The 45,199-nt window shown below is 74.8% G+C and carries 28 protein-coding genes, 1 tRNA gene and 1 riboswitch; of the genes, 9 read left to right on the top strand and 20 right to left on the bottom strand.

Annotated elements, in window-relative coordinates:
* Nucleotides 1-137 precede the first annotated feature (137 nt).
* Together ACF09E_RS08570 and ACF09E_RS08565 are read right to left on the bottom strand one after the other, a co-directional pair.
* Nucleotides 138-1,475, bottom strand: coding sequence for a hypothetical protein (locus tag ACF09E_RS08570; RefSeq protein ID WP_392204470.1), 1,338 nt, complete (start codon nt 1,473-1,475; stop codon nt 138-140).
* 285 nt (nt 1,476-1,760) lie between these two features.
* A complete protein-coding gene (locus ACF09E_RS08565) occupies nt 1,761-2,426 on the bottom strand; it encodes a GPP34 family phosphoprotein (protein ID WP_392204469.1) in 666 nt (221 codons plus the stop codon).
* Between the two features lie 230 nt (nt 2,427-2,656).
* On the opposite strand from ACF09E_RS08565, the gene ACF09E_RS08560 reads away from it, so the two are divergent.
* From ACF09E_RS08560 to ACF09E_RS08550, 3 genes are all read left to right on the top strand, one after another.
* A complete protein-coding gene (locus tag ACF09E_RS08560; protein ID WP_392204468.1) occupies nt 2,657-3,619 on the top strand; it encodes a LysR family transcriptional regulator in 963 nt (320 codons plus the stop codon).
* A 103-nt stretch (nt 3,620-3,722) separates the two neighbouring features.
* Nucleotides 3,723-5,093, top strand: coding sequence for a carbohydrate-binding protein (locus ACF09E_RS08555; RefSeq protein ID WP_392204467.1), 1,371 nt, complete (start codon nt 3,723-3,725; stop codon nt 5,091-5,093).
* A gap of 160 nt (nt 5,094-5,253) precedes the next feature.
* Nucleotides 5,254-5,961, top strand: coding sequence for a hypothetical protein (locus ACF09E_RS08550; RefSeq protein ID WP_392204466.1), 708 nt, complete (start codon nt 5,254-5,256; stop codon nt 5,959-5,961).
* A gap of 57 nt (nt 5,962-6,018) precedes the next feature.
* Here the strand turns inward: ACF09E_RS08550 and ACF09E_RS08545 are convergent, their stop codons facing one another.
* From ACF09E_RS08545 to ACF09E_RS08530, 4 genes are read right to left on the bottom strand one after another with little or no spacing between them, the layout of a single operon-like run.
* Nucleotides 6,019-7,422 (bottom strand): GH1 family beta-glucosidase, encoded by a 1,404-nt coding sequence (locus tag ACF09E_RS08545; protein WP_392204465.1) that lies wholly within the window; start codon nt 7,420-7,422, stop codon nt 6,019-6,021.
* A gap of 57 nt (nt 7,423-7,479) precedes the next feature.
* On the bottom strand, nt 7,480-8,391 hold the full coding sequence (locus ACF09E_RS08540) for a carbohydrate ABC transporter permease (protein WP_392204464.1): 912 nt from the start codon (nt 8,389-8,391) through the stop codon (nt 7,480-7,482).
* Complete coding sequence (locus ACF09E_RS08535) at nt 8,388-9,353, bottom strand: carbohydrate ABC transporter permease (RefSeq protein WP_392204463.1); 966 nt, start codon at nt 9,351-9,353, stop codon at nt 8,388-8,390. The genes ACF09E_RS08540 and ACF09E_RS08535 overlap by 4 nt, the downstream gene beginning before the upstream one ends.
* Nucleotides 9,354-9,409: 56 nt before the next feature.
* Nucleotides 9,410-10,729: an extracellular solute-binding protein gene (locus ACF09E_RS08530; RefSeq protein ID WP_361850944.1), complete on the bottom strand. Its 1,320-nt coding sequence runs from the start codon at nt 10,727-10,729 to the stop codon at nt 9,410-9,412.
* A 332-nt stretch (nt 10,730-11,061) separates the two neighbouring features.
* On the opposite strand from ACF09E_RS08530, the gene ACF09E_RS08525 reads away from it, so the two are divergent.
* A complete protein-coding gene (locus ACF09E_RS08525; RefSeq protein ID WP_392204462.1) occupies nt 11,062-13,839 on the top strand; it encodes a glycosyl hydrolase in 2,778 nt (925 codons plus the stop codon).
* 94 nt (nt 13,840-13,933) lie between these two features.
* Here ACF09E_RS08525 and ACF09E_RS08520 read toward each other — a convergent pair whose 3' ends face one another.
* Nucleotides 13,934-14,959 carry a LacI family DNA-binding transcriptional regulator gene (locus tag ACF09E_RS08520; RefSeq protein ID WP_392204461.1) on the bottom strand — a complete coding sequence of 342 codons (1,026 nt, stop codon included), beginning with the start codon at nt 14,957-14,959 and terminating at the stop codon, nt 13,934-13,936.
* Between the two features lie 277 nt (nt 14,960-15,236).
* Here ACF09E_RS08520 and ACF09E_RS08515 point away from each other — a divergent pair.
* From ACF09E_RS08515 to ACF09E_RS08505, 3 genes are all read left to right on the top strand, one after another.
* Nucleotides 15,237-15,308, top strand: a tRNA-Pro gene (locus tag ACF09E_RS08515).
* A 3-nt stretch (nt 15,309-15,311) separates the two neighbouring features.
* On the top strand, nt 15,312-17,624 hold the full coding sequence (locus tag ACF09E_RS08510; RefSeq protein WP_392204460.1) for a hypothetical protein: 2,313 nt from the start codon (nt 15,312-15,314) through the stop codon (nt 17,622-17,624).
* Between the two features lie 48 nt (nt 17,625-17,672).
* Nucleotides 17,673-22,511 carry a hypothetical protein gene (locus ACF09E_RS08505; protein WP_392204459.1) on the top strand — a complete coding sequence of 1,613 codons (4,839 nt, stop codon included), beginning with the start codon at nt 17,673-17,675 and terminating at the stop codon, nt 22,509-22,511.
* Between the two features lie 188 nt (nt 22,512-22,699).
* Here the strand turns inward: ACF09E_RS08505 and ACF09E_RS08500 are convergent, their stop codons facing one another.
* Entirely contained in the window at nt 22,700-23,527 is an 828-nt protein-coding gene (locus tag ACF09E_RS08500; RefSeq protein ID WP_392204458.1) for a CbtA family protein, read from the bottom strand.
* Between the two features lie 14 nt (nt 23,528-23,541).
* Entirely contained in the window at nt 23,542-23,769 is a 228-nt protein-coding gene (locus tag ACF09E_RS08495) for a CbtB-domain containing protein (protein WP_392204457.1), read from the bottom strand.
* A gap of 59 nt (nt 23,770-23,828) precedes the next feature.
* Nucleotides 23,829-23,915: riboswitch (cobalamin riboswitch) on the bottom strand.
* A 183-nt stretch (nt 23,916-24,098) separates the two neighbouring features.
* Here ACF09E_RS08495 and ACF09E_RS08490 point away from each other — a divergent pair.
* The gene (locus ACF09E_RS08490; RefSeq protein ID WP_392204456.1) at nt 24,099-24,710 is read left to right on the top strand and encodes a histidine phosphatase family protein; all 612 of its coding nucleotides are present in this window, start codon (nt 24,099-24,101) and stop codon (nt 24,708-24,710) included.
* Between the two features lie 43 nt (nt 24,711-24,753).
* On the opposite strand, the gene ACF09E_RS08485 is transcribed toward ACF09E_RS08490, so the two are convergent.
* The 4 genes from ACF09E_RS08485 to ACF09E_RS08470 all read right to left on the bottom strand — a co-directional run bounded on the left by ACF09E_RS08485 (nt 24,754) and on the right by ACF09E_RS08470 (nt 28,724).
* On the bottom strand, nt 24,754-25,857 hold the full coding sequence (locus ACF09E_RS08485) for a FecCD family ABC transporter permease (RefSeq protein WP_392204455.1): 1,104 nt from the start codon (nt 25,855-25,857) through the stop codon (nt 24,754-24,756).
* On the bottom strand, nt 25,854-26,855 hold the full coding sequence (locus ACF09E_RS08480; protein WP_392204995.1) for a FecCD family ABC transporter permease: 1,002 nt from the start codon (nt 26,853-26,855) through the stop codon (nt 25,854-25,856). Before ACF09E_RS08480 ends, ACF09E_RS08485 begins: the two co-directional genes overlap by 4 nt.
* A gap of 51 nt (nt 26,856-26,906) precedes the next feature.
* The gene (locus ACF09E_RS08475) at nt 26,907-27,959 is read right to left on the bottom strand and encodes an iron-siderophore ABC transporter substrate-binding protein (RefSeq protein ID WP_392204454.1); all 1,053 of its coding nucleotides are present in this window, start codon (nt 27,957-27,959) and stop codon (nt 26,907-26,909) included.
* A gap of 174 nt (nt 27,960-28,133) precedes the next feature.
* Entirely contained in the window at nt 28,134-28,724 is a 591-nt protein-coding gene (locus ACF09E_RS08470) for a TetR/AcrR family transcriptional regulator (RefSeq protein WP_392204453.1), read from the bottom strand.
* A 74-nt stretch (nt 28,725-28,798) separates the two neighbouring features.
* On the opposite strand from ACF09E_RS08470, the gene ACF09E_RS08465 reads away from it, so the two are divergent.
* On the top strand, nt 28,799-30,556 hold the full coding sequence (locus ACF09E_RS08465) for an ABC transporter ATP-binding protein (RefSeq protein ID WP_392204452.1): 1,758 nt from the start codon (nt 28,799-28,801) through the stop codon (nt 30,554-30,556).
* Here the strand turns inward: ACF09E_RS08465 and ACF09E_RS08460 are convergent.
* The 7 genes from ACF09E_RS08460 to ACF09E_RS08430 all read right to left on the bottom strand — a co-directional run.
* Nucleotides 30,549-31,238, bottom strand: coding sequence for a 4'-phosphopantetheinyl transferase family protein (locus ACF09E_RS08460; protein WP_392204451.1), 690 nt, complete (start codon nt 31,236-31,238; stop codon nt 30,549-30,551). The genes ACF09E_RS08465 and ACF09E_RS08460 overlap by 8 nt on opposite strands.
* Before the next feature lie 8 nt (nt 31,239-31,246).
* On the bottom strand, nt 31,247-31,870 hold the full coding sequence (locus ACF09E_RS08455) for an isochorismatase family protein (protein ID WP_392204450.1): 624 nt from the start codon (nt 31,868-31,870) through the stop codon (nt 31,247-31,249).
* A 55-nt stretch (nt 31,871-31,925) separates the two neighbouring features.
* Nucleotides 31,926-33,602 carry a (2,3-dihydroxybenzoyl)adenylate synthase gene (locus ACF09E_RS08450; RefSeq protein WP_392204449.1) on the bottom strand — a complete coding sequence of 559 codons (1,677 nt, stop codon included), beginning with the start codon at nt 33,600-33,602 and terminating at the stop codon, nt 31,926-31,928.
* Nucleotides 33,599-34,804, bottom strand: coding sequence for an isochorismate synthase (locus tag ACF09E_RS08445; protein ID WP_392204448.1), 1,206 nt, complete (start codon nt 34,802-34,804; stop codon nt 33,599-33,601). The genes ACF09E_RS08450 and ACF09E_RS08445 overlap by 4 nt, the downstream gene beginning before the upstream one ends.
* 83 nt (nt 34,805-34,887) lie before the next feature.
* Nucleotides 34,888-35,694, bottom strand: a complete 807-nt coding sequence (locus tag ACF09E_RS08440; RefSeq protein ID WP_392204994.1) for a 2,3-dihydro-2,3-dihydroxybenzoate dehydrogenase — start codon at nt 35,692-35,694, stop codon at nt 34,888-34,890.
* A 110-nt stretch (nt 35,695-35,804) separates the two neighbouring features.
* Complete coding sequence (locus ACF09E_RS08435; protein ID WP_392204993.1) at nt 35,805-43,025, bottom strand: amino acid adenylation domain-containing protein; 7,221 nt, start codon at nt 43,023-43,025, stop codon at nt 35,805-35,807.
* A gap of 20 nt (nt 43,026-43,045) precedes the next feature.
* A partial coding sequence (locus ACF09E_RS08430) for a condensation domain-containing protein (protein WP_392204447.1) occupies nt 43,046-45,199 on the bottom strand: 2,154 nt, incomplete at its 5' end.

Genomic DNA, 45,199 nt, shown 5'->3' with positions numbered 1-45,199 from the left:
GGGTGTTCGGCATCTTCACCGGGACCCGCTACATGGAGGCCTGGGAGGAGGCCGTGTCGCACCGGTCCTTCGACCGCACGCTCGGGGGGGGGGGGGGGGGGGGGGCGCCCCCCCCGGCCCCCCCCCACCCCGCCGCCTCACGGGTGGGAGAACACCCCCACCATCCGGGTGTCCGGGTTGCTGCTCATCCCGACGATCGCACCCCCGTCGGCGCGGTTGGCACGCGCGTGCGTGCCCGCGTACCCGTCGTCGGTGAGGAAGACGCCGAGCGCCGCGATCCAGTCGTCGACCTCGCCGGTCGCCGGGTCGTACACCGGCTCGGCACGCGGTACGACCCGTTCCTGCGCCACGTGGCCGCCGCGCTCGACGGCCGTCCGCAGCGCCTTGTCCCACTCCGCCTCCGCGCACTCCCAGCCGACGAACGTGTCCAGCCCGCCGTACCCGGCCCCCGGCTTGAGGATCAGCCGCTCGCGCCGCTCCCGGCAGAGATCGAGCAACTCGGCCGGAACCGCGGCGTGCAGCGACCGGCTCCACGGCAGGACCCGGTCGACGAGCGCCCGCTCCCCGGCGTCGAACGCGCCGCTCCAGCGCGGATCGGTCAGCAGCGCGAGCGCGCTCTTGTTCGAGTAGAAGCCGCTCTCCAGCGAGGTGAACAGGACCGTCCGGCCGGCCCGGTCGGCACGGAAGAACGGCTCGGCGACATCGGGCCCCGCTGGGTCGTCCAGCAGCTGGCTCGCAGCGAAGTTCCGCAGGACCAGGTCGAGCGGGGTGCCGTCCAGGGTCAGCTTGCCGTCGGCACCGGTCCGCACCCGGTCGATCTCGCCGATCCGCACGTCGATGCCCTGCTCGGCCATCGCCTCGACCGTGGCCCGCATCAGCCTGCCGTACGGGCCGACCCCGCCGCGGCCCTCGATCAGCCCCACCACCGGGTCCGCGCCCCCGGACAGCGCCGGGCGGGCGCGGTCGCGCAGCACGGCCGCCGTCCGGGCCGCGATGTCCACGTGGTCGAGCCGGTGCGCGCGGGCGAAGTCCGCGAACGCGGGCACCCGCAGCAGCCCTCGGTTGAACACCGCCATGTCGAGCCCGCCGACCTCGCTGCCGAGGTTGAACTCCAGGAGCCGGTACGACGTGCCGTCGTGATAGGCGTCGGCCCGCCCGAACCGGGCCGGGACGCCGGAGCCGCCCCGGCGCAGCAGCACCGCGAGCGCGGGATGGATCCCCACCTCCGCCGCGTACCGGTCGAGATCCCCGTCGAAGAGCCGCCGCGGCAGGGACACGAGCAGCTCGAACAGCCCCTCCAGGTCCCGGGCGAACGCGGCCGTCTCGCCGGCCCGCACGAACCAGGGCCGGGGCAGCAGGTGCGCGCGCCACGCCTCCTCGAAGGCCGGCGGCAGCGCGGCCCGCTCCACGGCCTCGGCGAGCCCGCGGTCCCCGCCCAGGCACTGCTCGACGTGTATCCGGCTCAGATCGGTCATCGGCGGCGCTCGCTTCCCTGACGGCATCGGGTACGTGCTCGGAAAGGCGAGCAGACTACCGTGCGGCCCCCACGCGCCCCCGCGTCGGCGGAACGTGAGTGATGCGTGAGCGGCCGCAGGGACAGTGGTGGAGGACCGGGGCCGACCAAGGCGAGCCAGGGCGGATGGGGGCGGACCAAAGCGGGCCAAGGCGGGCCAGGGCGGACCAGGCCAGACCGGGGCGGCGGGCCGTGGGGCCCGCCCGGTCCCCTCCGGACACGCGCTCGCCCCCCGGCCCCTCCGCGCTCAGCTGGTGACCGTCACCACCGTCGCCGCGGTGACCGCGAGCATCGCCGCCTGCATGTCCCGGATCGCCCGGCGCACGCCCTCCGCCGCCCACTGACCGGCCGTGAGCTCCTCCAGCCGGGCCGCGACCTCCTTGCGGGGCAGGTCGGGGAAGGCGAGGCGGTGCAGCCGGGCGCCGTGGACCAGGGCGAGGAGCCCCGTGGTGCGGGCGCTGTGGGTCGGGCCGGCGGCGAGGACCGTGTGCAGCCTGGCCCGCAGCTCGCGCTCGACGGAGCCGTCCGCCTCCGGGTAGCGGGCCACGGGGAAGAGCCCCATGACCCGCTGCCGCTCCTCGCGCACGAGGCCGCGCTTGCGGAGGCTCCCGACCGTCGCCCTGACCGCCTTGCCGTGGTCCTTCGTCAGCCACTCGGTGACCTTCGGGGCCCTGCTCCTCTTCGCGCACCACGCGTCGAGCCGCCGCAGCCGCTCGTCGAGCAGCGGCACCTCGGTGGGCGTCGCGTCCGTCACCCGCAGCCGGCCGTCGTCGACCGCCACGCGCCCCGCCAGCACGAGATCCAGCAGGATGCCGCCCGCGACCGCCCACGCGGCCGTCTGCCGTTCCTTCGCCACCCCGGACACGTCGTCCAGGGACAGCAGCATGATCTCCTCCGCGAGCGTGACCGCCACCCCGTACCCCTCGTCCTCCGCATGCGGCCGTCCGCATGAGCGCCCGTGCGGCGCCGCGCGGCGATCGAACGCCCCCGGCACCCTTCGCACCTCAGGACGAGCGGAGCCCCCCGGCCGGTTCCCGGCGACGGCCCGGCGCCCGCCGTGACCTGCGCCGATCCCGGAGTGCCGGGGAATCGCGTCCGGTCGTTGGTCTGGACCGCAGCGGGCCGGGGCGTCAAGCTCTCGCTATGGACTTGGAGCTGAGGCACCTCAAGACGATCCGGGCCATCGCCGACGCGGGGAGCCTCACGCGCGCCGCGACCGCGCTCGGACTCGCGCAGCCGGCGCTCAGCGCACAGCTCAAGCGGATCGAACGGGCCCTGGGCGGAGCTTTGTTCGAGCGTGGCCGGGAGGGGGTGCGGACCACCGCCCTGGGCGACCTGGTCCTCGAACGGGCCCGCGTGGTGCTCCCCGCGGTCTGCGAACTCCAGGAGGAGGCAGTGCGGTTCGCCCGCGGCGGCGCGGAGGGCTACCGGCTCGGCGGCACCCACGGGCCACTGCTCGGCGGCCTGGTCGACCGGATTGCCCGCGAGGACCCCGGGGCCCCGGTGACCACGTACATCTCCTGGTCGGAGCGTGAGATCGCCGGCGGCGTCGCCGACGGCCGCCTCGACTTCGCCCTCGTCGGGGTCTGCGGCGAGAGCGGGCCGCCCGAGGCGGGACGGCTGGCGTGGACGGAGGTCGCCCGCGACCCGGTGTACGTGATGCTGGCCGCCGACCACCCGCTGGCCCCGCGCGCCGAGATCGACCTGGCCGAACTGGCCGCCGAGGCCTGGACCGACGTGCCCGGCGACGGCTGCTTCGGCGACTGCTTCGCGGCCGCCTGCGTACGGGCCGGGTTCACCCCGGCGTGCGTGTACGAGACGGATACCGCGTCCTGCGTGCACCTGGTGCAGGTCGGCCGGGCCGTCGGACTCTGCCGGGCCACCTTCCCCGTCACCCCGGGCCTCGTCACCCGCCCCCTCGCCGGCACCCCGCTCCTCTGGCGCCACCTCCTCGGCTGGCACCCCGAGGGCCGCGCCGCCGCCCGGGCCGGCGCCGTCCTCGACCACACCCGGGCCGCCCACGCCGAGGCGCTGGCGACCAGCGCCGGACGGCGGCACACCGGCGCCGACCCCGGGCATAACGCCGTGGCAGGGGCCGACCGGTAGCTCCCGTACCCCCGTCGCGATTCCTACGGTTCCAGCAGATCCCCCACCGCGATCCGCGACCGGTGATCCACGATCCCGGATCCGAGAACCGAGGAGACTCCCCATGCTCCGACGACACGCCCGCACGGCGTGTACCGCCCTCGCCGCCGCCGGCTTGGCACTGGCCGGGCTCCAGGCCGGGACCGCCGCCGCGGCCCCGGACGGCCACGACCCGCACCGCGCCCCGACCGCCAGAACCGCCGCCCAGACCCTGGGCGCCGACTCCGCGCAGCCGGAACTGCTCGACGCCATGCGGCGCGACCTGGGACTCACCCGCTCGCAGGCCGTCACCCGCCTCGCCAACGAGGCCGAGGCCGGGGCCACCGCGGCCCGGCTCCGCCTTGGCATCGGCGGCGCCTTCGCCGGCGCCTGGGTGGACGGCGCCGAGGCCGCCACCCTGACCGTGGCCACCACCCGCGCCGCCGACGCCGCCGCCATCCGCGCCACCGGGGCCCGGGCCCGGGTCGTGACGCACAGTCTGACCGCGCTGGAAGGCGCCAGGCAGCGCCTCGACCGCTCCGCCGGCGCCGACGCACCGGTCCGCTACGTCGACGTCCGGGCCAACGTCCTCGTCGTCGAGGAGACCCGGGCGGGAGCCGGAGCGCGCCTCATACGGTCCACCGGGGTCCCGAGCGAGCTGGTCCGCGTCGTCCGCACCGCCGAGGCGCCCCGCCCGCTCTACGACATCCGTGGCGGCGACGCCTACTACATGGGGGGCGGCGGGCGCTGCTCGGTCGGCTTCGCCGTGACCCGGGGCACCACCCAGGGCTTCGCCACCGCTGGCCACTGCGGCCGCGCCGGCACCACCACCAGCGGCTTCAACCAGGTCGCCCAGGGCAGCTTCCAGGCCTCGACCTTCCCCGGGAACGACATGGCCTGGGTCGCCGCCAACACCAACTGGACCTCCACCCCGTACGTCAAGGGCTCCGGCGGCGCCAACGTCCAGGTGACCGGCTCCGTCCTGCAGCCCGTCGGCTCGTCCGTCTGCCGCTCCGGCTCGACGACCGGCTGGCACTGCGGCACCGTGCAGCAGCACAACACGAGCGTCACCTACCCGGAGGGCACCATCTCCGGGGTCACCCGCACCACGGTCTGCGCCGAGCCCGGCGACTCCGGCGGCTCGTACATCTCCGGCAGCCAGGCCCAGGGCGTCACGTCCGGCGGCTCCGGGAACTGCTCCAGCGGCGGCACCACCTTCTTCCAGCCGCTGAACCCGCTGCTCCAGAACTACGGCCTCACCCTGAAGACCACCGGCACCGACCCCGGCCCCGGCCCGGGCGAGCCGGAGCCGGGCGGCACCTGGGCGGCCGGGAAGGTGTACGCCGCCGGTGACACGGTCACCTACGGCGGCGCGAGCTACCGCTGCCTCCAGGGCCACCAGGCCCAGGCGGGCTGGCAGCCCCCGAACGTCCCGGCGCTCTGGCAGCGCCTGTGACCCTGGCCGGACAGTGACCGGGGGTGCCGCGGACCCGAGGGGGGTGTCGCGGCGCCCCCTCGCGTTCCCCGTAGGATCACCGCGATCTTGATCGTCATTCATGATCGATACGGAGCGCCGCCCTCGGAGCGGCACGTGCGAAGCGCGGGGGAGTCGGCACATGGGCAGGGTTCGGACAGTCGCGGTCTCGGTCGTCCTGGGGTCCGCGGTGATGGCGCTGGCGGGCTGCGGGGCGGACGCCGGAGGCCCGCCGGGCGCCCCCGGCGTCACCGGACCCGAGGGGACGGCGGCACGGCCCCCGGCGGGACGCCTCGCCGCCGACCCCGGCACCCGCTACACGGCCATCGTCGTCCCGCAGTTGGAAGGCCTCGTCTGCGACGAGGGCGACGGAGGCATCCACTACGGGAGCGGTCTCGACATGCGCGTCAGCGGCGACGACGACCTCAAGGAGATCGAGGGCGACAGCAACGACGTCGCCGACGAGATCTCCTGTTTCGGCAGCCCGAGGAACATCCTCCGCAAGGGAACGATGTCGGCCTCGGCACCCATGTTCACGGCCAGGAGCCATCTGTACGAGAAGGTGGCGGACCCCGCCGCCGCGCTGAACCGGATCTTCGCCGCGTCCACCGACAACGCGACGAGCGACGGCCGCGACTTCACCGGCGAGGCCAGGACCTTCACGGACAGCGCCCTCGTCGTCAAGTGCCGGCAGAACGTCACCGACACCTTCCCCATGACCACCTGCTTCTGGGCGAACTACGGGGCCGCGGGGGTCGTCGACTTCTTCCCGGCGGACGACCGGTACGTCCCCATCGACTCGGCCGTCCCGTGGACCCGGGCCTTCGTGGCCGGCGCGCTCCGGACCTGACCCACGGGCGACCGGACCCGCGCCCCGGGCCCGGACCAGGCCCGGGGCGCGGGAGCTTCACGCCTCGGCCAGGCCCCCGCGCGCGATGACCTCGGCGTACCAGCGGGCGCTGTCCTTCAGCGTCCGCCGCTGCGTCGCGAAGTCCACGTGCACGATCCCGAACCGCTTGCTGTAGCCGTACGCCCACTCGAAGTTGTCCAGGAGCGACCACAGGAAGTACCCCCGGACGTCCGCCCCGTCCGCCAGCGCGCGGTGCACCGCCGCCAGGTGCTCGTGGAGGTAGGACACCCGCTCGGGGTCCTTCACCCGGCCCGAGGGATCGGCGTAGTCGTCGTACGCCGCACCGTTCTCGGTGATCACCAGGGGGACGCCCGGCAGCTCGTCCCGCAGCCGGATCAGCAGCTCGTGGAGTCCGCTCGCGTCCACCGGCCAGTCCATCGCCGTGCGCGGCCCGGGCGCCGGCTCGAAGCGGACGTGCCGCTCCGCGCCCGCCCACGGCGAGGGCGACTCGGAGCCGCCCGCCCCGACGACCGAGGGCGAGTAGTAGTTGATGCCGAGCGAGTCGATTGGCGCGTTGGCCGCCGCCAGGTCGCCGTCCTGGACGAACGACCAGTCCGTGACCGATGCCGTGTCGCGGACCAGGTCCTCCGGGAGGCGCCCGTGGAACACGGGGTCGAGGAAGACGCGGTTGCCGACCGCGTCGATCCGGCGCGCCGCGTCCAGGTCCTCCGGCGCCTGCGAACAGGGCCGCACCGCGTGCAGGTTGAGGGTCAGCGACACCTCGGCCGCACCGGGCAGCGAGCCGCGCAGGGTGCGGGCCGCGAGCCCGTGCGCCAGGTTCAGGTGGTGGGCGGCGCGCAGCGAGGCGAGGGCGCTGGTGCGGCCCGGGGCGTGCACCCCGTTGCCGTAGCCGAGGAACGCCGCGCACCAGGGCTCGTTCAGCGTCGTCCAGGTCGCCACCCGGTCGCCGAGGGCGTCCGCCATGATGCCCGCGTACTCGGCGAACCGGTACGCGGTGTCGCGCTGCGGCCAGCCGCCGGCGTCCTCCAGCTCCTGGGGCAGGTCCCAGTGGTAGAGCGTGGCCACCGGGCGGATCCCGGCGTCGAGGAGGCGGTCGACGAGCCGCCGGTAGAAGTCCAGGCCCTTGCGCACCGCGGGGCCGCGTCCGGTGGGCTGGACCCGGGGCCAGCCGATCGAGAAGCGGTAGTCGGTGACGCCGAGCCGCCGCATCAGCTCCACGTCCTCGTCGACCCGGTGGTAGTGGTCGGCGGCGATGTCGCCGGTGTCGCCGTTGCGCACCTTGCCGGGCGTCCGGCTGAAGGTGTCCCAGATGGAGGGGGTGCGGCCGTCCTCGCCCGCCGCCCCCTCGATCTGGTAGGCGGCCGTGGCGGTGCCCCAGCGGAAGCCCTCGGGGAAGCGGAGGGCGGTCGTCGTGTCGGTACGGGCGTCGAGCGCGGTCATGGGGTGGGAGCTCCCTGGGGTGAGAGGTCGGGAAAGGGGAGGCGGGGGCGGGGGAGGTCAGCCCTTGACGGCGCCCTGCATGATGCCGCCGACGATCTGCCGGCCCAGCAGGCCGAAGACCAGCAGCACCGGCAGGGTGCCGAGCAGCGTGCCCGCCATGATCACGGACTGGTCGTGGACGTAGCCGCCGCCGAGCTGGCGCAGGGCGACCTGGACCGTGGGCTCCGAGGAGGTGAGGGCGACGACCGGCCAGAAGAAGTCGTTCCAGGCGGCCATGAAGGTCAGCAGGCCCAGGACGGCCATGCCCGGCCGGGCGATCGGCACCACGATGGACCAGAAGATCCGGGCGGTGGAGGCGCCGTCGACCCGCGCCGCCTCGATCAGCTCGTCGGGGAGCGACTGCACCAGGTACTGGCGCATGAAGAACACGCCGAAGGCGGACACCAGGCCGGGCAGGATGACGGCCTGGAGCTGGTTCACCCAGCCCAGTTCGGCGATCAGCATGAAGAGCGGGATCACCCCTAGCTGCGGCGGGATCATCATGGTGCCGACGGTGACGGCCAGGAGCGCGCCGCGGCCCCGGAAGCGGAGCTTGGCGAAGGCGAAGCCGGCGAGCGTGCAGCACAGCACGGTGCCGAGGGTGATCGAACCGGACACGATCAGGGAGTTGAGCAGGGCCTTGCCGATGTCCGCCTCTTCGAGGACCGCCTCGAAGTTGCGCATCAGGTTCGGGCCCGGCAGCAAGGTCGGGGGGACCTTCGCCAGGTCGGCGTTGGAACGGCTCGCGGCGACGATCGTCCAGTAGAAGGGGAAGGCCGAGAACAGGACGGCGACGACGAGGATCCCGTAGGCGAGCGGTCCCGCGTGCAGGGTGCGGCCGGCCCGGGAGGGCCCTCGGGGCGCGGGGGGAACGGGCGGGGCCGCGGCCGCGGCGGGGCCTCGGGTCACGGTGGCACCGGGCGCGGTCATCGGCCGGCCTCCTTGCGGGAACGGCGGCGCGCGATCAGGGCGTTGACCCCGACGAGCACCACGATGAGCAGGAACATCACCCAGGCGATGGCGGCGGCCCGGCCGAGGTGGAAGAAGCCCCAGCCCTGCTCGTACATGTACAGGCCGAGCGTCTGGTACTGGTGCGAGATGCCGCCCGAGATCGACCCCTCCAGGAGCAGCGGCTCGCCGAACAGCTGGGTCGCGCCGATGGTGGAGACGATGACGGTGAACAGGATCGTGGGCCGCAGGCCCGGCAGGGTCACGTGGAAGAACTGGCGCCAGCGCGAGGCCCCGTCCATCGCCGCGGCCTCGTACAGCTCGTGGGGGATGGACTGCATGCCGGCCAGGTAGATCAGCGCGTTGTAGCCCGTCCAGCGCCAGATGACGACCGTCGACACGGCGATCTGGGAGGCGACGGTGCCGTTCTGCCAGTCCACGGGGTCGATGCCGACCAGGCCCAGGGCGTAGTTGATCAGACCGAAGTCCCGGCCGAAGAGCTGGGCGAAGACGAGCGTGGCCGCGGCCACCGACGTCGCGTACGGCAGGAGGACCGCGGTCCGCAGGAAGGTGCGCCCGCGCATCCTGTAGTTCAGCAGGTGCGCGAGCCCGAGGGCCATGACCAGCTGCGGCACGGTGGAGAGCACGCCGATGGTGAAGGTGTTGCGGAGCGAGAGCCAGAAGTACTCGTCGGTGAAGAGGGCGGTGTAGTTGCCGAGGCCGCGCCACTCCATGTCGCCGGGGGTCTGGAGCTCCACCCGGTAGAGCGAGACGAAGGCGGTGTAGAGGAGCGGGAAGAGGCCGAAGGCGACGAACAGGGTGAAGAACGGGGCGAGGTAGGCGTACGGCGAGAACTGCTGCCAGGCCCGCCGGGCGGACCCCCGCCGCGCGGGCGGCGGGGCCGGCTTCGGCGGGGCCGGCGTCTCGGATGCGGTGAGGGTCACGGCGCGGCCCTTCGGAGGAGGGGAGGAGGCGGGGGACGACGGGGGTCCGGCGGAGGTCAGCCGACGGTGTTCGCGACGCCCTTCTTCGCGTTCGACCAGGCCTTGTCGGGCGAGGTCCCCTTCCGCTCGACCTCGCTCAGCGCGTTCGTGATCTGCTGCGCGATGTTCTGGTCGTGCACGCCGAGCACCTGGACCGGGGCCGCCTTGGCCGCGTCACCGAAGATCTGGCCGATGGGGGCGTCGGAGAAGAAGGGGTCCTTCGCGCCGGCGACCTTCTCGATCGCGCCGGTGGCGGAGGGGAAGTTGCCCTGCTTCTCGAAGAGGCGGGTCTGCTGCTCGGGGGCGGTGAGCCACTTGATCAGCTCGTACGCCTCCTTCTTGTGCTTGGCGGCCTTCGGCACCGCCAGGTAGGAGCCGCCCCAGTTCCCGGCGCCGCCGGGCAGGGTGGCCACGTCCCACTTGCCCTTGCCGGCCTCACCGGCCTGTCCCTTGATGTAGCCGAGCATCCAGGCGGGGCAGGGGATGGTGGCGAAGGAACCGGCGGCGAAGGCCTGGTTCCACTGCGGGGACCACTGGTCGAGCTTGGCGCTCAGCCCGTCCTGGGCGGCCTGCACGGAGTGGTCCCAGGCGGTGCGCAGCGCGGGGTTGTCCTCCCAGATGAGCTTGCCGGAGGCGTCGTAGTACCGCTCCTTCTCCTGGCCGATCATGATGGAGTAGAGGCTGCCGACGCTGTCGAGCCAGGCGCTCTTGCCGGGGGCCTTCGCCTTGTACTGCTTCCCGAGGGCGAGGTAGCCGTCCCAGGTGGACCACTTCTCGGCGAGCTCCGCGCGGTCGGTGGGGAGGCCGGCCTTCGCGAAGAGGTCGCTGCGGTAGCACATGGCCTCGGGGCCGACGTCGGTGCCGAGGCCGAGGACCTCGCCGTTCTTCCCGCCGGCGGCGGCCCACTTCGCCGGGGCGAACTGGTCCTTGAGGGAGTCCGCGCCGTACTTCCTCAGGTCCTCGAACCGCTCCGCCTGCTGCTGGGTGACGGAGGCGATCCGGCCCACCTCGATGCCCTGCACGTCGGCGAGGCCGGCTCCGCCCGCGAGCCGCGTCTGGAGGGACTTCCAGTAGTCGGCCTCGTCCTCGGTGTCCGTCTGCTTGATGGTGACGCCCGGGTGGAGCTTCTCGTACTCGGCGTACAGCCCGGCCTCTTTGTATCCGAAGGAGCCGAACAGGTCGACGGTGATGGTGACCTCGCCCCCCGCCCCGTCGGTGGACGCGTCGTCCGACGTACCTCCGCAGGCGGCGAGCAGGGCCCCGGCGAGGACGACCGCCCCCAGGCGGACGGCGGTTCTCCCGGCGGTGGTCGTGACGGCGGCTCGGGCGATGGGCATGGGAAGCCTCCCTTGGCTCCGGAACGAGCGAGAGCGACTGAGAGCGCTCTCAAGCGTGCGGGGGGAGCGTGCCTGGGGCGGAGCCCATCCGTCAAGGCTCGAAGGCGTAACGGACGGGAAGAGCCCTCAAGTCCGGCCTGTGTTCAATCTCTTGACACACGTGTTTCGGCGGTTTTACGTTTCCGGCGTCTTGAGAGCGCTCTCTCGCGGCGTTCGCCGCCGGCGTCCACCGCGAACCGGCGCTCTTCCGCGCTCCCTCTCCCCGCGCGTCCCTCCCCACCCGAACCACCCCCGCCGTGCCCCACCCGTCACGACGACACGAGGTGCCGTACATGCCTGCCCCCCGCACAAGGCCGGCCGCCGCGCTGGTCCTGGTCTCCGCCCTCGCCGCCCTGGGACTCGGCCCGGCGGCCGCCCCCGCCGCCGCGGCCACCGTCCCCACGGGCGCCGGAAGCTACTCCGACACCCGCCCCGCCGGAACCTCCGGCCCCACCACCAACACCGGCGCACCGGTCACCCCCAAGGTCACCGCCGCCGCCCAGGGCAAGCCGGTCCCCACCAACGACTGGTGGTCCTCCCTCGCCTTCCAGCGCTACGGCGACAACCCGTACTCCACACCCATGTACGGCCACCCGCTGACCTACCAGGCCGTCGCCGGCGGCCTCCAGCTGGGCTACCCGACCAGCCCCGCCATCGTCGGCGACGGACGGCAGTACGAGTTCGCCCACAAGGCCGACCTCACCCTCGGCCTCACCGGGCTCAACTCGCCCGACACCAAGGCCGACGCCTGGTCCGACTGGACCGTCACCCCCTACTGGTCCGACGGCGCCCGCACCCTGCGCACCACCATCGGCCACGGCATGCCCTTCGTGTACGCCAAGGGCAGCGGCGGCGACGCCCGCATCACCACCGCCACCGCGCCCACCGTCTTCGCCGACCAGGGCAACGTCCTCGGCATCACCGTCGCGGGCCACCACTACGCCCTCTTCTCGCCCACCGGCACCGACTGGAACGTCTCCGGCTCCACCATCACCGCCGGGCTCGGCGGCAAGGACTACTTCTCCGTCGCCGTCCTGCCCTCCACCGACGCCCTCGCCACCTACCGCAAGTACGCCTTCAGCTTCGTCACCGGATCCACCGTCAGCTGGAGCTACGACGCCGGCACCGTCCGCGCCACCTACGCCCTCACCACCGAGGCGAAGGAGGGCACCGAGCGCGGCACCCTCCAGGCCCTCTACCGCCACCAGTGGCTGAACACCACCGACCCGCTCACCCCCTACACCTACGTCTCGCCCCGCGGCACGATGAAGGTCCGCGAGTCGGCGTCCTTCACCACCAGCCAGAAGGCGGCCGCCACCCTGCCCGCACTTCCGGGCGGCGCGGGGGTCGACAGCGCCCGGCTGCGCGGCCACCTGAACGAGGTCGCGAACTCCGCCGACCCGTTCTCCGGGGCCGTGGACACCTACTGGACCGGCAAGGCCCTCGGCAAGCTGGCCCAACTCGTCCCGCTCGCCGACCAGATAGGCGAGACCGCGATACGCGACAAGATCCTCGGCCAGATCAAGGGCCGGCTCCAGGAGTGGTTCACGGCCGGCGGGGCCAGCGAGTTCTCGTACGACACCGCCTGGAAGACCCTGACCGGCTACCCGGCCTCCTACGGCAGCGACACCGAACTCAACGACCACCACTTCCACTACGGCTACTACGTGTACGCCGCCGCGATCGTCGCCCAGTACGACGCGGCCTGGGCCGCCGACTCGGCCTGGGGCGCCATGGTGAAGACGCTGGTCCGCGACACCGCCAACCCCAGCCGCACCGACACTGCCTTCCCGTTCCTGCGCGGCTTCGACGTCTACGCCGGGCACAGCTGGGCCAGCGGGCACCAGGGCTTCGCCGCCGGCAACAACCAGGAGTCGTCCTCCGAGTCGACCAACCTCAGCGCCGCCCTCGTCCTGTGGGGATCGGCGACCGGCAACACCCAGCTCCGCGACCTCGGCACGTACCTGCTCACCACCGAGGGCGAGGCCATCGCCCAGTACTGGTTCGACGCCGACCAGCAGGTCTTCCCCGGCGCCTTCCAGCACGACACGGCCGGCATGGTCTGGGGCAGCGGAGCCGCCTACGCCACCTGGTGGACCGCCAACCCCGAGGAGATCCACGGCATCAACGTCCTCCCCGTGACCGGTGGTTCACTGCACCTCGGCGGACACAAGGACGCCGTCCGCCGCAACATCGCCGAGATGGAACGGGAGAACCCCGGACCCGCCGTCGAATGGCGCGACATCCTCTGGGAGTTCCAGTCCTTCGCCGACCCGGCCGCGGCCAAGGCGAAGTGGGACGCGGGCAACGCCGGCTACACCCCGGAGGCGGGCGAGTCCAAGGCCCACACCTACCACTGGCTGACCACGCTGGACACCCTCGGCGCCCCCGACGCCACGATCACCGGATCCATCCCCACCTCCGCCGTCTTCACCAAGGGCACCGCGCGGACGTACGTGGCCCACAACCACGGCGCCACCGCCCGCACCGTCACCTTCTCCGACGGCAAGTCCCTGTCTGTGCCCGCGCGTTCCACCGCCAGCGGCACGGGAACCGGAGGCACCGACCCCGACCCGGACCCGGAGCCCTCCACCGGCGACACCTTCCAGCTCCGTACGGGCGGCACGCTCACCACGGCCCCGGGCGCCGCGGCGGGCAGCGACACCGTCCTCTCGGCACAGGGCGGCAACCACGACGGCACGCCCAGCCGTCCGGTCGTCTACGAGGCCAGGGGCGTCAACGGCACGCTGAAGGCCGGCGGCACCACCTCCTTCCGCCTCCAGCTCGACGCCGGGACGGCCGTCGGACTGGGCCAGCAGGCCCGGATCAGCTATGACCTCACCGGTGACGGCACCTTCGAACGCACCGAGACCTACCACTACTTCGCGACCGACCCGGTGACCGGCTGGGAGGAGTACTCCCAGGCCCGCGGTCTCAAGTCCGCCACCGGAACCCTCGGCAACCTGACCGGCGGCACGGTGCGCCTGGAGGTCTGGAGCGCGATCGGCAACGGCGACTCGCGCGTCCAGACGGGCACGGACCGATCGGTGGTGGTCATCCCCTTCTCCTGACCGTCCGGCCCTCCGGGGAGCGGAGCGGCGGGCCGGGTTCCTCCTCACCCGGCCCGCCGTCCCGCGTCCTCCCGCCGCCCGCCGCGTCCCCGCCTCAGGCAGAGTCGCGGAGCACGAGCGAGGTCGGCGTGACGACGGACGCGGGCACTCCGGGACCGGTCCCGTCCAGCAGCCGCATCAACAGCTTCACCATCAGCCGGCCCATGTCCTCGATGTCCTGGTGCACCGTCGACAGGGACGGCGAGGTCCTCCGCACCACCGAGACCATGTCGTCGAAGCCGACGACCGCCACGTCCTCAGGGACCCGCACGCCGCGCTCCCGTAGGGTCAGCAACGCCCCCGAGGCCATCAGGTCGTTGGCCACGAACACCGCGTCCACGTCGGGCCGACGGTCCAGCAGCTCCGCCATCGCGCGGGCGCCGCTCTCCTCGGTGAAGTCGCCCCTGCTCAGCAGGGCGGGATCCGCGTCGACCAGCACGTCCCGGTACCCCTGGAGCCGGTCCAGCGCGGACGTCTGGTCGTCCGGACCCGAGATGTGCGCGATCGTCCGCCGGCCCAGTGCCACCAGGTGCCGCACCGCCTCACGGGCGCCGCCCCGGTTGTCGCAGTCGACGAACGGCACGGTCGGACTCGTGCCGGGACCGGGGCGCCCGCCGTAGACCACCGGGATCCGGGTCCGGTCGATGACGGCCGGCAGCGCGTCGTCGTTGTGCAGCGAGAACGCCAGCGCGCCGTCCACGTGCCCGCCGCCGAGATAGCGGGCGATCCGGTCGTGGTCGCCCGGCCCCTCCACCCACAGCAGCACCAGCTGCGCGTCGTGCGCGGTGAGTTCCCTGCTGATGCCGCGGACCTGCTGCTCGAAGAACGGGTCCGAGAAGATCCGGAACTCGGGCTCCGCGATGATCACCGCCACGGCGCCGTTGCGCCGGGTGACCAGTGTCCGGGCCGCGTGGTTGGGCACGTAACCGAGCTCGTCGACGGCCCTGCGCACCTTCTCGACCAGCGGGGGCCGCACCCCCGCGCCCCCGTTGACGACCCGCGAGGCCGTCGCGCGGGACACGCCGGCGCGAGCGGCGACGGCTTCCAGCGTGGGGCGGGGCCCCGTGGTCTGCTCGGGCAAGGCGTGCGCTCCTCGACTGCGTGGGCGGGGCGGGTGTCCGTGTGCGGTGTGCGTTCCCGTACGGACCAGGATATCTGTACACCCCACCCGCTGAGAGCGCTCCCAGAACGATCGCCGCGATCCCCGGCCCGGCACCGGCCGGCCCCCACGACTCCCCGCCCGGCCTCCGCGGCGCCGGACGACTCCCGGCCCGGCACCGGCCGGCCCCGCGGTGCCGCTCCGCCCGCGTAAACCCCGTTGCCGCCGTCGCCGCGGGCTGGCTAGCGTCGGGGCCCTACGACGTGTAGCTCAGCAGCAGAGCGCCGGGCTCGGGACCCGGAGGGCGCGGGGGCGGAACCCGCCACGTCGGCTTATGGACTCTCACGCTGACAAGCAGCCGCAGACCGTGTCGCGCTCCTACGCGGAGGGCCGGCTGGCCCGTGCCTTCGTCACCGCGCTCCACCACACGGACCCCGCCACGCGCGCGCGTGCCGGAGAACGAGCCGCCGACTGGCGCCGCGTGCTCGGGGGCATGGCCGCGGGAACCCTCCGCATCGGCTCCCGGACACCGGTCCGCGGCCTGCCCGCCTGGGTGACCCCCGAGGTGCTCCACGGGGGCTTCGCCACGGGCGGGGCACGCGCCGCCGGCCCCCTCCTGCCGTACGAGACCGAGGCGGCCCGCAGGGCCGGCGTACCGGAGGACAGGGGAGCCCTCTTCGCCCACGCCCTCACCGAGGAGGGACTCGCGGACCTGTGGGACCTCCTCGACAGCACCTGCTACGAGGTGACCGTCCCCGAGGAGGCCGCGCTCCTCACCGTGGCCTGGCTCGTCCGGGCCGGGGAGTCCGAGGCCGCCCTCGGACTCGTCCGGGAGATCCGTCCGTTCGCCGCCGTCCTGCGGTTCACCCCGCGCCCGACGGCCTCGCCCGCCCCCGACACCGACGCCGTGCACCGGCGGACCGTCGGCGAGGTCGGAGCCGCGCTGGCGGCGCGCCGTCCGAGCCGCGCCGTCGAGACCCAGCGCGAGGCCCACGCCGTCTGGCGGCCGTTCGAGGACGAACTCCTCGCGCACTGGCTGGAGACGGCCGGCCCCGACCACCGCGTGCTCGACCGCGCACCCGGCGGCGGATGGCACGAGCGCGGTGCCGCCCTCCTCGACCGCTACCGGCGGCTGGCCCGGGAGCACACCCTGTGCGGCCGCCACCGGGATCCCAAGGGCAACCCCGGGATCCTGCGCGGAGCCCTGGAGGAGACCGCGGCCGGACGCCCCCTCGACGCGCGCCGGCTCGGACTCCTGCGGCACGCGGTCGCCTCGATGGTCCGCAAGCGGGGCCTGCCCGGCTCGGACCGGCACACGGCGGTCCGGAGCGCCCAGGCGGCCATGGCCGCCCTGCCCTCCCACCGGGACATCGCCCACCTCGTCGCCCACCGGCTGTCCGGCCTCCCGCAGGACACCGGCGCCGCCGACGTGACCGCGCTCGTCGCCCCGGTCACCGAGGCCGAGGAGCGCGGCTCGGGACTCCCCGCCGGGACGGCCGTCCCGGCCGCCGTCCGCCGCGCGGTCGAATCCGCGCGGAGCGCACCGCTCGCCACCCTGGTCCGGGCCGGCGTGGTGCCCTCGGCCGAGGTGATGGCCGAGCTCGTGCCCCAGCTCGTCGCCGCCGAGACCGCCGCGGCCTACCGGGACGCGCCGCTGCGCGCGCTGTCCGCCGCGCACTACCGCGCGTTCCGCAACCGCCGCTCGCTCCTGCTGCTCCACCGGGAGGGGCAGGTCAGACACGAGGAAGTGCCCTGGGTGAGCGCGGTGGCGCCGCACCGGACGGCCGACACGCGCGTGCGTGCCTCCGCGCACACCACGCTGCGCCGGCTCGCCGAGGTCGCCGTCGACGGCTTCCCCGCCACCCTGCTCCCCAACCCGCTGGTCCGGGAACTCGCCGTGCTCGCCCGGCGGACCGACCTCGACGCCCCGCTGGTCGAGGAACTCGCCGCGGACATCTTCACGGGCGGGTTCAGCCCGAAGTTCCAGGCCGCCGCGGAGGTGGCCGGGGAACTCCTCGGCGGCGCTTCGCTGTACGAGCGGTACTACGGCATCGACTACACCGCCGTCCGGGCCCTCGCCCAGGCCCGGCCGGCACCGGGGCGGAACCCGTCGAGGCCCGCGCCGGACTTCGCCGGGCTGTGCCGGGCGCGGGCGGGAGCGCCGCACTCCGGCAGCCCCCGGGAGAACGGCACGGTGATCGAGCAGGCCCAGATCCTGACGACGCACAACCTCGCCACCCTGGTCCACCGGGTCGGCATCGCACCCGCCGCCGGCTGGCCCGCCCTCGCCCGGCGCTGCCTCGTCACGGTGGGCCGGCTCACCGAGCGTGCGCAGCGCGAGCCCCGCCCGCTCGGCACGGTCAAGGACGCCGCCTACGCCTGGCGGCAGATGCTGTTCCATCTGTCCCTCTGCGAGGCGGCGGCCGCGTCCGACACGATCGCCTGGGCGGAGGAGGCGTCGGCGCGCCTCCCCGCGCCCGTGGCGGCCCGGCTCGCGCCGGCCCTGGCGGGCCTCCGACTCGTCGCCGACGGCGGTGCCTTCGGCGAGGACGGGACGGCGGACGACGGCCGGGCCCGCAGGCTGACCGGCTGGAGTGCCACGGAAGCGCACTGGCTGACCGGCGGGCCGGCCGGGCCCCGGGGCTGAACACCCCGCCGGTTCCGGCCTGTCAGTGGCGCGTGCGACGATCCCGTCATGATCGCCTCGCTCGAAGCCCTGCTGCCCGCCCCGGGGAGCACCCACCTCTCGACCACGTACACCGACTGGGTCGCCGTCCACGACCCGGGCGCCGTGGCGGCGGCCCGGGAGCTCGGCCAGGCGATGGGGAACGAGCTCAACCGGTCCTGGACGAAGCCCGGCGCGTTCGTCGATGCCATGGCGCGGTGGGCGCGGCGGTTGCCGGCCGCCCATCTGCCGTGGTTCTGGGACACCGTCGGGCACCGGCTGATCGGCTACGGGGCGCGCCCCGGCGGCCGGGCCTACGTGGCCGCGCGAGCCGCCGAGGCCGAGCACGGCCTGGTCGTCGATGCCGCCTACCGCCGCGCCAACGGGTTGCTGTTCGCGCGGGGCGGGGCCATGCCCGCCAAGGAGTTCGGAGCCCATCAGCGGTTCCTGGCCGACTCCCTCGAACCCGCCGGGGCGCACGCCGCGCTCGGCGCGTTCCTGACCGCCTGGGCCGGTTCCCGGGCCGACCTCCCCGCCGACCTCGTCCGCCGGGTCCGTGCCTCCGCGAAGGCCGCCGGGCACGGGGACGAGGAGGTCGCGCGCGTGGTGACGGAGATCCTCGCGGTCACCCGGGGCAAGTCCGTGCCGGACGCCCTGCTCGCGGGCGCGGAACCGGTTCTGACGGCGCATCCGCCGGCGGACGGGACCGTCGCCGGGCTCCTGGAGGTCTTCCCCGAGGGAGCCGTCGACGGCGGGGCCTGGCTGCGGGTCCTCGTCGGCTGCGGCGCGACCGGGGCGATGGAGGCCGGACGACTCGTGCCGGAGGGCGGACTCCACCGCTGGGTCGGGCACTTCGTCCACATGTACCAGTTCACGCGCGCGTCTAGCGGCGGAGTCGCGCGCCGCCGGCTCCCGACCGAGTTCCTCGACCTGGTGGGCCGGCTCGGGCCGCGCCTGCGAGCCGCCGGGGAGGCGGTGACCCTGCACACCACCCGCCACCACTACCAGGGCTTCGACGCCGACGTCCTGGACGCGTTCCTGGCCGCCGGGGCCACCGTCGTCGACCCCGGCCCCGCGGTCCGGCTGCACTTCTGGGGAGAGGAGTCCCGGCGCGACCTCACCGCCCTCGCCGCCGACCCCGCCTTCGGCCCCCGCCTCGAAGGGACCGTGCACGCGCGCCTCATGCCCGACTGGTGGGGTGCGCCCGCCCGCAAGCCCGGATCGGCCGTCACCCTGCTCCCCGGGAACGAGGGCATCGCGCAGGGGGTGGCCGTACGGGTCGGCAGGCTGGTCGACGCCGTCGGGGGCGGCGGCATGGCAGGAGCGGAGGAGGCGGTCGCCGAGCTGGAGACCCTGCTCGACCGGCCGACGGTGACGGCGCTCGGCGGGATCGGCGACGTCCTCGCCGAGGCCTCCGCCGGCTGCGCGCTGCGGCGCTCCCTCGCGGCCGGACTCCCCGAGGAACTGGCCTGGCCGGAGCTGGAGGCCGTGTACGAGGAGTTCGCGGCCGACGCCGACGCCGACGCCGATGCCGATGCCGATGCCGATGCCGACGCCGACGCCGACGCCGACGGTCCGGCGGACGCCGCCGGTCCGTCCGCCCCGACGGGGTCCGTGGGGGCGGACGGCGGTCAGGAGTCCGTCGGCCTGCCCGGCGTGGCCGGAGTGACCTGCACCTGGCCCGTGCTGACGGTGTTCGGGCGCGACCGCGCCGTCGCGGTCGCACCGGACGGGGTCCGCGGGTCGTGCCGCTTCACGGTTCCGGACGACGCGAACTCGTTCGCCGTCCACTACGCCGGCGGTTCGTTCCTCGTCAGCTGGAGCACCGCGTCCGGCCACACCGCCTTCTGGGCCGACCGCCCGGAGGAGCGCTTCATCCCCGAGGAGTCGGGCGGCCTGGTCGCCTTCGGCGGGAGCCTCGACGGGGCGTACGGCTTCCAGTTCGAGACCGCCGACGGAGGCGGCCGGCACGGCGGCCTCCGGGTGACCCGTCCCGGCGGCACCGAGGGGATCGACCGCGACGAGCTGCAGATGGGCGACGGCACCCGGATCTGGACCAACGCGGTCTACGGACGGCGCCCGTGGGAGCTCGTCGACCCGGTCACCGGCGAGCCGCGGGGCGCGACCCCGCTGCCCGACTTCCCCGGCCGCCCCGCGAGCACCGATCCGGCCCTGGAGCCCTCCGAGGCCGACATGACCCTGGCCCACGAGGCGCTGCACCTCGCCCCGCTGCCCGCCGGGCTGACCGACTCCCCGCTGGGCAGCCGCGACGGACTCGTCGGCACCCGGATCCTGTTCCGGACCCGCCACCGCGACCACGCGCCGGACCACTACCGCGTGGAGAGCATCGACGGCCGCACGGCCCGCTTCGACATCGACCGGCCGGGACAGGAGCCGTGGGGACTCTGGGCCGCGCCGGAGGGCGCCGTGGAGGACGTCGTCCTCGCCGAGTCCCGCACCCGCACCGGAGTGCGCGCCTACGCCGCCGACGGCGTCCTGCTGTGGGAGCTCGACGGCCACCACTCGCCCGCCCATCCGCGGGTGAGCCCGCGGCGGACGGCCACGGTCTCCCTGGGTACGGCCCTGCCGCCCGCCTTCTGGTACCTGCTGCGGACCCGGGACCCGGCGGGCTCCGCCGCGCTCCGCGCCCTCGGGCGCGGCACGGCCGACGCCCTGCTCGCCGCCGCCCTCGACGGCACCGGGGCGGCGCGCGCCGCCGTGGCACGCGAACTGCCCCGGATCACCGACCCGTTCCTGGCCGAGGCCGTCGTCGCCGTGGCCGGCCGGGCCGCCCGCGTGGAGGAGCGCCGCCGCGCCCTGCACCGGCGCGTCACCCTGCTCGCCGAGGCACCGCCCGTCCTGCCGAGCAGCCAGGTGCCCGACACCGAGCTGTTGCCCGCGCTGTCCGGACTCCTCGTCGACGGCCGGGACGACAGCCGGCGGCGGAGCCGGGACGTCGCCCGGTCCGCGACCCTCAGCGCCCTCGCCGCCGACGGCGCCTGCCTGGCCGGGACGATCGTGGAGGAGGTCCGGCGGCTGTCCCCGCCGGCCCTCCCGCACGACTGGTCGCAACTCCTCGGCGCGATCGACGCCGTCGCCTGGCGCGCGGCCGTCGCACCCACCCCGGAGACCGACCGGACCGCCCTGCGCGCCCTCCTGGAGACCTGGGCCGACCAGCCCTTCGCCCGCGAGGGCAGCCGGTGGCGGGTCGGCCGCACGCCCGGGCCCGCGGCGCTCGACGCGCTGCGCGAGGGCGGTACGGCCGTGGCGTCCGCGGCGCGCTGGGACGCGGGGGAGGCCTGCTGGTTCGTCGCCCCCGCCGACGGCGCGACGGAGGGCGCCCCCGCGCCGGACGGGATCCCCGAGTCCCGGCTCGTCACGATCGAGCGGGACGACGCGGCCCGCCTGCGGGCCCTCGTCGCGGCGGTCGACGCGCACGGACCGCTGCCCGTGCCGGAGTCCGCCGCCGCGCGGTTCGCCGAACTGACCGGCGTACGCAGGCCCGTGGCCCGGCTCGTGGTCGCCGGCCTCGTCGGCCGGGCCGACCGGGACGAGGACCTCGCCCTCGCCCGCAAGTCCCCGTACAAGGCCAGTCCGATGACGGCCGAGTCGTACCGGAGGCTCCGGGCCCGACTCGGCGGCGAGGGCCGCAGGGCCGTGCTGGCGGCGGCGCTGCCCCGGGACCCGGCCGAGCTGTGGCGGCCCGGCGGCGTCGAGGCGGCCGTGGAGCGCATGGCGGGCGTGTGGCGGGAGCGGATGGGCACCCTGCCCGCCGTGGACGACGAGGCCGCCGACGCCCTGGAGGCCGAGCTCGGCCTCTCCGAGGTGTGGGCCCGACGCCTCGCCGGGGGCTACGAGGCGGCCGAGGACACCACCGTGCCCGCGGCCGGCTGGGAACTCGCGGCACCCCGGTACGGCCTCGGCGTGGAGGTCAGGGCCCTGCCCCCGGCCGGACCCGAGCTGCCCTACGGCACCCCGGTCGGCCTCGCCGTCCAGCGGATCGCGACCGCCCTGGTCTGGGCGTGGACCGACCGCCCCGTCGGCGACCCGGCGGTCGCGGGCGCGACGGCCCTGTACGAGCGGCTGCGGGCCGAACTGTCCCGGCCGGAGCTCCTCGTGGCGCTTCCCGACGCGACGGTCGAGGACACGCCGGAGGGCATCGCCGAGCGGTTCGGGCCCGCGACCCTGCCGGTGTCCCTGGCACTCCGCACGGAGCGGGCGGGGACGCCGGACATGACGGCGTACGACTCCGGCGCCCTGGTGGTGTGCGCTCCCCGAGGAGACGCCGCCCTGCGGCCCGCCGCGGTCGCCGAGCCCGAGGCGTGGCGGCGGGTCCGCGAGGTCACCGAGCTCACCGGCCCCCTGGACCGGCTGGAACCGCTGCTCGCCGGCGGCGGCCTGGAGCGGATCATGCGGAGGGCCGGATCCGGGGCCGTACCGGACGGCGCGTACGAGGCGGACCCCCGGCAGTCCTGCCCGGAGCTGGTCGCGCGGGTGGCCGAGGAGCTGGGCACCGGGGCGGCCGCGGCCGGCCTGTACCTCCAGCTCGCGACACTGGCCGCGCCCACCGACCGGAACGTCCGCCGGTGGAACGGCTGGACGGCCAAGCGGCACACGGAGGTCCGGGCCGAGCTCCTCGCCACCGGCGCGGTCGTCGAGGCCAAGCGGCCGCGCGCCGGCCGCACCCTGTTCCTGCCCGGCGAGTGGAGCGACCTGAAGGCGCCGCACCTGCCCCTGGAGAAGGCGAAGCTGGCGTCCCTCCGGGCCAGGCCGTGGCTGGGCGGCCGGGTCCTCTCGCCGTTCGAGCGGCTGCTGCCGGTGGCCCCCCTGCACGAGATGTTCGAGGAGGCGTGGGAGCGGCGGGCCTGAACCGTGCCCCGCGGCACGGCTGCGACCAGGCCTGCTTCCTCGACGGGACCCGCCGCGGTCCTGGCGACATCCCGTTCGGCCGGGTCCCCGCCCGGCTGGATGCAGAGCCGGGACCGGCCCCGGAACGCGCGCCCGCCCCGGACGCCGGAGCGTACGGGGCGGGCGGTCCGGGTCCGGTCCGGGACGGGTCAGCCGGGGAGCGGCGCCCCGGACCCGGCGGGAGTCCCGGCCGGGGAGGTCCGGCCGGCCAGGACCTTCTGCGCGAGGACGCCGAAGACCACCCCGAACACCGCCCAGAGGACGGCCTGGACCGCGAGCGACGCCAGCCTGAACTCCCAGAGCAGCGCGGCGGGGAAGCCCGCCTTGACCGCGTCGTCGTTGGCCGGGAGCAGCACGAAGGCGACACCGGTCACGAGGACGAACCCGGCTGCGGCGGCCAGGGTCGCGTTCCAGTTGCCCAGGCGCGGTGCGAGCCGCCGTCCCACGATCACCGCGGCGAGCCCGAGCAGCACGCTGAGCAGGATCATCAGGAAGAACAGGGTGGTGCGCTTCCCGATCGTGTCCGGGTTGCCGACGGCCGGCGGGGTCGCCGGGTACTTCAGGAACGGCACCAGATAGACGGTGGTGAACGCCGCCGCCGCGGTGAGCGCCGCCGTCGCCCGGGGGCTGAACCGGCCGATCCGGCCGAGCGCGAAGGAGAAGGCGAGCGCGGCGATGCCGCCGAGCGCGACCCCGTACACGAGGACGCCGGTGGCCAGGCCGAAGGTCGACTGGACGGGGCGGCTGACCGCCTCCTCCTCTTCCTCCGCGGCCTCGGCGGCGCCCGTGCCGCCGTGGCCGGCGTGCGACCCGGCGGCGGGGTCCGCCTCCTGGGCCGCCTGGGCCTCCTCGACGGCGATGGCGCCGTTCACCGGGGGCTCGCCCACCACGTAGGCGACGGCGAAGGCGAGGAGACCGGCGACCAGGCCCGCGAGCATGCCGCGGACCAGCAGGGATCTGACAGTTGAGGCGTGCATGTGCGGATCGCCTCTCAGTGGCAGGGGAAGCCGAGCAGGTGGCGACCGTCGTGCACCCACTCGTGCACGTCGGAGCCCGCGATCAGGGAGGTGGCGCCCTGCTCGGCGCCCACGAAGTACAGCGCGATCAGCGCGAGAAGGCCGACGAAGAACGCCCAGGGAAGGACGGCCCGGACGGGCAGCGGGGCCGGAACGGCCACGGGAGGGGCGGATGCGGCGGCGGTGAGGGCAGCCTCGGCCATGGTGGAACCTCCTACGGGAACTCGCGTCCCGGACGGTGGTGCAGGACGACGGTCCACGGGTCTGACTCACCGCCGCACCGCCTCCGGAAGGAGGGCGGCGCCCGGCTCACAGTGGCGCGACCGTGCCGGATTTCCACCGGACTTCCGTCTCGCCGTCGTCACGCTGTTCAAATGTCGCCCGACCGTACCGCGCACCGGGTGTGCCGCCAAGGGCGTGAGGCCTGAATCACGTTCGCACGCCCCCGGGCCGCGTCCGGGGCCGAACGCGGTGGTCACCGGGAGCGGCGCTACCCTGGGCGCGCCCCGGGACCCGACCGACGAGGACGCCGATGACCGTCCGGCTGACGCTGATCTCCCCCGCCACGAGCGGGGCCCCGCGCGACGTCGGGTTCGACGACGACCGTCCGCTCGACCCCGCGGGCCTGGCCCGTGCCGAGTCGGCGGCCTCCGCCGTCGACCCGTCCGCGCGCGCGTACTCCTCGCCCTCGGCGCGCTGCCGGGGGACGGCGGAGGCCCTCGGCCTGTCGGCCGAGGCGGTGCCCGCACTCGCGGGCTGCGCCATGGGGCGCTGGCGGGGACGGACCCTGGCGGCCGTCGCCGCCGCCGAGGAGGCGGCGCTCGGCGTCTGGCTGTCGGATCCCACGGCGGCGCCGCACGGCGGGGAGTCCGCGCGCGAGGTGCGACTCCGGGTCGGTGCCTGGCTCGACGCGCGGCGGGCGGAGTCGGGGCGCGTCACGGTCGTCGCCGAACCGGACGTGATCCGGGCCGCCCTGGTCCACGCCCTCGGGGCGCCCGACGAGGCGGCCGGGAGGCTCGACGTCCGCCCCCTGACCGCGGTTCACCTGAGCGGGCGCGCCGGGCGCTGGAACCTGGGCGTCGGGACCCCGCTCGGGTCCGGCCAGGGGGTGTCCCGTCGGTCAGACCCCGCGAGCCCGGCCTGATCGACACGACACCCCCTGGCACCCGGCGGCGCGCTCCCGCGGGTCAGGCGACGGGCCGCCGCCACTCGCGCAGCAGCAGATAGCCGAGGTACGCGCCGCCGACGGCCATCGTGTAGAGGCCGACGGGCAGGTCGTCGAAGAGCGGCAGCTGCTGCGCCGTCAGGTCGGCCAGGACCAGCAGCAGTGCTCCGAGCAGGGTGGACATCACCAGGTGCGGTCCGCCGCTGCGGGCGACCCGCTTGGCGATCTGCGGGGCGGTCAGGGAGATGAACGCGATCGGACCCGCCACGCTGACGGCTCCCGCCGAGAGGACGATCGACAGCGCGATCGCCCAGGTCGCCGTCCGCCCCGGCCGGGCCCCCAGACCGGTGGAGAGGTCGTCGCCCATCTCCCCGATGCTCAGGGGCCGGGCGAGGAGGGCGGCGAACGGCAGGGAGACGAGCAGCACCGTCCAGACGACCGCCGCGTCGTCCCACGAGCGCGCGGAGAGGCTGCCGTTGATGTAGGCGGTCAGGGAGCTGGCCTTGTCGCGCTCCACGGCGTACACCACGTACTGGGTCAGCGCGGTCGCCATCGCGGCGACGCCGATCCCGGCCACCACGAGCCGGCCGGGGCTGCGGAACCCGGTGCCGGTGGAGAGGAACACGACCGCCATCGCGAGGACCGAGCCGAGCAGGGCGCCGACGGACACCGGCATCACGTCGGGCAGGAACAGGGCGGCGGCCGCCGCGCCCGCGCCGGCCCCGGCGCTGAGTCCGATGACGTCGGGGCTGCCCAGCGGGTTGCGGGTGACGGACTGGAACAGGGCCCCGGACAGGCCGAGGGCCGCACCGGTGGCGATGGCCACGACGAGCCGCGGGCCGCGCAGCCGGTTCAGGACGAAGGCGTTCTTCCCGGTGGCGTCGCCCGCGAGGGCGGACGGCAGGTCGGGCAGGTCGATGCCGAGGCGGCCCATCGACAGCGTGGCCACGGCGGCCGCGCAGAGCAGCAGGAGCGAGACCGCGGCGGCGATCACGGTCCTGCGGCGCACGGGTACGGCGACCCAGGGGCCGATCCGCAGCACGCCGCGGCGGGCGGCCTTCGGCGCGCGGGGCCCGTCGGTCCGGGTGGCGCGGCCGGGAGAGTCGGTCCGGTCGGCGGTCTTCATCCCGCTCCCCTCATACGGCGAACGGCGAACAGCAGGGCGGGGGCGCCGACGAAGGCCGTGACGACCCCGACCATGAGTTCCTGCGGGCGCAGCACCACCCGGCCGACGACGTCGGCGAGGAGCAGCAGCGTCGGCCCCGCGAGGCAGGTGAAGAGGATCTGGGCCCGGAAGTCGGCGCCCACCAGTGCCCGCACGAGGTGGGGGACGGCGAGGCCGACGAAGGCGATGGGCCCGACGGCCGCCGTCGCGGCGGCGGCGAGCAGCGTCGCCGCGAGCAGCCCGGCGCCCTTGACCCGGGCCGGACTGATGCCGAGGGAGGCCGCCTTGTCGTCGCCCATGGCCATGGCGTTGAGCCCCGGGGCCAGCAGCAGGGCGAGCAGGAGGCCGGCGGCGGCGAACGGCAGGACCGCCCACAGGGCGTCGAAGCCGCGCCCGCCGAGCGCGCCCACCACCCAGTAGCGGTAGGTGTCGAAGACCCGCGGCCGGGACAGGGCGACGGCCTGGATGAAGGCGGCGAGGACCGCGGAGAGCACCGCACCGGCGAGGACCAGCCGGACCGGTCCGCCCCCGCCTCCGACGGTGCCGACGACGTGGACGACCACGCCGGTCAGGAGGGCGCCGAGGAGGGCCCACCAGATCGTCTCCCGCTGCCCGGAGGCGCCGAGGAAGGCGGTCGCGGCGACGATGCTCGCGGACGCGCCCGCGTTGATGCCGAGGAGTCCCGGCTCGGCGAGCGGGTTGCGGGTGATGCCCTGCATCAGGGTGCCGGCGACGGCGAGGGCGAGACCCGCGAGCACGCCGAGGGCGGTGCGCGGGTAACGGCTCTCGACGACGGTACGGGTGTACGCGTCGCCGCCGTCGCCGAAGACGACCCGCAGGACGTCACCGGCGGAGGTCGGCTTGCTGCCGAACATGACGCTGGCGAGGAGCGCCAGGGCGAGCAGGGCCAGGCACAGGACGGCGGCCAGGACATGCCGGCCAAGGCCCCGCCGTACCACGGCGGGGCCTTGAGCGGTCTTGGAGAGAGTGGTCACGCGGGGGACCCGTGGTTACTTCCCGGCCTTGGCGACGGCCTTGTCGATCATCGGGAGGTAGCGCTCGATGCTGTACGGCACCGTCAGCGGGTTGATCATCGAGGAGGCGGTGACGAAGGGGGTGTCGTGGCTGTAGACCAGGGCGTTCTTCTTCACGGCGGGGATGGCCGCGTAGAGCGGCTGCGCCTCGACGGTCTTGCGGGACTTCTCGTCCATGTAGAACGTGAAGGCGATGTCGCTCTTCGCCAGCTTGTTGGCGTTCTCCAGGCCGATGAGGGCGGAGTCCGTGCCCTCGGTCTCCGGGAAGGTGTCGACGATCGGGTCGACCTTGAGGCCGAGCTTGGAGACCATCGCCACGCGCTGCTCCTCGGGCTTGAAGACGCCGAGGGTGCCGGGACCGGTGTTGTAGATGTACGAGAACGTGACGTTCTTGTAGTTGGGGCGCGATGCGGCCGCGTCGGCGAGCTGCTTGTCGATCTTCGACTCCAGCTCCTCGGCCTTCTCCGGCTGACCGAGCGCCTTGGCGATGATCTCGATCTGCTGGTCCCAGTTCGTGCTCCACGCCTTCTCGGGGTAGGCGACGGTGGGCGCGATGTCCTTGAGGATGTCGTACTGCTTCTGCGTCAGACCCGACCACGGGGCGAGGATGACGTCGGGCTCCAGCTCGGTGATGGCCTCGATGTCGAGCTCCTCGCCGCCCTTGAACTGCTTGGGGAGCGTGGCGCCGGACTTGGTCACCGCCTCGTGGATCCAGGGGAGGTAGCCGGTCTTGTCGCTGCCCCAGGGGTACTCCTCGATGCCGACCGGGACGTTGCCGAGGGCGATGGCGGTCTCGGCGGAGCCCTGACCGAGGGTCACGACGCGCTTGGGCTTGTCCTTGATGACGGCCGAGCCGAGGGCGCTCTTGATGGTCACCGGGAAGGCGCCGGCCGGGGCCTTGCCGGCCGGGCCCGCCGCGTCGTCCTTCTTGTCGTCGGAGCCGCATCCGGTCACCAGCAGGCCGAGCGTGACCGCGGCGGCCCCCGCCACGAGAGCGCGACGGCGAAGGGGGGTGAACACAGAAGGCATGGTGGTTCCTTGTCTCCGGGCAGGGGGATGTGGGCCCCGACGGGCGGCCCCGCGGACGGGTGTCCGGGAGCAGCGGCAACGCGGTGCTTGTTAGGTGAGCCTAACCTATTCCTGTCCGGGTGTGGACGCCGGGGGTCCGGTACCGGTGCGAGCGGCGCGGTCTCCGTACGCCCCTCAGGGGGCGACGGCCTTCCGCAGGGTCCGCAGGCACAGGGAGAGGGCCGTGTGCTTGGGGGTGCCCTGGTCGCGCGCCTGTGTCCAGGCGGCGTAGAGCAGCGCCCACACGACGTCCTGGAGCCAGCCGGCGTCGACCCCGGGGTCGAGCGTTCCGTCCTGCTGGCCGCGCCGGACGAGGGCGAGCAGGGACAGGTCGGCCGCCGACTCCTCCTCGATCCCGGACCACGCGACGAACTGCGGGACGTCGTACAGCAGCAGCAGGCGGTCGCCGAGTTCGAAGTACTCCAGACAGAGCCGCTCCAGCGCCTCGGGCGCGGGCCCGTCGTCGAGCCGTGCCCGGTCGGCCGCCGCCGCGACCCGGTCGCGCACCTCCGTGCCGATCGCGGCGAGCAGGTCGGAGCGCTCGGGGAAGTAGCGGTGGACGGTGGTCCGTCCCACCCCGGCCGCCTCGGCGACGTCGCCCAGCGACGCGCTGTGGTCGGCGGTGAGCACGGAGACGGCCGCGTCGAGGATCGCGCGCCGGGTACGGGCGCGGGTGGCGCTCTCGCGGGTGACCGCGCCGTGCGCGGGAGTGTCGTCGGACCCCATGCGCACACGGTAACCCCTCATACCGTTTGGGAAACCCTTTGACCTTTCTGGAACAGAGGTGTTCCATTGTGGGTATGCATTCATCCCGTGCGCCCCGTCTGAGCATCCTGTGGTCCTTCGCCCGCCCGCACCGGCGCACCCTGGCCAAGGGGCTCGCCCTCGCCTTGGTCGCCTCCGCCCTGGGCCTCGCCACGCCCATGGTCACCAAGCACGTACTGGACGCACTGGGCAGCGCGTCCTCCCTCACGAGCCCCGTGGCGACCCTCGTCGTGCTGCTCCTCGTCGGCGCCGCGGTGTCCTACCGGCAGTGGACCCTGCTCGGGGCACTGGGGGAGCGGGTGGTCCTCGACGCGCGCGAGTCGGTCGTGCGGCGCTTCCTGCGTGCCACCGTCCCCGCCGTCACCCGGAGCCCCACCGGTGAACTCGTCACCCGGGTCACCTCCGACACCGTGCTGCTCCGCGAGGCCGCCGCCTCCTCCTTCGTCGGCCTCGTCAACGGGGCGGTCATGCTCGTGGGCAGCCTCGTCCTGATGGGCTTCCTCGACCCCGTGCTGCTCGCCACCACGGTGACGGCGGTCGCCCTCGTCGGCCTGGTCTTCGCGCTCCTCATGCCCGGCATCGCCCGGTCGCAGCAGCAGGCCCAGGAGCACGTGGGGCGGCTCGGCGGCGCCCTCGAAGGCACCCTGCGCGCGATCCGCACCGTCAAGGCCCACGGCGCCGAGGCACGCATGGCCGAGCGGATCCTCACCGACGCGCGCGCCTCGGCCGAGTACGGCGTCCGGGCCGTCCGCCGCGAGGCACTGGCCTGGACGACGGCCTGGTCCGGCGTCAACCTCGCCATCATCGCGATCCTCGGCGTCGGCGCCTGGCGCGTGGCCGAGGGCCGGCTGGAGGTGTCCGGCCTGATCGCCTTCCTCCTCTACGCCTTCGCCCTCATGGACCCGATCGCCGAGCTCAGCCAGAACGTCACCGCCCTCCAGTCCGGCATCGCCGCCGCCGACCGCATCCGGCAGGCCGACGCCCTGCCCACCGAGGAGGCGGCACCCACCCGTAGCCCCCGCGCGGCGGACACCCGCACGGACCTGCCCGCCCTGGAGTTCAGGAACGTCACCGCCGCGTACGGACCCGACGCCGAGCCGGCCGTACGGGGCGTCGACCTCGTCATCCCCCGGCGCGGCCACACCGCCGTCGTCGGCCCCTCGGGAGCGGGCAAGACCACCCTGTTCTCCCTGGTCCTGCGGTTCCTGGAGCCCACCGGCGGCGAACTGCTCCTCGACGGGCGGCCCTACCGGGACCACGCCCACGCCGACATCCGCGCCCGCCTCGCCTACGTCGAGCAGGACACCCCCGTCGTCCCCGGCACCCTCCGCGACAACCTGCTGCTCGCCCGGCCTGGGGCCACCACCGAGGAACTGCTCCGCGTCCTGGACGACGTACGGCTCACGGAGAAGGTCGAAGGACTGGAGGAGGGGCTGGACACGCCCCTCGCCACCGCGAACGTGTCGGGCGGGGAGCGCCAGCGCATCGCCCTGGCCCGGGCCCTGCTCGCCACCCCCGACGTGCTGCTCCTGGACGAGGCCACCGCGCAACTGGACGGCCTGACCGAGGCGGCCGTGCAGGCCTGCGTCCGGTCCCGCGCCGGCACCGGCGCCGTGGTGACGATCGCGCACCGCCTCTCGACGGTCGTCGACGCGGACACCATCGTCGTGATGGAGGCGGGCCGGGTCCGGGCGCAGGGCCGGCACGAGGAACTGCTGGCCTCGGACGGCCTCTACCGCGACCTGGTCGAGTCCCTGCGGATCTCCGCCGGCACCGGAGTCCCCGTCAGCTGACCGCCGCCGCGCGGCAGGACGGCGAAGCCGGGTCCGTGCCGTGGGCGACGGCGGCCACGTGCCCCTCGGAGAGCAGCACGTCGGCCAGGCGGAGACCGGGGACCGCGCCGGGGGCGAGCCCCGACCCCACGTAGGGGTCGGCGGCCCCGCGGACCAGGGCCACGCCGGTCGCCTTGAGCACGGCCTCCTTGCGGGTCCAGCACCGGGCGAAGGCGCCCGCGCGGGCGTTGGCCGGAAGCGCCGCCAGCTCCGCGCGCTCGCGCGGATGGAGGGCCGCCCCCACGTCCCGTACGACGCCGTCGGCCGGCACCGTCTCCACGTCCACCCCCACCGGCACGGACGCCACCGCCACCAGGACCCGGTCGCCCGCGCGGGACAGCGAGAAGTGCACGTCGCCGTGGTCCCGCAGACGGGGCTTGCCGTGCGGAGCGCCGCATCCCGCGCAGGGGTCGCGCGCGAACGCGAGCCGGTCGGGCCGCGCGCCCGCGTGCTCGGCGAGCACCAGACGCAGCAGCACCCGGGCGACCAGGTAGCGGTCCGCGTCCGCGGGGCGCCGGAAGGCCGCCGCCCTGGCCGACTCCGCCGCGTCGAGCAGCGGGGCGAGCGCGCGGGCGGCCGCGGCGTTCGGATGCACGGCGGCGGCCACCACCCCGGGGTGGCCCGGCAGTTCCTCGTAGCGCACGGGGCTGCTCAGAAGACCCGGTCGGTCGTGGTGACCACCGCGCACCGGCCGGCCGCCCACTCCAGCGCCATGCGGTGCTCGCGCTCGGAGAAGTCCGCCACGGCGTCGGCCACGACGAACGCCTGGATGTCCTGCATCCACGCGTCGCAGGCGGTCATCAGGACGCCGATGTGCGCGTACACGCCCGTGACGACGAGCTGGTCGCGGCCCTGCTCGCGCAGCTGCTCCAGGAGGTCGGTGCGGACGAAGGCGCTGTACTTCCACTTGGTGAGGAGGGTGTCGCCGGGGCCCGGGGTGACCGCCTCCGCGATGGCCGTGGCGTGCGCGTCGTCCGGGACGCCGGGGCCCCAGAAGTCCTGCTGGAGGCCCCGCTGTTCGGGGGTCTGGCCGCCGGGCTGGGCCGTGTAGACGACGGGCACGCCGAGCCGGGCGGCCTCCTTGCGGAGCCGGCCGAGGTTGCCGAGCAGGGCGGAGATCGGCTCGGCCTCCGCGTCGAACGGGGTGAGGAAGTGGTTCTGCAGGTCGTGCACGAGGAGCACGGCGCGGTCCGGGTCGACGGTCCACTCCACCCGGTTGGCGGGGAGCTCGCCGGGGCGGGGCATGGGGTAGGGCGCGACGGTGGGCAGGGTCATGGGAGTTCCGTTTCGGCGGGTGCTGGTGGTGGTACGGCTGGGCGGGGGCGCCGGGTCAGTCCCGGGGAGCGGTCCGGGCGCGCAGGTCCTTCTTGGACACCTTGCCCACGCCGGTCGTGGGGAAGGCCTCGACGAAGACGACCCGGTCGGGCACCTTGAAGGCGGCGAGCCCGCGGTCCCGGACGAAGCGCTTCAGCGCGAGCGCCCCGACCGCCGGCGCGTCGGCGCGCGGGATGACGTACGCGCAGCTGCGCTCGCCGAGGTACGGGTCGGGCTCGGCCACCACGTTGGCGTCGTGCACCGACGGGTGGGCCAGGAGGTGGTTCTCCACCTCCTCGGCGGCGATCTTCTCGCCGCCGCGGTTGATCTGGTCCTTGGCGCGCCCCTCGACGACGAGGTGCCCGCTCGGGGTGACCCGGACGAGGTCGCCGGTGCGGTAGAAGCCGTCGGCGGTGAAGGAACGGGCGTTGTGCTCGGGCGCGTTCCAGTAGCCGCGGATGGTGTACGGGCCGCGGGTCAGCAGATGGCCGGTCGTGCCCACGGGGACGTCCTCGTCCTCGTCGTCCACGACCCGGATCTCGTCGTCGGGGGAGATCGGCCGGCCCTGGGTGGTGACGATCGTCTCGGTGTCGTCGTCGAGACGGGTGTAGTTGACCAGGCCCTCGGCCATCCCGAAGACCTGCTGGAGGGTGCAGCCGAGGGCCGGCTTCACCCGGCGGGCGGCCTCCTCGCCGAACTTGGCGCCGCCCACGAGCAGGACGTCGAGGGTGGAGAGGTCGTAGGCCGACGCGGCGGCGGCGTCGGTCCAGACGAGCGCGAGCGGCGGGACGAGACCGGTGATCGTGACGCCCTCGTCCTGGATCAGCGGGAACGCCGCGTCCGGGGCGGGCCGCGGGCACATCACCACGCGGCCGCCCGCGTACAGGGCGCCGAGCGAACCGGGGGAGGAGAGCGGGAAGTTGTGGGCGGCGGGCAGGACGCACAGATAGACGGAGGTCTCGTCGACCCCGCAGATCTCGTTGGAGCCGCGCAGCGAGTAGATGTAGTCGTCGTGCGTCCGCGGGATGAGCTTGGGGACCCCGGTACTGCCCCCGGAGAGCTGGAGGAACGCCAGGTCGGACGGGGCGGGGCCGGTGAGCGGCACCGGTTCGGCGGGCACGTCGGAGAGTGCCTCGAAGGGCCCGGCGTCCCCGCCGGCCACGAAGACGTGCCGCAGCGAGGGTGTCCGGGCGAGCGCGGTGGTGGCGAGGGAGCGGTAGTCGAAGCCCGCGTCCTCGGCCGGGATCACATAGGCGACCGCCTCGGTGAAGGCGGCGAAGTAGGAGATCTCCGACTCGCGGTGGGCGGGCAGTGCGAAGACGGGCAGCGCGCCGAGCCGGAAGAGGGCGAAGATCACCTCGAAGAACTCGGCGACGTTGGGGAGTTGGACGACGACCTTGTCGCCGTGACCGATCCCGCGGGCGGCGAGTCCGGCGGCGAGCCGGTCGGCGCGGAGGTCCAGTTCTCCGTACGTCCACGCGCGCCGGGCGCCGCCGGGCCCCGCGTGGTCGACGACGGCGACGCGGTCGGGGTGCGCCGCGGCGCGCTCGCGGAGCACGGCGCCGAAGGTCTCGCCCCGCCACCAGCCGGCGGCGCGGTAGCGCTCGGCGAACTCGGCGGGCCAGCCGGGCGCGGCCTCGGCGGGGTCCGTCCGGGCGGCGTCCGGGGCGGTGGGCCGGGTCGGTGCGGTCACAGCTCGGCCCCCACGGCGTTGAGGAAGGTGCGGAACTTGGCGGCGGTCTCGGCGGTCTCCGCCTCGGGGACGGAGGCGGAGACGATGCCGGCGCCCGCGTAGAGGCGCAGGGTGCGGCCCTCGGCCTCCGCGCAGCGGATGGTGACGACCCACTCGCCGTTGCCCTCCGCGTCGCCCCAGCCGACGATGCCGGTGAAGAAGCCCCGGTCGAAGGGCTCGGTCTCGCGGATCACCTGTCTCGCGAGCGCCGTCGGCGTGCCGCAGACCGCGGGGGTGGGGTGGAGCGCCGAGGCGATCTCCAGGGCCGAGACCTCGGGGTGGGCGAGGGTGCCGGTCACGGTGGTCGACAGGTGCCACATGGTGGCGGTGCGGATCAGCGAGGGCCGGGCGGGGACCTCGACGGCCGAGCAGTACGGCGCCATGACCTGGTGCACGGCGTCGACGACGACGGCGTGCTCGTGGAGGTCCTTGGCGGACTCCAGGAGGGCCGCGGCGCGCCGCACGTCCTCGGCGAGGTCGTCGCTGCGGGGGATGGAGCCGGCCAGCGGGTTGGATACCAGCCGGTCGCCGCGCCGGGAGACGAGGAGTTCGGGGCTGGCGCCGAGCAGGGTGCGGCCGGGGCCGGTGGGCAGCGCGAAGGTGTAGCCGGCCGGGTCCCGGCGGCCGAGCCGCTGGACCATGGCGGCGAGGTCCAGTTCGTCGGGGCCGGTCACCGCCAGGGTGCGGGCCAGGACCACCTTGCTGAATTCGCCGTTCCACATGCGGTCGACGGCCGAGGCGACGCCCTTGGCGTACACGTCGGGCTCCGGCTCCGGCCGGACCGACCAGGCGGTGGCCGGGGGCTCGCCGGCGGGCAGCGCGACCAGCGGGTCGTACGCGAGGGACGGTCCGGTGCGGACCGTCTCGGGTATGACGAGTGCGGCGGGGGCGTCCTGCTCGAAGGGGAGCGCGCCGATGACGACCGGGGCGGCACGGCGGTCGGAGCGGGCCTCCCGCAGGGCCTCGGCCACCCGCTCGGCGACCGGTGCGGCGCCGTGCGGGATCTCCCGGTGGACGCCGTGGGCGAGCAGGGTCCGGGTGGGCGTGGCGAGGAACCGGTCGCCCTCGCGGTAGGCGTCGAGCAGCGCGGTGGCCGCTCCGACGGCGGAATGGGGGTCTGCGGGCGCGGACGTGTGCGCGGCGACCTGGTGGACCGTCGACACGGGGGCTCCTTGGTTTCGTCTGAGGGTGGGGGTGCGGCGGGCGGTTCGGTACGCGACGGGCGGGCCGGGTGGGCCCGGTCCCGTCAGCGCAGGGTGGCGCCGCCGTCGACGTAGATGTCCTGCATGGTGATGTGGCGGGCCCGGTCGGAGGCGAGGAAGGCCACGGTCTCCGCGATGTCCTCCGGGTCGGCGATGCGACCCAGCGGGATGCCGGTCCGGTGGCTGGCGACGTCCCCTTCGATGACGCGCCGTGGGCCGGAGGGCCCGTCCCACAGGGCGCGCTGCATGGGGGTGTCGGTCGAGCCGGGGCAGACGGCGTTGCAGCGGACGCCCCGGTCGGCGACCTCCAGCCCCAGGCACTTGGTGAAGGCGACGGCGGCGGCCTTGGAGGCCGCGTAGGCGCTCATGCCGGAGCGGGGGATGCCGGCGGCGTTGGAGGCGACGGTCACCACGGAGCCCGTGCCCCGGGCGGCCATACCGCCGACCACGGCCCGGGAGAGATGGAAGACGCCCGTGGTGTTGACCGCGAAGACGTCCGCCCAGTCCTGGTCGGTCATGTCGAGCGCGGGTCCGGTCCTGAGCACCCCGGCGACGTTCACCAGGATGTCCACCGGGCCGAGTTCGCGCTCGATCCGGCCCACGGTGCGGTTCACGTCGTCCCCGTCGGTGACGTCCAGCGGGTAGGGCACGACCGTTCCCGTGGCCCGCTCCCCGGTCGACCGCGCGACGCTCGCGGCGAGCGCGGCCGCCTGCCGGTCGGTGGCCGCGACGGTGGCGCCCCGCGCGGCGAGCGCGTGGACGACCGCCTCGCCGATGCCCTGTGCGGCGCCGGTGACGAGGGCCACGCGACCCCCGAACTCACCACGTGGTCTGCTGCTTTCAGCCACAATACCTCCTTGACTTAGGCAAGCCTAACCTAAGCCGTGTGATTTACCCATGGGCTTGCCCCGGCGGCGGCCCGAAGGCCGCCGCCGACTGCGGAACACCGAACGGAGCCAGGTCACCGACGCGGTGACGGGCCGTCCGGCACGGCCCGCAGTGCCGCGTCGAGGAGCGGTCCGATCTCCTCCAGCGCCTCCGGCGCCATCAGCTCGTCGTGACCCCGGTCCAGCACGTGCTCGGTGACGGCGCCGTCCACGTACGCGGGCCACACCAGCTGCGGCGTCTCCCCGTCCGGAGTCGTCCGCGCGGCCGTGAAGAACAGGACGTCACCCCGGAAGTGCCGGGTGCGGCTGCGGGACAGCAGCCGTACGCAGTGCACGTTGGTCTCCACGATCGCGTGGAGCAGCGAGTCGTCGAAGCCCGCGAGCAGACCCTGGCTGTCCCGGATCGCGGCCACCGCCTCCTCGCGCGAGACGTCCCCGCGCCCGGACGTCTCCGCCCCGAGCCCCGCCACGGAGAGCAGGAAGCCGTTCTCCTCCTGTTCGAGCCGCTCGCGCCATTCCGGCGTCTCCAGGTACGACCAGTCGTCCCGCTCCGGCGGGTAGGCGTCCAGGAGCGCGAGGAACGCGACCTCCTCGCCGTGCTCCTGGAGCATCGCGGCGAGCGTGTGCGCCACCGTCCCGCCGAAGGAGTAGCCGGCGAAGTGGTACGGCCCCTCGGGCTGCACCGCGCGGATCTCCGTCAGGTACCGCTCGCACAGCTCGCCGACGTCCGACGCGTCCGGCAGCTCCCCGGCCAGACCGGGCGACTGCACGGCGTACACCGGCCGGTCCGCGTCGAGGTGACGCAGGAGACCCGTGTACTGCCAGCCGAACCCGGAGGCCGGGTGGAAGCAGAACAGCGGCGCCTTCCCGCCCCGCTCCCGCAGCGGCAGCAGCACCCGCAGCGCGTCCCGGCGCGAGTCCGAGCCGATCCGGGCCGCCACGTCCGCGACCGTCGGCGCCGACATCACCGTGCCCACCTGGACCGGGACGCCCAGCTCGTCACGGATGCGGCCGACGAGCCGCATCGCGAGCAGCGAATGCCCGCCCAGCTCGAAGAAGTTGTCCTCGACCCCGACCCGCTCCAGACCGAGCACGTCCGCGAAGATCCCGCACAGCAGCTCCTCGCGGGCGTCCTTCGGCGGCCGGCCGCCGCCCGCGTCCGCGAACACCGGGGCGGGCAGCGCGACCCGGTCCACCTTGCCGTTGACCGTCAGCGGCAGCGCCGGCAGCTCCACGAACGCCGAGGGGACCATGAACTCCGGCAGCGTCGCCGCAAGCCGGGTCCGCAGCGCCGCCGTCACCGCCTCCGGGTCCGTCCGGTCCGCCTCCGAGGCCGGGACCGTGTACGCCACGAGCCGCTTCACCCCGTTCGCCCCCGTGTGCACGACCACCGCGGCGGCCGCCACCTCGGGCGCGTCGGCGAGCGCCGACTCGATCTCGCCCAGCTCGATCCGGAAGCCGCGGATCTTCACCTGGTGGTCGGCCCGGCCCAGGTAGTCGATCCCGTCGTCCCCGCGCCAGCGCACGAGGTCCCCGGTGCGGTACATCAGCGTGCCCGGCGCACCGAACGGATCGGCCACGAACCGCTCCGCCGTCAGCGCCGGCCGCGCGAAGTAGCCGCGCGCCAGACCCGCGCCCGCCAGGTACAGCTCGCCCGGCACCCCGCGCGGCACCGGCCGCAGGGCGCCGTCCAGCACGTACGCCCGGGTGTTGTAGATGGGGCGGCCGACACAGGAGGTGGCGCTGCCGCCGACATCGGCCCCCAGCGCGTTGATCGTGTACTCGGTGGGGCCGTACAGGTTGTAGCCCATCGTCCCCTCCGTCCCCGCGATCAGCGACCACAGGGAGTCGGGCACGGCCTCGCCGCCCAGCAGGACCAGGGCGGGACGGTGCCGCCCCTCGTCCAGGAGCCCCGCGTCGACCAGCTGCTGCCCGTACGACGGGGTGACGTTGACGACGTCGATGCCGACCCGGTCGTAGTGCGCGGTCAGCGCCGCCGGGTCCAGCCGCAGCTCCTCGCCGATGACGTGCACCTCGTGCCCGTCGACCAGCCAGAAGAACTCCTCCCACGACATGTCGAACGCGAACGACACGGTGTGGGCGACCCGCATCCGGCGCCCGCCCGCCAGCTTCACCGCGGGCTCGAAGATCCGCTCCCGGTGGTTCAGCAGCATGTTCACCAGACCCGAGCCCGGCACCACCACGCCCTTGGGACGCCCGGTCGAACCCGAGGTGTAGATCAGGTACGCCGGGTGCCGGCCGTCACGCGGAGCAGCCAGCTCCTCCTCCGCCACCGGTCCGCCCGGCAGCGCGGCCAGTTCCGCGACCGTCGCCGGATCGTCCAGCACCAGCGGAGGCACTCCCGCCACCAGCGGCACCCGGCCCGCCACCGCCGAGACGGTGACCAGAGCGAGCGGGCCCGCGTCCTCCACCATCGCGGCCAGCCGGTCCACCGGGTGGTCCAGGTCCAGCGGCAGGTACGCCGCCCCCGCCTTGAGCACCGCGAACAGCGCGACGACGAACTCCGCCGAGCGCGGCAGCCCCAGGGCCACCGTCCGCTCCGGCCCCGCGCCCCGCGCGAGCAGCGCACGCGCCAGCCGGTTCGCCCGCTCGTCGAGCTCCGCGTAGCTCAGCCGCTCGTCCTCGAAGACCAGCGCCGTCGCGTCCGGGGTGAGCGCCGCCTGCCGGGCGAACAGCTCGATCAGCGACACGTCCGGCAGCTCGTGCCCCATGTCGTCGCCGAGGGCGAGCAGTCCGGCCCGCTCGGGGGCCTCCAGGGTGCGCAGCCGGCCGACCGGCGTCGCCCCGCCCGCCGCGAACTGCTCGACGAGCAGCCGCAGCCGGCCCGCCAGCTCCTCCGCCGTCCCCCGCTCGTACAGGTCGGGCCGGTAGGCCAGACTGAGTTCGAGCGAGCGGTCCGGCGTGACGGCGAGCGTCAGCGGATAGTGCGTGCCGTCCACACTGTGCGTCCAGCCGATCTGGTGCCGCTCCACCGCCTCCTCGCGGGCGGTGTCGTCCAGCGGCGTGTTCCGGAACACGTACAGCGTGTCGAAGAGCTGCCCCACGCCCGCCGCCTGCTGGATCCGGCCCAGGCCCAGGTAGTGGTGCGGCAGCAGCTCCGCGTGCTCGCCCTGCGTCCGGACCAGCAGCTCGCGCAGCGTCTCCGAGGGGCGCAGCGTCACCCGGAACGGCAGCGTGTTCATGAACATGCCGATCATCTGGTCGACCCCCGGCACCTCCGCCGGACGCCCCGAGACCGTCGCGCCGAACACCACGTCGTCCCGCCCGGTCATCCCCGACAGCGACAGCGCCCACGCCGCCGACAGCACCGTGTTCAGGGTGACGCCGCAGCCCCGGGCGAAGGCCCGCAGCCGGTCGCTGGTCTCCTCGCCGAGCGCGATGTCCACCACCTCGGCGGTCACCGGCTGCCGTGCCGGATCGGCCGGCGCCACCAGCGTCGCCTGGTCCAGGCCCGACAGGTGGTTCCGCCAGGCGGTCAGCGCCGCCTCGGTGTCCGTCCCCGCCAGCCACCGCAGGTACGCGCGGTACGGAGTGACCGGCGGCAGCACCTCGGCACGGCCGCCCGCCCCGTACAGCTGGAACAGCTCCTCGAAGAAGAGCGACTCCGACCAGCCGTCGGTGAGGATGTGGTGCTGCGTCACACAGAGCATCCACCGGTCCTCGGCGAACTTCAGCAGCGTCACCCGCATCAGCGGCGGCGCCGACAGGTCGAACCGCGTCGCCGCGTCCTCCAGCGAGAACACCCGCTGCGCCTCGTCCTGCCCGGCCCGGTCCAGATCCGTCAGATCCCGTACGTCCCAGGGCAGCTCCCACGCGGCGGGCACCACCTGCACCGGACCCGCCAGACCCTCGTGCCAGAAGGCCGAGCGCAGGTTCGGGTGCCGGCGCAGCATCGCGTCGAACGCGGCGCGCAGCGCCGCCGTGTCCACCGCGTGCCGCAGCTCCACGAAGTTCTGCATCAGATACACGTCGAGCGCGCGGTCGTCGTACTGCGCGTGGAAGTACAGCCCCTCCTGGAGCGGCGCCAGCGGCAGCACCTCCCCGGCACCCGGGAACACCCGGTCGAGCACGGCCCGCCCGGACGCGTCCAGCTCCACCAGCGGCCCCTCGGCCCCCGGCACGGTCCGCGCCGTGGCCTGCTCGTCCGGGGTCCTGGCCGCCACGGCCAGACCCGCCACCGTCCGCTGCTCGAAGACGTCGCGCGGGGTGAGGACCAGACCCTCCTTCCGCGCCCGCGTCACCAGCTGGATCGAGACGATGCTGTCGCCGCCCAGGGCGAAGAAGTCGTCGTCCACCCCGACCGAGCGCAGCCCGAGGACCTCGGTGAACACCCGGGCCAGGGCCTCCTCCCGCTCCCCGCTCGGGGCCCGGGACTCCGGCGAGGCGCCGAGCACCGGCGCGGGCAGCGCGGCCCGGTCCAGCTTGCCGTTCACGTTGAACGGCAGCGCGTCCAGCACCACCACGGCGGCCGGGACCAGGTAGTCCGGCAGCGCCTCGGCGAGCTCCGCGCGGACCGCGACCGGATCCGCCGTGCCGGTGACGTACCCCACCAGACGCTTCACGCCGGGCGTGTCCTCACGGACCACGACCGCCGCCGAGTCCACCCCGGCCACCGCCGCGAGCGCCGCCTCCACCTCGCCCGGCTCGATCCGGAAGCCCCGGATCTTCACCTGGTCGTCGGCCCGGCCCAGGTACTCCAGCTCGCCGTCCGCCCGCAGCCGCGCCAGGTCACCGGTGCGGTACATCCGAGAGCCCGCCGGCCCGAACGGATCGGCCACGAACCGCTCGGCGGTCAGCGCGAACCGGCCCAGATAGCCGCGCGCCGTCCCGTGCCCCGCCAGATACAGCTCACCCGTCGTCCCCGCCGGAACCGGCCGCAGCGCCGCGTCCAGGAGGTACGCGCGCGTGTTGCCGATCGGCCGCCCCACCACCGGGGTCGCGCTGCCGGCCAGGTCCGCCGCCAGCGCGTCCACCGTGTACTCGGTCGGACCGTAGAGGTTCACCGACATCACACCGCTCGCCGCCCGCACCGCGGACCACAGCGCCTCCGGCACCGCCTCGCCGCCGAGCAGCAGCAGCGCCGGACGGTGCTGCGCCGGGTCCAGCAGACCCCAGTCCAGCAGCCCCAGCGCGTACGTCGGGGTCACGTCCATCGCGTCCACCCGGTGCTCCCGCACATAGCCGACGACGAACTCGGCGTCTCTGCGGCCCACCTCGTCCAGGACGTGCAGCTCGTGCCCGGCGACCAGCCAGAACAACTGCTCCCACGAGGTGTCGAAGCTGAACGAGGCCGTGTGCAGCGCCCGCAGCGGACGTCCGCCGGTCGCGTCCACCACCGGGCCGAAGACCTCGGCGATGTGGTTGGCGTACAGGTTCGACAGGCCGCCGTGGGTGAGGACCACACCCTTGGGGCGACCGGTCGACCCCGAGGTGTAGATGACGTACGCCGGGTGCCCGTCCGCGATCCGCGGCGCGGCGAACTCCGCCGGGCGCGCGTCGAGCGCGGCGGCCGTCTCCGGCGCGTCGAGCACGATCCGCTCCGGACCGTCCCCTGCCGGCGGCAGCAGCTCCACCGCCCGCGCGGTGGTCAGCACGAAAGCGGGCGCCGCGTCCTCGATCATCAGACCCAGCCGCTCGGCGGGATAGTCCAGGTCCAGCGGCAGATAGGCGCCGCCCGCCTTCAGCACGGCCAGGATCGCGACCACCGTCTCCGCCGAACGCGGCACGGCGAGCGCCACCACCGACTCCGGTCCGACCCCGCGCTCCGCGAGCAGCCCCGCGAGCCGCGCGGCCCGCCCGTCGAGCTCGGCGAAGGTCAGCGAGGTCGCCCCGCAGACCACCGCCGTCGCGTCGGGCGTGCGCGCCGCCCGCTCGGTGAACACGTCCGCGACCGTCCCCGACGGCACGTCCCGCACCGTCCCCGGCCAGCTGCCCCGCACCCGCTCCAGCTCGGCCGGTGGCAGCAGCGCGAGCGCGCCGACCGCCGTGCCGGGCTCGGCGGCGATCCGGTCCAGGACGTGCGCGAGCCGGTCCGCGATCCGCTCCGCCGTGCGCGCGTCGAACACGTCCGGCCGGTACTCCAGGCGCAGTTCCGCCCGCGCGTCCAGGGACACGGCCAGGGTCAGCGGGTAGTGCGTGGCGTCCTCCGCCTCGACCCCCGTCACCCGGACCCCGGCCGCGACTGTCTCGCGCGCCGAGGGATCCACCGGGTAGTTCTCGATCACGACGAGCGTGTCGAACAGCTCACCGCCGCCGCTCTGCTTCTGGATCAGCCGCAGCCCCAGGTGGTGATGGGCCAGCAGCGCGTTCTGCTCGTCGCGGAAGCGGCGCAGCAGACCCTCCACCGTCTCCTCGGGCCGGGTCGCCAGCCGCACCGGCACGGTCGTGATGAACAGGCCGAGCATCGACTCGACCCCCGGTATCTCGTCCGGCCTGCCCGAGACCGTCAGACCGAACACCACGTCCTGCCGCCCCGTCAGACCGCCGAGCAGCAGCCCCCACGCGCACTGGATCAGCGTGCTCGGCGTCGTGCCGAGCCGCCGCGCCGCCGCCGTCAGCCGCTCCGTCGCCGCCTGCGACAGCTCCAGGGCGTGCACCCCGGGCCGCACCGGCGCCCGCGCCGGATCCGGCGCCGCGACCAGCGACGCCTCCTCGACCCCGGCGAGCGCCGACCGCCAGGCCGCCTCCGCCGCCGGAGTGTCCTGCTCCTTCAGCCACTTCAGATACGCGCGGTAGGGACGTACGGCAGGAAGCGCCGAGGGGTCCCCGTCCGCGGCGTACAGCGCGAGCAGGTCGCCCACGAGCAGCGGCATGGACCAGCCGTCGACCAGGATGTGGTGGACCGTGATCACCAGCCGGTGGTCGCCGTCCGCGAGCCGCGCCAGGACCAGCCGCAGCAGCGGCGGCCGGTGCAGCGCGAACCGCCGCGCCAGCTCGGCCCGCCGCAGCCCGGCGAGCCGCTCCTCCACCGAGGCACCCGTCAGCACGGTGCCGTCGGCGGCCTTCGGGGAAGCCTCCGTCAGATCGACCCGCTCGACGCCGGACGTCACCTCCGCCGGCACGAACTGCACCGGCTGGGGCACGCCCTCGTGCCAGAAGCCGGCCCGCAGGTTCGGGTGGCGGCGCAGCAGCGCCGCCGCCGCCCGGTCCAGACGGTCCGCGTCCACGGGTCCGGACAGGCCGACCGACACCTGCACGGTGTACACGTCGGCGCCCTCCCCGTCGTAGACGGAGTGGAACAGCATGCCCTGCTGAAGGGGGGACAGCGGCAGCATGTCCTCGATACGAGCCTGCGTCACTGCTGGGCCCTCCACATTTCTTCGAGCATGGTGATCTGGTTCTGGTCGAGGTCGAGCAGGTCGAGGTCGGACGGGGTGTGTCCGGCGGAGGAACCGCCGGCCGCCCACGCGGCGAGCAGGTCGAGGGCGGCGAGCCAGCCGTCCGCGAGCTCGGCCACCGTGTTCGGGGAGAGCGCCTCGCCCGCCCAGACGAAGGTGGCGGCGAGCTCCGGACCGTCCGGGCCGTTCTCGATCTCCGCGTCGACGGCGAGCGGGTGCGAGAGCGGCATCCCGGGATCGGGCCGTACGGCGAGCGCGTCGGCCTCCGCCGCGGGGCCCCACACGGACTGCGTCCGCGCGGTCTGCCGGCCGAGGTAGTTCCACAGGATCTCCGGGCCCCCGCCGGGTGCGAACAGCCCCGCCGTGGCCGCGTTCGCGTACCGCAGCAGTCCCGCGCCGATCCCGCCGTCCGGGACGTCCCGGAGCCGCTCCTTGATCTCCTTCAGGGCGGTCCCCGCGTCCTGCGTCCCGGCGACCACGGCCGCCGGGTCGTAGCCGTCGGCGGTGAGCCGCACCGGGTACACACTGGTCAGCCAGCCGACCGTGCGGGTGAGGTCGGCGCCCGGCACGAGGTCCTGCTCCCGGCCGTGCCCCTCCAGCTCCACGGTCAGCCCGTCCGCCGGCATCCCCGAGCGGGCCGCCCGCTCGCCCACGGCGAGGGCGAGCGCGGTCAGCAGCGTGTCGTTGACGGTGCCGTGGAAGGCCTGCGGAACGGCCGACAGGAGTGGTTCGGTCCGCTCGGGCGACAGCCGGACCGTCAGCCGGCGGGCCGTCGCCACGGTGTCCCGCGCCGGGTCCAGCGGCCGCTCGGCCAGCAGCCGCGCCCCCGGCGCCGCCGCCTCAAGCCAGCGGTCCAGCTCGGCCGCCCGCCGGCCGCCGTGCGCCTCGGCGAGCAGCCCCGCCGTCCAGGTGCGCAGGGCCGTCGGTACGGGGTCGAGCGCGGGCGCCCGCCCCGCCGCGGCGGCCTCCCAGGCCGCCCGCAGGTCGGGCAGCAGGATCTGCCAGGACACCTCGTCCACCACCAGGTGGTGGGCGACGAGCAGCAGCCTGCCCGGCTCGTCGGGACCGGCGTCCAGGTGCACGGCCCGTACGGTCGCCCCGGTCTCCGGGTCCAGTGCGGACGCGGCGCGGTCGGACTCCTGCCCGACCAGCTCCCGCAGCGCTCCCGAGTCCAGACCGGACGCGTCGGCGGTCCGCAGCACCGCGGCGGCCGACACCGAGCCTGCGGGGGCCACCTCGGCGCTCCACACGCCGGGGCGCGTCACGGTCAGCACCTGCCGGAGCCCGTCGTGGAGGTCGAGCACCGCCTGGAGGGCGGTCACGAGGTCGGCCCGCCGGACCCCCGCGGGCACCACGACCAGCCGGGCCTGGCAGAACCGGCGGAGGGGACCGCCGCGTTCGGCGAACCACCGGGCCACCGGCGGCAGGACCAGCGGCCCCACCCCCTGCTCGGCGGGACGCGCGGCGGCCGCGGCGTCCGCCGTGGGGGCGGCGACTGCGGCGAGCCCGGCGGGTGTCGGGTGCTGGAACACCTGACGCGCCGTCACCTTCAGCCCCGCCTTGCGGGCCTGGCTCACGAAACGGATGGAGACGATGCTGTCGCCGCCCAGCTCGAAGAAGTTGTCCTCGGGACCGACCGCCGACAGCCCCAGAACCTCGGCCATCAGCCGGGCGAGCAGCTCGACCGGGCCTTCGCCGGACACGGGACCCGGGACCGGGGCCGGGGCCGGCGCGCCGACCCGCGGCTCCGGCGGCGCCGGGAGCGCCCGCCGGTCCAGCTTGCCGTTGGGCGAGAGGGGCACCGCCGGGATGTCCAGGAAGACGCTCGGCACCATGTACTCGGGCAGCTGCCCGGCGGCGTGCGCCCGCAGCGCCTCCGCGTCGAACGCCGCGCCCGCCGCCGGGACGGCGTACGCCACGAGCCTGCGGCTGCCCGGCCGGTCCTCGCGGACGACGGTGACGGCACGGACGACGTCCGGGTGGGCGGTGAGGACGGTGTCGATCTCGCCGAGCTCGATGCGGAGGCCGCGGAGCTTGACCTGGTCGTCGGTGCGTCCGAGGTAGTCGAGTGCGCCGTCGTGGCGTCGGGTGACGAGGTCGCCGGTGCGGTA

The sequence above is a fragment of the Streptomyces sp. NPDC014891 genome (genome assembly GCF_043081085.1).
Lineage (GTDB): Bacteria > Actinomycetota > Actinomycetes > Streptomycetales > Streptomycetaceae > Streptomyces.
Note: the sequence above shows the minus strand (reverse complement) of the source record. Positions and strands in the feature narration are given on the sequence as shown.

Bases quoted from the DNA above. Each gene is read 5' to 3' on its own strand.
- ACF09E_RS08485 (WP_392204455.1), bottom strand. From the start codon at position 25,857: ATGAAGACCGCCGACCGGACCGACTCTCCCGGCCGCGCCACCCGGACC.
- ACF09E_RS08525 (WP_392204462.1), top strand. From the start codon at position 11,062: ATGCCTGCCCCCCGCACAAGGCCGGCCGCCGCGCTGGTCCTGGTCTCC.
- ACF09E_RS08495 (WP_392204457.1), bottom strand. From the start codon at position 23,769: ATGGCCGAGGCTGCCCTCACCGCCGCCGCATCCGCCCCTCCCGTGGCC.
- ACF09E_RS08435 (WP_392204993.1), bottom strand. From the start codon at position 43,025: ATGCTGCCGCTGTCCCCCCTTCAGCAGGGCATGCTGTTCCACTCCGTC.
- ACF09E_RS08560 (WP_392204468.1), top strand. From the start codon at position 2,657: ATGGACTTGGAGCTGAGGCACCTCAAGACGATCCGGGCCATCGCCGAC.
- ACF09E_RS08465 (WP_392204452.1), top strand. From the start codon at position 28,799: ATGCATTCATCCCGTGCGCCCCGTCTGAGCATCCTGTGGTCCTTCGCC.
- ACF09E_RS08475 (WP_392204454.1), bottom strand. From the start codon at position 27,959: ATGCCTTCTGTGTTCACCCCCCTTCGCCGTCGCGCTCTCGTGGCGGGG.
- ACF09E_RS08470 (WP_392204453.1), bottom strand. From the start codon at position 28,724: ATGGGGTCCGACGACACTCCCGCGCACGGCGCGGTCACCCGCGAGAGC.
- ACF09E_RS08550 (WP_392204466.1), top strand. From the start codon at position 5,254: ATGGGCAGGGTTCGGACAGTCGCGGTCTCGGTCGTCCTGGGGTCCGCG.
- ACF09E_RS08490 (WP_392204456.1), top strand. From the start codon at position 24,099: ATGACCGTCCGGCTGACGCTGATCTCCCCCGCCACGAGCGGGGCCCCG.
- ACF09E_RS08530 (WP_361850944.1), bottom strand. From the start codon at position 10,729: ATGCCCATCGCCCGAGCCGCCGTCACGACCACCGCCGGGAGAACCGCC.
- ACF09E_RS08555 (WP_392204467.1), top strand. From the start codon at position 3,723: ATGCTCCGACGACACGCCCGCACGGCGTGTACCGCCCTCGCCGCCGCC.
- ACF09E_RS08500 (WP_392204458.1), bottom strand. From the start codon at position 23,527: ATGCACGCCTCAACTGTCAGATCCCTGCTGGTCCGCGGCATGCTCGCG.
- ACF09E_RS08505 (WP_392204459.1), top strand. From the start codon at position 17,673: ATGATCGCCTCGCTCGAAGCCCTGCTGCCCGCCCCGGGGAGCACCCAC.
- ACF09E_RS08545 (WP_392204465.1), bottom strand. From the start codon at position 7,422: ATGACCGCGCTCGACGCCCGTACCGACACGACGACCGCCCTCCGCTTC.
- ACF09E_RS08570 (WP_392204470.1), bottom strand. From the start codon at position 1,475: ATGACCGATCTGAGCCGGATACACGTCGAGCAGTGCCTGGGCGGGGAC.
- ACF09E_RS08510 (WP_392204460.1), top strand. From the start codon at position 15,312: ATGGACTCTCACGCTGACAAGCAGCCGCAGACCGTGTCGCGCTCCTAC.
- ACF09E_RS08540 (WP_392204464.1), bottom strand. From the start codon at position 8,391: ATGACCGCGCCCGGTGCCACCGTGACCCGAGGCCCCGCCGCGGCCGCG.
- ACF09E_RS08455 (WP_392204450.1), bottom strand. From the start codon at position 31,870: ATGACCCTGCCCACCGTCGCGCCCTACCCCATGCCCCGCCCCGGCGAG.